The sequence below is a fragment of the Olivibacter sp. XZL3 genome (genome assembly GCF_004368405.1).
GTDB lineage: Bacteria > Bacteroidota > Bacteroidia > Sphingobacteriales > Sphingobacteriaceae > Olivibacter.
The window spans coordinates 1-55,079 of the sequence record NZ_SBJH01000080.1 but is presented as its reverse complement, the minus strand read 5'-3'; the positions used below and the strand labels follow the sequence as shown (position 1 = coordinate 55,079).

Genomic DNA, 55,079 nt, shown 5'->3' with positions numbered 1-55,079 from the left:
TGCAGTAACATGTGGGAGAGTAGGTCGGTGCCGATTTTTATTTGATAAGGCCGCTGTGCAGATGCACGGCGGCCTTTTTTTTTATATTAAAGTCAAAAGTCATAAGTCAAAAGTGAAAAGTCAAAATTAAAAAGTCAAAAGTCAAAACCCCGAAGGGTTCATTGATGCCTTAAAAAACCAGATAAGATATCAATAATTAAAAAGCCTGCCGGGCGTCCCAATTGTTGTCGCCTATAACCTAAAGCGTAAAGCATACAGCCTACCGCCTATAGCCTATAGCCCATTGCCTACTAACTACTTCCTACTACGCTTGGAAGCCGGGCTATTCGCCTTCAAAGAAGTCAATGAGCGAAGCCATATAGACGTCTTGCCAACCTTCTATAATGTCGTCGTAATCGGTTTCTGGTATATTTGTGTGTGAAAGCTCCAAGGAGGTTCCCTTTTTGTGGGGGTGGAGTTTCATAGTTACTATTGAAGGCTCCGCCTGGTCGCCAAAGTACCATTGTTGGACTATCTTTTTTCCTTCCTCGAAGAGTAGGTTTTTTCCGACGATGTTTCCATCCCATAAGGAGAATTCCGAGTTCGGCTTGTTAGGCATACTCACCTCGTCACCCGTCCACAATCTAATAGCTTGTTCGACTGTTAAGGCGAGGTAAACTTCCTCGGGACTCGATGGAATAATAAAATATTTCTTAAAATCTTTCATGGTAGAAACATAGCTTCAACGATTAACCGGCTGGATATCCTATTCTTATGGTCCCGTTAATCGCGTTGGATTGTGCTTTCAATAAAATAAAGCAGTTCGCGATTTGCTTCATTGTAGGCTTCGTATAGGGCCTTTTTAGCGGTAAGCGATCCGCCGATATTAGGCCTTGAAACAATATTTGCAATATTACGTGTAAGTGTTTTGAGGTTTTCCGTTCTACTATCTTCTATGACGACATGAAACCCCGCAACTGAATTCCATTTATTTTTAGGTAAGGCCCCCCAGCTGAAATCTCCTTGGTCAGATCCAATCGCTGCGGAGGCGTCTGTGCCGGAGGCAGAATGGTAAGCCGAAATGGCCACACGAACAGTCACTCTGTTTTTCTTCGCTGCAGAACGGAATTCGCTTGTATCCAATACGTTAATAATAGCCCTTGGAAATGACGTGGTGATGCCTTGTGCTATATGCTCGATTAGGTCCTGTGACGAACACTCGATACGGCTCGTATCTGCAATATTTCTTAAATCAGAAAAGACGATGTCTAAATGGACTCCCTGCAGCTTGTCGCTGGCTGCGCCTATCTCAACCGCAGGAGGGCACCAAACCAACACCTTTTGTCCGAATACCTTGATTGAGAAAAGAAAGAATAGAGATACTAATAAAAATTTCCTAGCCATTTTATTGTGGTTGATTGTTATAAAAGTCGATTAAGTAAGCAAAAAGTTTCATTTAATTTTTTCCGTCTTAAAACCTGCTCTTTATAGAGCGTCGCTGCTCTAACCCGGCAGCGAGACCTTATCCGACACTGCGCGTCCGATATCATCGACGTAATGAAATGACTCGGGCGAAGGACTTCTTTACCTAGTTGTCCGGCAGCCAAAGGCGCTATTCGCTCAATATGCGACATTATGTGTCAGATGGAAAATTCCAGCAAAAGTACATTTTTTAAGGTGAAATATTGCTATTCAAAGAGGCTGTCAGTCCGTTTTGTTGAGAAAATGTGTATTAGCTGTATACGCCGCGGTTCAATTGACGTCAGGAAAAGGGCGGTTCAATAATGAACTGAAATACTTAACAATGAATTAACATTAAACACATATAGTAGTAATATGAACTTAACACTTTTGCAACACTTAACAATAGCTTAACTAAATGTACATATTAGGTTCTTTTTATCTTAACTTTCATCGGAGCGTAATCCTTCTTTTCGTTGGGTTAATGACGATTTTCAATAGCGCGATGGCACAATCCGACCTAAGCACAAGCGTCGGTACAGAGCAGAATAAATGGTATGACCGGATTAATTTACGGGGTTATGCGCAGCTTCGTTACAATCGTTTGTTAGAAACCAACCCACTTTTGAAAAACGAACAAGGGGATAAGAGCTGGGGGGACGGCGGAGGTTTATTTATCAGACGTGTACGGTTGGTCTTTTCGGGACAAATCAGCGAACGCGTTTTCTTTTATATTCAACCGGATTTTGCGAGCTCTATTAGTACTGACAATTTGCATTTTGGACAGATAAGGGACGCCTATTTCGACCTGGGGTTGGATGATGATAACGAGTTTCGTTTCCGAATTGGACAGAGTAAGATTCCTTTCGGTTTTGAGAATATGCAATCCAGTTCGAATAGGTTGCCTTTGGATCGGGCGGATGGTACCAATAGTTCCTTTGTGAACGAGCGCGATTTAGGGGTTTTCTTTTATTGGGCTCCGAAGCGGATACGGGAACGGTTTTCTCTGCTCGTAAACGAGGGCTTAAAAGGCTCTGGGGATTTCGGTGTGTTTGGATTAGGTTTTTTTAATGGACAAGGAGCGAATAAGCCAGAACTAAATAAAAATAAACATATAGTAACGCGTATTTCGTACCCTTTAGCTGTCGGCAATCAATTTATAGAACCGGGTATTCAGGCGTATACTGGACGCTACCAGCTTTTTGATGCCCAGTTAAGTGAAGGGGTAAAGACGGCTTCGGATAAGACATATATCGATGAAAGAATAGCGGCTAGTGTTGTATTGTATCCGAAGCCTTTCGGGATTCAGGCAGAATACAATGTAGGCCGCGGCCCTGCTTTTGACAAAGAGACGGATTCCATCCGATCTGAAAAGCTGCAAGGCGGATACGTTACCTTCTCTTACAGGAAGCTCATCAACGATCAAACTTTTATTCCGTTTGCAAGACTTCACTACTACGATGGGGGCAAGAAGCACGAACTTGATGCAAGAAAGTATGAGGTTAAGGAGCTTGAAATAGGTGTCGAATGGCAGCCCGTAAAACAATTTGAACTCGTGTGTCAGTATACCTTGTCATCCAGAAGGTTCGAAGATTTCAAACTACAGGATAACCTTCAAAGGGGTAACTTATTGAGAATACAGGCGCAGATTAATTTTTAGCGGTACAATGATAAATTCGAAGGGAACAGCCTGCCGTTCCCTTCGAACTATAGGTTGTCTTATTCCTCTAAGAACGGGTAGCGATAATCTGTTGGTGGATTGAATGTCTCCTTGATAGTCCGAGGAGAAACCCAACGTAACAAGTTGATCATAGAACCTGCTTTATCATTTGTGCCGGAACCTCTGGCGCCACCGAAAGGCTGCTGGCCCACAACGGCACCGGTACACTTGTCGTTTATATAGAAGTTACCTGCCGCATTTTTTAAAGCATCTGCTGCCTGGGCGATGGCATAACGATCTTGCGCAATGACCGAGCCGGTAAGCGCGTATATGGAGGTTTCATCTATCAGTTTCAGCGTTTCTTCCCACTTTTCGTCATCGTATACAAAGACTGTCAAAACCGGTCCAAACAGCTCCTCCCTCATGGTTACATAATCTGCTTTTTTCGCGAGGATTACCGTCGGCTTTATAAAGTAGCCTACGCTTTTGTCATAGTCGCCCCCTATGATGACTTCAGCGTCTTCATCGGCTTTCGCTTGATCGATGTATCTTGCCAGCTTGTCGAAAGATTTTTCATCAATAACAGCGTTGACAAAGTTAGAAAAGTCCTCGGTAGGCCCAACTTTAAAGGAGTCAATGTCTTTAGTCATCAGTTCTCTTAGCGCAGGCCAAAGAGATTTAGGGACGTAAACGCGGGAAGCGGCTGAACATTTTTGTCCTTGATATTCGAATGCTCCGCGAACGATGGCCGTATTTGCCGCCTTTACATCGGCGGAGGGATGCAGTAGTATAAAGTCTTTACCCCCGGTTTCTCCCACGATGCGTGGATAGCTTTTATATTTGTGGATGTTATTGCCGATTGTTTTCCAAATTTCCTGAAAAACGGCGGTTGATCCAGTAAAATGAATTCCTGCAAAATCCGGGTGATTGAAAACCACTTCGCCTACGTCTGGCCCGTGCGCATAAATCAGGTTAATTACTCCGGCGGGAACACCTGCTTCGTGGAAGATTTCCATCAGCAAATGCGCCGCATAGATTTGCGTGTCAGCGGGCTTCCATACAACAACATTTCCCATCATGGCGACACAGCTAGGTAGGTTTCCTGCGATTGCCGTAAAGTTGAAGGGTGTTAAAGCGAAAACAAATCCTTCTAATGGCCGCTGCTCTACCCGGTTCCATACGCCATCGGGTGAAATAGGAGGCTGTTGCGCATAGATTTCGCTCATATACTTAACGTTAAACCGAAGGAAATCTACAATTTCGCAAGCCGAGTCGATCTCTGCTTGGTACGCATTTTTAGATTGCCCCAGCATGGTTGCCGCATTCAGTTTATAGCGGTATTTTCCGGCTATTAAATCAGCGGTCTTTAAAAAGATCGCGGCACGGTGTTCCCATGGCAAATCCTCCCAGTCTTTTTTTGCTGCCAACGCAGCCTCAATGGCGTCTGTTACATGGTTCTTGTCGCCTTTATGATAATATCCCAATAGGTGTTTATGGTCATGCGGAGGTCTTAATTCTCCTTTATTTCCGGTCCGTATTTCTTGGCCGCCTATAAACATCGGTATGTCCGCTTCTTGGGATCTCGCCGAACGTAATGCTTCTTGTAATAAGGCGCGTTCCTTACTGCCCGGAGCATAGGAATATACCGGTTCGTTTAGGGGAGTCGGGACACTGAAAAATCCTTTTAACATAATATGATTCTATTTTGTATAATATCTTGCAAAGGTACCAAAAGCCTGATAGCTGTGCAATTGAAATCGGTATTTAGCGCTTTGTTTATTACCTTTGTTACCTGGTATTGAAAAAAGTTGATGAAACGATTGCGTCTTTTATTACTCCCTTTCTCATGGCTTTACGGTGCGGTCTTATTTCTGAGACATTTTTTTTACGATAGAGGCTTGTATACTCGTTATAGTTTTGAGAAGCCGGTGCTTGTTGTTGGCAATCTGGTGGTTGGTGGTGCGGGCAAAAGTCCGATGACGGAGTATCTTTTACGCTTGTTGTCAACACGCACACGGGTAGCGACGCTGAGTAGGGGATATGGGAGAAAGAGCAAAGGCTATTTAGAAGTGCAGGCGGATAGCACCGCTGCGGAGGTGGGAGATGAGCCTTTGCAGGTAAAAAGGAAATTTCCTTGGGTTACGGTTGCCGATTGTGAAGATAGAGTTGAAGGACTAAAACGTCTCATGCCGCAGCATGAAATTTTTATATTAGATGATGCCTTTCAGCACCGTAGGTTACAGCCGGGTGTCAGTATTTTATTATTTGATTTTGATAGCCTAAAAAGAAACAAATTCCTGCTGCCAGCGGGTGATTACCGAGACTTGTTTCTGCGGCGAAATTTTGCCGATATTATCGTCATTACTAAAGCCCCAAAATTGATTACAGCGGAGGAAAAGCAAGGTGCGAAACAGTTGCTACGACTGAAAAAGGAAGTTCCGGTATTTTTTACTTACATCGAGTATGGGCATTTAAGCAGTTTGACAACTGATGAGCGTGTGCCTTTTCCCGTTGGAGCTAAGTTTATGCTCGTAACCGGTATTGCAAACCCTAAACCGCTTTCCGATTATCTAAATACCAAGGGCGAAATACTAAAAGAGATGAACTTTCCCGATCATCATCAATTTTCAACGAACGATCTGCGAAACATAAGGAAATATGCGCAATCATTGCCCGACTGTCTTATCATTACCACTGAAAAAGATGCGATGCGTTTGCAAAGCCCGGAGGTGGTTTCGCAGTTGAGCGGATTACCTGTATATTATATTCCCATTGAAATAAAATTTCATATGGAAGGGGATGAGCTGCCTTTTGACACCTTAATTAAAGAAAAAGTGCTCAAGGATGTCTCTTAAAATAGTAAATTGTATAGCAAAAAAGAAACTTTTATATGTATAGATCACTAGGAGAAACGGTTAGTTATATTCAACAAAGAATAGGAGACTTCCAACCGGAAGTCGGAATCATTCTAGGCACAGGACTAGGGGGCCTCGTTAAAGATATCGAAGTTGAGCATCAGCTCATGTATACACATATACCTAACTTTCCCGTTTCAACGCTTGAATTTCATTCTGGAAAACTAATATTCGGCACCTTAAATGGGCGAAAGGTGGTAGCCATGCAAGGTCGGCTTCATTACTATGAAGGATACAGCATGCAAGAGATCACGTTTCCGGTGCGGGTTCTCAAACTGCTCGGTATACAAAAATTGTTTGTATCAAATGCTTCAGGGTCATTAAACCCGGCTATTAAGAAAGGCGATCTGGTATTTATAGAAGATCACATTAGTCTTTTACCGGAAAGTCCGCTCCGCGGACCTAATTACGATGACTTAGGCCCGCGCTTTCCGGATATGAGTCGGCCCTATAACCGAGAGCTGATAGAAAAAGCGTTAAAAATTGCGGAGAGCCATACCATCCGGGCGCACAAAGGCGTTTATGTTTCTACCGCTGGCCCTAACTTGGAGACCCGTGCGGAATATAAGTATATGCGTTTAATTGGTGGCGATATTGTAGGGATGAGTACGGTTCCGGAAGTGATCGTTGCCAATCATATGGGCTTGCCGGTGTTTGCCGTGTCGGTAGTTACCGATGAAGGTTTTCATGAAGATCTGGAAGTGGTATCTCTAGAAGATATTATAGCGGTGGCGAACGCTGCTGAACCAAAGATGACTTTTATTTTAAAAGAATTACTAGCTTTGCCTCAATGATCAAGCATTTGCGCGCCTGTTTTCTCGTTTGTTTTTTGTGTAGTTTGGCCAGCCTCAGCTTAGCCCAAGAGCAGGAGGAATGGGGAACCGATCTTGACTCACTCCGTCGAGCGGAAGAGGCACAGCAGGATTCTATCATCTATAATGCGTCGTATATAAGATATACTACGCTGGATCGTTTAAAGCAGGGGACGTACACCGTTCCACTGGATACAACATTAAAAGGGTTTCAATACTATAATCCGCAAACAAAGCCTAAGAACCCAACAATGAACCTCGGTAATTACGGGTTGGCAACGCGCGATCTATTATTTACACCGTCGACGGAAATTGGTTTCAGAACAGGCTTTTCGGCCATGGACCGCTATTTGTTGACGCTTGATTCCATCCGGTTTTATCGAGCGCGATCCCCCTATTCGGAACTGTATTTCGTGACGGGCGATCAGGTGTTCAGCGCGAAAATCGGGCAGAATATAAAACCCAATTGGAGCATAGGAGCTAATTTCAACGCTTCGTTAGCCCGCGGATTTTATCAAAACCAACGTTATAATGATATTCAGCCAGCTATTTACAGTTGGTATGAATCACCCAGTTTACGCTACAATTTGCAGTCGGCCTTGATTTTTAACACGCTGGTAGCCACCGAAAATGGATCGATTCTGAATGATAGTATATTTAGCGTGCAACCCGAAAACTCCAGCCCGGAATCCTTTCAGGTCCGCTTAAGTCAGCAACGGGAACAGCGACCTAGAAATACGTGGACAGACCATAGTTTTTTTTTACGACAAAGTATGTTTATTGGTCGACTGGATACGCTCAACAAAGGAACGCAAGAGCAGCAAGTATTGCCGACTATGGCAATTGCCCATAGCTTGAGAATCAATCGGAAAAAATATAAGTTTTTTAAAAATGAAGCCGATCCTTATGGCGCCCTCCCTTTTGGGGAGTCGACCTTGACCAATGATTCAACCTTATTGACCACCATTAGTAATGATTTTGGCTATAGTTTTTCTCTGAGGGGGAAATCTGTTTCATTTATAAAGAATGAAGTGAAACTCGATCTGGGCTTACAACATGACTTGATGTTTTATAAACAGGGAAGAGACTCTATAAACAATCAGGATACAAATGTCTCCAGCGATATGTCTTTTCAAAACATTACCCTGAAGGCTGGGCTGGCTTATCGTTTTAGCGACCGCGTGAACATCACAACCGATTTTAGGCAAATTGTCGCGGGGCGAAATTTTGGCGATTTCCACTATGGCGCGCAGGCTAACCTGCTTTACAATAATACGGTAGGGCGGTTGGTACTTGCCGGTTATTTTCAAAACCAGTCGCCAGAGCATTTAGCCGAATCTGTGAATTACACTTACCATAAATGGGATAATAGCGATCGATTAGATAAGATCAAGACCACACATTTGTCCGCTACCTATGAGAATCCAAGATTTCGGATTACTGCAAAAGCGGAGTATAACCTAATAAACAATTACACGTATTATAAGGAGGTGGATAATCCCGATCATCGTGCGGAATTATTACGGGTGATAGAGGTGGCTCAACACGGATCGGCCATCAATTTGCTGAAACTGACCTTAGGTAAAGATTTCACTTTTTTCGAGAAATGGCATTTCGACAATTATGTCGTATATCAAAAGTCTGATTACAACGACATTTTGATGACACCCGAGTTTTATACCTGGCATAGCTTTTATTATAACACAACCCTTGTAAAGGTAATTAATCTTAATATGGGATTTGATGTCCGGTTCAATACGCCATACGTAGCCCCTTCCTATGCTATTAACTTGGGGCAGTTTTATCGCCCATATTATGGGGGTGTGGATAATGAAGGCAATGCGATTGTCCCGATTGAATTTTCGTCTTATCCGATTGTGGACGTTTGGGTCACAGCAACACTGAAAAGAACCAATTTCTTTTTACGGTATGACCACGCAAACCAAGGACTCTTTTCACGCGGATATTATACGGTACGGCGTTATCCAATGGCTCCCGCAGGTATGCGGTTCGGTATTAGCTGGAAGTTTTTTGATTAATTATGGAGTATGTTCTTGTCTAGTAAGAACAATAAATAAATAAAATAAGCGGCGGGGAAAGAATCAAATCATTACCTTTGCCAATTAACGAAATTGAATATGAGTAAAGCAATTATAAAAACTGAGAAAGGTGATATGACCGTGCAGTTTTATGAAAAAGATGCACCAGGTCACGTGGCAAATTTTATCAAACTTGCAAAATCTGGCTTTTATGATGGTACGGTTTTTCACCGTGTTATTCCTGATTTTGTAATTCAAGGGGGCGATCCGACAGGAACAGGGGCTGGTGGCCCAGGATATACAATTGACTGCGAATTAGACGGCGAGAACCAATACCACGATCGAGGTGTATTATCTATGGCACACCGCGGAAGAAATACCGGTGGCTCACAGTTCTTTATTTGCCACAGTAGAAATAATACAGCTCATTTAGATCGCAACCATACCTGCTTTGGTAAGGTCGTTGAAAACGTTGATGTAATCGATGACATCCGGCAAGGCGATAAAATTTTAAGCATTGAAGTGATAGAGGAATAAGCGAGATTGTTAAAGTTTAAAAGGGATAGAGATGAATTTAAGAGGAATAGTTTCCGTTACAGGGCGACCAGGTTTGTTTAAGCTGATTGGCCAGAACAAGACAGGCTTCATTTTGGAAAGCCTAGATGAAAAACGCGTAAAGATTGTTGTGAACATTTCCACCGCAAAAATGGCCTCATTGGAGGATATAACCATTTTTGGATCAGAAGAGGATATTAAACTTATTGATATTTTTGAAAAAATGAAGGAAATGCCTTCCCTACCCGATGCCAAGAAAGACAGTGGAGAGAAGCTGCGTGCATTTTTCAATGAAGTTGCTCCTGACCACGACCAAGAACGGGTATACTCTTCTGATATTAAGAAAATCATTAACTGGTTTAATATATTGAAGGAATTGCCCTTGTTTAATGAGGAAGCACCTGCTCCTGTAACGGGTGGAGGCGAAGGAGCCGAAAATCCTGTGCAAGAAACGGCAAAATAGCGGATTTCTTAATGAGTTAAAATAAAACCGGCAAAGAGATTTATCCCTTTGCCGGTTTTATTATGGCCGTTTTTTTCAATAAAAAAGGGTGATTATTTCGTAGGCTTGATCCGGTTTACAAAACGAAGATGACCAGAGCGGCGATTGCGATGCCGATCACAATCATAATCCACATATTTCGGCTTTCTTTACTGGTGTTTGTTCCTTTATAGCGGTATTTTCTAGTGCTTGGTAATTTCATGAGGCCCCTCCTTGAATAATGGTATACAAAAACCTAACCGAGTTAGGCGGATTTATTAACATAAGTATTTTGCTTTCCTATTTGTTTGATGACAATTTGCCGAAAATTCCATAAAGATTATTCGTGATGATAGGGTTCACCTTTCAGAATGCTAAAAGCCCTGTATAATTGTTCGACAAAAAACAGGCGGATCATCTGATGAGAGAAGGTCATGTTGGACAGAGAAAGTTTGTTTTTTTGAGCCCGGGCATATAGACTATTGTCAAAACCGTAAGGGCCGCCAATAATAAACACGAGATGTTGGGTTCCACTTAACATATGCCGTTCTAGAACCTTCGCAAAATCAATTGATCTGGGCGCCATTCCTTTCTCATCCAGCAGCACAATGGTGTCGGTAGGATTCAACTGTTTAAGAATCAACTCAGCCTCCTTTGCCTTTTGCTGATCGGTCGACAAGTGCTTGGTGTTCTTAATATCGGGAATAATGTTTAGCGTAAAATTGATGTAGTGTTTAAGTCTTTGCTGGTATTTCTCAATTCCGATATTTAAATAAGACTCGTCCGTTTTTCCAATGCAGAGCAAGGTGATTTTCATTCGTAGAAATTATTTTAAGGTGACACAAAAGTGTCTAAAACGGTGGTCCGACCACGTCACCTTGGCTGTAGTGCCTGTCTACGATAGGCAGGGAAGAGATTGTGACGTTGAAAAGACTACTCGTTAGACACCTCTTCAATCGAATTTTAATGTACAAAAAAGGGTATTGATACACAAATATTATGGTAATAAAAGATAAATGTAGTTATTTTTTAACTTTGTGGAAAGTTAATTAAGGTAATAAGGTCCGTGGTTTCGTTCCTCGGAACTTTTACAATTGTTTTATAAGGTACTGATCCAAAAGGTGCCTAAAGATCATTCGAATGAAAAAAATCGTATTACTAACATTTCTTTTTGTGTCGTTACTAGGAAGCCTCCGCGCGCAGGAAACAGGTCTTGATTCTGCTTGGAAGATTCATGGTGAGAATACTTTTCTTATCAATCAAAGTACTTTCTCAAACTGGGCTGCCGGTGGTATCAATTCGCTATCGGCAAATTTGGTGCTCAATTATGATTTTAACTACAAGAAAGATAAATGGAGTTGGGATAATAAGGTATTAGCGGCTTATGGTTTGACGAAACAAAAAAATTTAGGATGGCGAAAAAATGATGACCGTGTATTATTAAACAGTTTATTAGGTTACGAAGCCGCTCCGAAGTGGCTGTATACCTTTTTTATGAATTTTAATTCGCAATTTGCAAAGGGGTACAATTACAATGCTGATGGTAGCCGAGGTGATTTGATTTCTGCTGGGTTAGCCCCTGCTTATTTGAGTTTTGGACCTGGAATCGCATTCAAAGAATCAGATAATTTTCGTTTCAATTTGTCGCCAGCATCACCACGTTTTGTCTTTGTTATGAACGATTCTCTGTCTGCGCAAGGCGCTTTTGGCGTAGATCCGGGGAAGAAAACACGGTTCGAATTCGGTGCCTCGTTTGACGCATACTATCGCGCGAACATTATGGAGAATATTGGGATAGAGAACATTTTACGCTTATATTCCAATTATTTAGAAGACCCAAAGAATGTAGACCTAGATTATACGCTAAATATTTTTATGAAGGTTAATCGCTTCGTTTCGGTGAATGCCGGTGTTCAAATGATTTATGATGATAACACCGACGTTCCAAAGGAAAGAGATGGCGTTAATTATAAGGGAAAAGGCTTACAGGTTAAGCAGATTTTTGGCGCTGGTTTCACCTACAAGTTTTAGTAATAGACCTTTTTCCTAACGAATTTTCGATCCCGAACGGTACCGATCTGTTCGGGATTTTTTATGTCCCTTTTCTGTAAATTCAATTTTAAGCCTTATCTTAGGTGGCTATGAGTATGCCTATTACTACTTTTTATCAAGAAAGACGTCAGTTAACGCAAGATAGATTAACACACCTAAACCGCGGTATTAACAGGCTATCCTTCGCTCGGTTGGCTTTGATTCTTGTGGGCGGAGCCATTGTCTTCAACGCGGTTCAAGCGGAGAGCGTGTGGTTAACCTTGGTGTGCTCTCTCCTCATTCTCTTAATCTTTATATGGCTTGTGGCCAAACAGAGCAAACTAACGCAAAGTAAGGAAGAGGCGGAAGACGATTTGTTGATCGTGGAAAACGAACTTAACTGTTTGACTGGCGAAAGAAACTTTTATAGCGACGGCGCTGAGTTTATTGATGATAAACATCGATATACCGGCGATTTAGATGTTTTCGGTTCGAACTCTATTTATCATAAGATCAATCGTGCATCAACGGCTGGCGGGAAGAATGTGCTGGCAGGCTGGTTGTCGGCTCCGGCAAGCGAAAAAGAGATTATCGATCGCCAGTTTGCAGTGAAGGAACTTGAAAGTGATCCGTCCTGGTGTTTGGATTTCTTGGCTCGACTTGTGTTTTCGTTGAAGGCCCGAGAGAACTTCAAAGAAGTGCTTGTAAGTTATTTGAATAAGCCGTATGACGACTTTAGAACGGGGTTACTGCGGTTTTATACGAAGGCAGCGCCTTATGTTCTGTTATTGCTTGTCTTTTTATCATTTTTTTATGGGCGGCCATATACACATATAGCTTTGGTTTCGTTCGTGTTCAATATCTTGTTAACAATGGCTTACGGAGGGAAGGTTTCACAGGTTGCTGCCGGCATTGGCCGAATGGGCAGTCTATTGGGGCGTTTTGGTAAAGTATTTGAGGGCATGGAACGTAGAAAGTGGCAGGCCGACCTAGTGAAAAACAGTTTGCTGGCGAAGAGTGCAAACGATAATGACCCCCCTTTGTCTCAAAGTATTGGTGAATTAGGCGCTTTGATAAATAAGCTCGACTATCGCTTAAATGTTTTTGTGGGAACCTTTCTGAATGGTATCTTCCTGTGGGACTTCAAACAGGTTTTTGCAATCTTGGATTGGCGAAAAAATCATCGGTACGAGATGGAACAGTTGTTTGATGATCTGGCTGGCATGGAAGCACTCGTCAGCTTTGCTTTTATCAGAATAAATGATCCATCCTGGACTTATCCGCAGATTTCGGTAACTGATTTTCCTGTTTTACGCGCAGCAGGCCTCAAGCACCCACTTATTCCGTCTGCGAGTTCTGTGCCGAATAGCTACCATTTAGAAGCGCACCGCCTCGCTTTGATAACCGGATCTAATATGGCTGGGAAGAGCACCTTCCTTCGGACAGTCGGTGCTAATGTGGTGTTGGCGCTCAGCGGAGCTCCCGTTTGTGCACAACGCTTTGAAACTTCGGTAATGCACGTCGTTACATATATGCGTATTCGGGACTCGCTCAACGAAAGCACATCGACTTTTAAAGCGGAACTAGATCGCTTGGATATGATCCTGAAAGTGGTTGGTAAACAGGAAAACACCTTCTTTTTAGTTGACGAGATGTTACGTGGGACCAATTCAGTTGATAAGTATCTCGGTTCAAAAGCTGTTATAGAAAAGCTGATACAAGACAATGGGGTAGGCATGGTCGCTACGCATGATTTACAACTTGCCAAGCTGGAAGAGCAATATCCCGGCTATTTAAAAAACTATCATTTCGACATACAAGTAGTAGATGGGGATATGGTTTTTGATTATAAATTAAAGGAAGGCGCTTGTAAAATCTTTAACGCGTCGATGTTGCTCAAAAAGATTGGCATCGATATTTCAGTGTAGAATTGTGTCAAAATTGTGAATAACTCACATAGTGTGTAAAACTAGATTAACGCTCGGAGCTTTCAAAGACTATCTTTGTTAGAGGATCAAACGATGTGTTCTTTGAAATGCTTATTTAGCGATTATATTGTTACTGAAGTTATACAAAGCATTGGCTTGTATTATGCACTGTGTTTCCTTGCCGTAAGTATTTTGAAAAGTCGTTCAGCATTATCGCTGCTAAATAAGTAATCATCACGTTCTACTATTATTTTAATTGACGGTTTCTTTGTCAAGGGATTACCGTGGGACAATTATCTTTTATAAACGCCTGTACGTAAAAAATAAGACTATGAGCCAAGAAAATGAAGTATTATTAAGAGAAAATAAAGATCGATTCGTAATCCTTCCAATTAACTATCCCGCCATTTGGGATATGTACAAAAAGCATGAAGCTAGTTTCTGGACGGCGGAAGAGATTGATTTATCGGGTGATTTAAAGGATTGGGCTAATTTAAACGATGGCGAACGGCACTTTATATCACATGTTTTGGCTTTTTTTGCGGCAAGTGACGGAATAGTAAATGAGAATTTAGCCATTAACTTTATGAGTGAGGTGCAATTGCCGGAAGCAAGAAGTTTTTATGGGTTTCAGATTGCGATGGAAAATATCCATTCCGAAACCTATGCGCTACTCATTGATACCTATGTAAAGGATCCGGTCGAAAAAGATCGGTTATTTCATGCAATAGAAACTGTTCCCTGTGTAAAGAAGAAAGCGGAATGGGCTTTGCGTTGGATCGAGAATGGCTCGTTTGCTGAGCGTTTAGTTGCTTTTGCGGCCGTGGAAGGTATCTTTTTTTCTGGAAGCTTTTGTTCCATTTTTTGGTTGAAAAAAAGAGGTTTAATGCCTGGTTTAACGTTTAGCAACGAATTAATTTCACGGGATGAGGGCTTGCATTGCGAATTCGCCTGTTTGTTGTATAGCATGCTAAGCGGTAAACTTTCAAAAGAGCGTGTGCAGGAAATCATTGTGGATGCCGTAGAGATCGAGAAAGAATTCATAACCGATGCGTTACCTGTTAAATTGATAGGAATGAACGCCGATTTAATGAAGCAATATATTGAATTTGTGGCCGACAGATGGTTGGTTGAACTAGGTAATAACAAGTACTACAATGCAACAAACCCATTCGATTTTATGGAGTTGATTTCCTTGCAGGGCAAGACGAATTTCTTCGAGAAACGCGTGGGTGACTATCAGAAAAGCGGAGTAACAGGAGAAAAAGGAAAGGCCAGCTTTTCTTTAGATGAGGATTTTTAGCGGAAGAGATACCAAATTGAAACACCTAAGTAGCGAGACATTTAAGTAGTGCTTGATAAGTTGTAGTCATAGATTCCTCGTCTTGATACTTGACCCCATAGTCATGATGCTAAAAAAGAAAGCTAATGACTAAATACTGAAAGCAAACAGGCTAATAAAGGAGGAAAATATGTATGTAATTAAGCGAGACGGACGTTCGGAGTCCGTAAAATTTGACAAAATAACAGCGCGCATAGAAAAATTGTGCTATGGGCTAAATCCCGATCTAGTAGATCCGATAGATGTTGCACGAAAAGTAATAGAGGGTTTATATGATGGCGTTACAACGTCTGAACTCGACAATTTAGCAGCGGAAACGGCGGCTTCATTAACCACAAAGCATCCGGATTATGCCCTGTTAGCTTCTAGAATTGCCGTCTCAAACTTACATAAGAATACCGTCAAATCGTTTTCCGAAACGATGAGCTTATTGTATCATTATATCGATCCAAAGACAGGGAAGCCAGCCCCTTTAATTGCGGATGATGTTTACGAAGTGATACAGGCAAATGCCATTGAATTGGATAGCCATATTATTTACGATCGTGATTTCAGTTTCGATTACTTTGGGTTTAAGACACTTGAAAAGTCTTATCTTTTGAAGCTGAACGGAAAGATAGCTGAGCGGCCACAGCACCTATTTATGCGGGTGGCAGTGGGTATCCATAAAGAAGATATTGAAAGCGTTATTAAGACCTACGATTTACTCAGCGAGCGGTGGTTTACCCATGCTACGCCCACTTTGTTTAATGCCGGTACCCCGAAACCGCAAATGTCTTCCTGTTTTTTGTTGACCATGAAAGACGATAGTATTGACGGCATATACGATACCCTTAAGCAGACTGCGAAAATTTCGCAAAGTGCAGGGGGAATCGGCTTGAGCATCCATAATGTGCGGGCCACTGGGGCCTACATCAGCGGCACCAATGGTACCAGCAATGGCATCATCCCGATGTTACGGGTATTCAACGATACGGCAAGATATGTTGATCAGGGGGGAGGCAAACGCAAGGGTGCTTTTGCCATTTATTTGGAGCCGTGGCATGCCGATGTATATGATTTTATCGACTTACGGAAGAATCATGGCAAAGAGGAGCTAAGAGCGCGCGATTTGTTTTTGGCGCTTTGGGTATGCGATTTATTCATGAAGCGTGTGGAGGAGAATGGTGAATGGAGCCTGTTCTCGCCTGATGAAGCTCCCGGATTAGCGGAATGCCATGGGGAGGCCTTCGAAAAATTGTACGTACAGTATGAGAATGAGGGAAGGGCGAGGAAGACTGTAAAAGCACAAGATCTTTGGTTTGCTATCCTAGATGCACAGATCGAAACCGGAACTCCTTATCTGCTCTACAAAGACGCTGCGAACGGTAAATCAAATCAACAGAACCTCGGTACAATAAAAAGTTCTAATCTTTGTACGGAGATCATTGAATATACATCCGCGGATGAAGTGGCTGTTTGTAACCTGGCTTCTCTGGCACTACCCCGGTATATAGACAACGGTGAGTTCGATCATCAAAAGCTATTTGACATTACGTATCAGGTGACAATTAATCTGAATCGTATTATCGACAACAATTATTATCCTGTTGAAGAGGCACGGAATTCTAATCTTCGTCATCGCCCGATAGGGCTTGGCGTACAAGGTTTGGCTGATACCTTTATATTGTTGCGCATGCCTTTTGAAAGTGAGGCCGCTAAACAGCTTAATAAGGATATCTTTGAAACCATTTATTTTGCTGCGATGACTGCTTCAAAGGATCTGGCTATAAAAGAGGGCGCTTACGAGAGCTTTCAGGGCTCGCCGCTTTCGCAAGGTAAGTTTCAATTTGATTTGTGGAACGTGAAACCTGATAGCGGTAGGTGGAACTGGGAAGATTTGCGTAAGGAAGTCAAAAAGTATGGGGTGCGAAACTCATTATTGGTTGCGCCAATGCCAACGGCTTCCACTTCACAAATATTAGGGAATAACGAATGTTTTGAGCCGTATACGTCAAATATATACACACGGCGGGTGTTGAGTGGCGAGTTTGTTATCGTAAACAAGCATCTTTTGCGCGACTTGGTTGAACTGGGATTGTGGAATAACGAAATGAAAAACCGTATCATCGCTGCCAACGGATCTATACAGGACATAAACGAAATTCCGGCGGATATTAAAGAACTGTATAAGACCGTTTGGGAAATAAAGATGCGGAATATTATAGACATGGCTGCTGATAGGGGTGCATTTATTTGTCAGTCGCAGTCGCTGAACTTGTTTGTCAATGCGCCGACAACGGCAAAACTTACTTCAATGCATTTCTATGCGTGGAAGAAAGGCCTTAAAACCGGCATGTATTATTTACGTACACAGGCGGCCACGCAAGCCGTTAAATTTACGGTCGAAAATCAGGGGGGTCGGAACATGGAACCTGTTATACCAGCCAAGATCGAGCCGGTGCCTGATGATATTCCTACCGGTGCAGTATGTTCCATGGAGGAAGGCTGTATAACCTGTGGCTCTTAGCAGTAGAAGGCCGAGTCAACGTAATTTAAAGACTAAAAAGCTTCCACGATTGGTTCGTGGGAGTTTTTTAGTTAAATATCATTCGTAGTAAATCATTTTTCCTTTTTGGTTGGATTCCTGCCTGCCGGTAGGTAGCTTACCACGTTTAAACGCCGAAAGGCTCATGAACACCAATTCAATATTTGAAGTTGAATAAATGTACATTTCCTTATATGAATAAATGAAATTTTAAACATGGACGGTTCCGTTATAAAATAGGCTTGGCGGTTGAGGAGAATTTGCCTAAGTTTGAGTACTGTGAAATCAACTTTTATAAAGCATGAGATTGTAGCATGTGAGCGCTGCGGCACGTCTATTGAATGTCGCGCAAATGCGTATTCAAAATGCCAATGTAGTGCCGTACAGCTTTCTGTCAATGAAGTGCAGTATATAAGCGAATTATATGATAATTGTCTTTGTGCAGCCTGCTTATTAGAATTGCAGGGGGTGTATAGAGGCGGATAATTGATGAAATGACTTTAGAAGAAAAAATAAAACAGGCGGAGACGAGCATTTTTAAAGCCGTTTTTCCTAACACGACTAACCATTATGACACCCTTTATGGCGGGACGGCTATGGCCTTAATGGACGAAGTGGCGTTTATTACAGGAACCAGATTTTGCAGAAAACGTTTAGTAACGGTTTCATCCGATCGAATCGACTTTACGAAGCCGATTCCGGCGGGTTCGATTGTAGAGTTAATTGGAAAAATAGATCACGTCGGCCGAACAAGTCTAAAGATAAGTGTGGAGATTTTTGTAGAGCAAATGTATGACGAGCATAGAGAGCTTGCAATAAGAGGCACCTTTACTTTTGTGGCTATTGATCAAAACAAAAATCCGATTCCTGTTCTAGACGAATAGCGGTCTTAGGCCTGAAGCTCAACAAGGCAAATAAGCTGGGACCGCTAAGCTACTGGAGTCAGCTTTTGAAGCTCCTCGTCAGTAAATAGTCGCGACCGGATGATAAACCCCATATCGAGTGTGCTTTCAAGCGAAAAAGATGCACCCCGACCGTTGATAACATCTAAAGTCAACTGCGTATGTTTCCAGTATTCAAATTGATCTTTCGCAATATAGAATTTGCAACCGGCTATTTCGCCTAAGCAAACGTCACTTTGACCAATGAGGAATTCGTTTTTCTGAAAGCAATGTGGATAGGAGCCTTCACAACAACCTCCACTTTGGTGAAAGATTAGTTCTCCGTACTCTTTTTTTAATTGTTCGACAACAGTCTTAGCCTTATCTGTAATGAGAACACGTGCTACCATGGCTTTCAGGGTTTGGAAGGGCGGGAAAGTCCCGCCCAAAATATGAATCAGAAAATTAAAAGAAGCCTAATTTTTGTTTGCTATAAGATATAAGCATATTCTTTGTTTGTCGATAATGGTCGAGCATCATTTTGTGGTTTTCGCGACCAAATCCGGACTTTTTATAGCCTCCAAATGGTGCGTGGGCGGGGTAGGCATGGTATTGGTTAACCCAAACCCTTCCTGCTTGTATCGCCCTCGGGACTTGGTAAAGCTCGTGAGCATCCCGCGTCCAGACGCCGGCACCCAGGCCGTATAGTGTATCGTTCGCAATTTCAATAGCTTCTTCTACGGTTTTGAATGTGGTGACGCATACAACAGGCCCGAATATCTCTTCTTGGAAAATCCGCATTTTATTATGTCCCTTAAAAATGGTTGGCTCTATATAATAACCTTCTTCCAAGCCGTCTGCAAGCTTGTTTACATTGCCACCTACAATCACTTCTGCACCCTCGCTTTTACCTATTTCTAGGTAGGATTTGATTTTTTCAAATTGTTCATTAGAAGCTTGTGCGCCCATCATGCTATCCGTATCTAATGGATGACCGATTTTTATGGCTTTCGTGCGCTCGATGATCTTAGGCATCAGCGTGTCGTAAATATCTTCTTGTATCAAAATCCGCGATGGGCAGGTACAGACCTCACCTTGATTTAAGGCAAATAGAACCGCCCCTTCTATCGCTTTGTCGAGATAGTCGTCATCGGCATCTGTCACCGATTTGAAGAATATATTGGGCGACTTTCCTCCTAACTCCATGGTAGAAGGAATAATGTTTTCTGCTGCGTATTGCATAATCAGCCTACCTGATGTAGTACTTCCGGTAAAGGCTACCTTCGATATTCTTGGCGAGGAAGCTAATGGCTTTCCGACCTCAATTCCATATCCGTTTACAACGTTTAATACGCCCGGCGGGATCAGATCGCCTATTAATTCCATTAAAACCATAATGGACGCCGGTGTCTGTTCGGCCGGCTTAACCACCGTACAGCAGCCTGCAGCTAAAGCCGGTGCGATTTTCCATGTTGCCATCAAGAGGGGAAAATTCCAAGGAATAATTTGTCCAACAACGCCGATTGGTTCATGGAGGTTAATACTAACCGTGTTTTCGTCATGCTCGGATATGGTGCCTTCATCAGCACGTATTGCTGCGGCAAAATATCTGAAGTGATCAACCACTAAGGGGAGGTCGGCATTAAGTGTTTCGCGGATCGCTTTTCCGTTATCGATCGTCTCTACCGCAGCCAGGTACGGTAAGTTGTCTTCTATTTTTTGAGCAACTTTCAATAGGATATTACTGCGTTCGGCAGCAGAAGTCTTGCTCCAGGTTTTGAAGGCTTTATGGGCCGCGTCCAAAGCGAGTTCTACGTCTTCTTTGGAGGACCGTGCCGCCTGCGTAAACACCTTGCCGTCTATCGGCGAAATATTGTCAAAATATTTTCCCTGCACGGGTGGAACGAATTTACCGTCGATGAAATTATCGTATCGCTCTTTGAATGTAGGTTTTTCAACACGCGCCATATCAATTTATATTTAAAAGGATTTTCGATTCAGTTAGCTGATCAAAGTTAAGTACAGCAATCGGGTTTCTATTGCATTATGTTCTCTTACTGTTGAACAATCCTGTCATCACATCTGCGAGTGCCTACAGGGATTTTGCTTTAACATACCAAGATGTTTATATTAAGGGAACATTTTTCCTAATCAACTTTTCTTGATAAAAGTTGAGCAAAATTAAGGCGGTGTAGGCTACCTTGCACCTGATGGCAAAGCATTCATGGCGCGTATTGGAGCCGTTTCACTTCCTCAATCCGCTTCGATACTGCAATAGGAACATACGTGCAAATGCTTTGCTGCTCGTTGCTTCGATATCCTCCAAGGCCCATTTTTCCCCCACACAGGCCCATAGTTAAAGCTAGAGCTAATACGTCCGGTTAAAAGTAAGAACTCTCCGTTCCGCTAAAATATCGCCTAGGAAGTTTGCGGCATGCAAGTTGAAGCACTTCCATCGTAGCAAAGTTCCAAGCGATGAGTCTTTGGTTACTTTCTGCGGAAGAAAGTAACACAAATTGAAAAACTGTTAAGAAAAATGTTCCTTTTTTAAAAGCGCAAAACCTGCGAGCGCTTATTAGCAATTTGCGAAGTCGCAGGAAATCCGTAAGTTTGAATAGCACCCAATTATAATGTTATGCAAAAAAAGCAGTCGTTACATCCCATGCGTTTGAGTTCGGAGAGCGAGCTAAAAGCCAGTGTCGAGAATAGGCGGGCTTATACGATGAATAATTGCGAGTTAAATGTCTTCGAAACTTACCAGACAAGCCATAGTGTGTCGCTGCAGTTTAGCGACCTGGTTATTACCAGTATGTTGAGAGGTAAGAAAGTAATGCATCTTTTTAACCAGCCCGGATTTGATTATCTGCCTGGGGAAACGGTGATCGTTCCACCGAATGTTCGGATGTTAATCGATTTTCCCACGGCTAGTATGGAAGAACCCACACAATGCACGGCCTTGGCTATTGATAGGCAGCAAATTATACAAACAATCGATTATTTAAACGAACAGCATCCACTGGGAGGACATCGGCAATGGAATCTGGATTTCGGGAACTATCATTTTATTAATAATGTAGCATTGTCGGCCTCCATCAACAGACTCATAGCGATCGGAACAAGCGATGAGATTCATAAGGATGTTTTAGCTGATCTTACCTTAAAGGAGTTATTGATCCGGATAATGCAAACACAGCAATTGGCTTTACTTGACAAAGAGCCCAGGTTGAACGGCGGCGGAAAGATTAGCTTTGTTGTTGAGTATATACGATCGCACCTTGCGGATCAGTTACATATTGACGATTTGTGTTCGAAGGTGGGAATGAGTAAGTCGGTGTTTTTCAGGGCTTTCAAAAAAGAGCTAGGATTAAGTCCCGTCGAGTTTGTTATTCGTGAGCGAATCCGCTTAGCCAAAAAGTTCTTGACCACACCCGACAGTTCTATTAAAGAGGCTTGTTTTGAAGCCGGGTTCAATAGCTTGCATTATTTTTGCCGGGTTTTCAAGAAGTACGAAGGCATAACGCCGGGAGCCTATCAAGCTATTAGTTGGTGATGTTAATTCTCCGGGGAAGTTTGGTTGTGTTTAAAAGCTTGGTTGTGTTTAAGGGACTGCATTTAGAATTCAAGAGCGGATCACAGCAATTTGCTGTTTTAGTTCCAAAGTTCCCGAGAATGCTTATTTTTAGCGTCTGAAATTTTAAGAAAAATAACGAATGAAATTACTCGAAGGAAAAACAGCATTGGTAACCGGTGCGTCAAAAGGGATAGGCCGGAAAATTGCTGAGAAGTTTGCCGAACATGGTGCTAATGTAGCTTTTACATATTTGTCGTCAGTCGAAAAGGGCGAGGCCTTAGAGCAAGCATTGCAATCCTACGGAACTAAAGTGAAAGGATACCGTTCTGACGCTTCTAAATTTAGCGAGGCAGAAGACCTTATAACGGCTATTGCCAAAGAGTTTGGCACCATAGACATCGTTGTGAATAATGCAGGGATAACCAAAGACGGTTTATTGATGCGGATGACAGAGGAGAACTGGGACGAGGTGATGGATGTGAACCTAAAATCTGTATTCAATGTAACGAAGGCTGCTTCGAAGGTCATGATGAAAGCGAGGAGCGGGTCGATTATTAATATGAGTTCGGTGGTTGGTGTACAGGGAAATGCCGGGCAGGCAAACTATGCTGCTTCGAAAGCCGGGATTATCGGATTCTCAAAATCGATTGCCAAGGAATTGGGATCGCGCAATATACGAACTAATGTAATTGCACCCGGTTTTATCCGTACAGAAATGACCGAGATTTTGGATCCAAAAGTAGTAGCAGGCTGGGAAGCCAATATACCGTTAAAACGGGCAGGGGAAACGGAAGACGTTGCGAACGCATGCTTATTTTTAGCATCAGATCTATCTTCTTACGTTAATGGCCAGGTGCTTTCGGTTTGCGGAGGTATGTTATAAATGGTAAGAACTGGAAATAGTGAGCTTTTTTCTTAAGGCTTACTATTTTCAATAATAAAGATATCTTCATTATCTTTCTTCATCAGGTACTTTTCGCGCGCGAATTTCTGAAGTCTTGTTAGGTTCGACGTGAGTTCTTCTAAATCCTTTTTCACAATAGCAATTTCGTTGATGTAGAATTCCTTTTCGGTCTTCAGACCTTTCAATTGCGAACGGTATTTATACTGAGAGGCAATGTCATTTCGATCAAAAAAGAGCATCCAAACGACAAAAGCAATCGTCGCAATCAGATATTTATTTTTGGCGATATTGATTAAGTATCTCATCTGGCTGTTCCCTTCTTCTGCAAACCTAAGCATAAATTTTACAATAAAAAAGTCCTGTTGATCAAACATACAACAGGACTTTCCTTGGTGTAACCAAGATTATTTGGCAAATTTAAAGCTTTTACCTAAGAATTTAGCGTTACTGCCTAATTCTTCCTCGATGCGTAATAATTGGTTATATTTCGCCATCCGATCCGAGCGGGAAGCAGAACCCGTTTTGATTTGTCCGCAATTTAATGCAACGGCTAAATCAGCGATGGTATTATCTTCCGTTTCGCCTGAGCGGTGCGACATAACCGATGTGTAGCTGTTTATTTGTGCTAAGCTAACAGCGTCGATTGTTTCTGTTAAGGAGCCGATTTGATTCACTTTTACCAAGATCGAGTTAGCAGTCTGGTTATCGATACCCTGTTGAAGACGTTTTACGTTGGTTACAAAAAGATCGTCACCCACTAACTGGACTTTGGAGCCTATTTTTTCTGTTAACAACTTCCATCCATCCCAATCGTCTTCAGCCATACCATCTTCAATAGAGATGATCGGATACTTTTCTGATAATTGCGCTAAATAGTCCGCCTGTTCTGCACTGCTGCGTATAGCACCTTTATCACCTTCAAATTTGGTATAGTCATATTGACCATCTTTATAAAATTCGGATGCGGCACAGTCGAGTGCTAAACAAATTTGGTCGCCAGGTGTATAGCCTGCTTTTTCTATTGCTTTTAGAATCGTCTCAACTGCATCCTCGGTTCCTTCAAAAGTGGGGGCAAAGCCACCTTCGTCACCAACAGCAGTTGACAAACCTCTACCATGCAGAATAGATTTTAAGTTATGAAATACTTCCGCTCCCCAACGAAGTGCTTCAGAGAAGGAAGATGCGCCAACCGGCATAATCATAAACTCTTGGAATGCGATAGGTGCATCAGAGTGGGAACCTCCATTAATGATGTTCATCATGGGTATTGGAAGCGTATTTGCGTTTACGCCGCCGATATACCTATATAAAGGTTGACGACTTTCTTGGGCAGCTGCCTTTGCAACAGCTAAAGAAACACCTAAGATAGCGTTGGCGCCTAAATTTCCTTTATTTTCTGAGCCATCAAGCTCGATCATTATTTTATCAATAGCGTTTTGTTCGAATACATCAATACCCTTTAATGCGTCTGCAATTGTTGTATTTACGTTTTCTACGGCTTTCAAAACGCCTTTTCCTAAATATTTCGACTTATCACCATCCCGTAATTCTACGGCTTCATGCATGCCGGTAGAGGCGCCGGAAGGCACAGCCGCACGTCCAACGAAACCGTTTTCAGTTGTTACGTCTACTTCTACTGTCGGGTTTCCTCGCGAATCCAATATTTGTCGCGCGTGTACATCAATAATTAAACTCATTTTGAATAGTTTTTAATATGGGTTTGAGTAAGCTTCGTGTCTTTTTTACACGAAGCAAATTCTCTTTCAAATATATTCCTTTACAGCTTAATAAGCAAATTAAACCGTTTAATTATGTGTTAACATAGCAGCGAAATCGTCGAAAAGATATCTTGAATCGTGCGGACCGGGAGAGGACTCTGGGTGATATTGTACCGAAAATGCTCTTTTCCCTTTTACGCGTATGCCTTCGATCGACTTGTCGTTCAGATTAATATGGGTGATTTCGACACGATCCGAGTTTTTCAGATCATCGGCTACGACGCCGAAGCCGTGGTTTTGGCTAGTGATTTCACAGCGATCTGCGATGATGTTTTTTACCGGATGATTGATGCCTCGATGACCATTAAACATTTTTTCCGTTCTGATGCCGTTGGCCAGTGCGAGCAGTTGGTGTCCCAAGCAGATCCCAAAAAGGGGCTTGTCGGCATTCAAGATTTCTTTAACGGTCTCTAGCGCGTAGGGCATAGCAGCCGGGTCGCCGGGGCCATTGGAAATAAAATAGCCATCTGGTGCCCAGCTTTCCATTTCGGCAAAAGAAGCTTTTGCTGGAAATACTTTTACGTATACGTCTCTATCACAGAAATTACGTAAGATGTTTTTCTTTACGCCCAAATCCAGTACGGCCACTCTATGTTGAGCATCCTCATTGCCGCAATAATACGGTTCTTTTGTAGAAACCTGGGTGGAAAGTTCCAGTCCTTCCATGGATGGCACTTCTTTCAATTTAGCTTTAAGGACGTCAATATCTAATATTTCAGAAGAGATAATCGCGTTCATCGCGCCCTTGTTTCTGATATGTCTTACCAAGGCACGGGTGTCAACGTCAGAAATCCCAACGAGGTTTCCATCTTGAAAATAGCCCTGTATAGACTCGTCAGCTAGTTTCCGACTAAAGGGCACGCTGTAGTTTTTACAAACAAGCCCCGCAATCTGTATTTGATCCGATTCAATTTCCTCTCCGGAAGTTCCGTAATTACCAATATGTGCATTGGTGGTAACCATAATCTGACCAAAATAAGATGGGTCTGTAAAAATTTCCTGGTAACCTGTCATCCCTGTATTGAAACAGATTTCTCCGGTAGTGGTTCCAATTTTTCCGGCAGCTTTACCATGGTAAACTGTGCCATCTTCTAAAAGTAAAATTGCAGGCAGTTTAGTGTAGTTACTCATTTTTAATATACTGATTTGTGTTTTTTGTTCCTGTCCGTTTCTCCATATAAAAAGAACGGCCTTTAAAGGCCGATAATCTTTTAACACGAATAAAAAATAATGGGTGTGCCGGAATAAATCCGGTTAATGTCGATAGGTATATGAAGCTCTTTACTTCAATTTTCACAAAGGACAAAGTTACACAAAATTTATCGTAACATAACAAAAAAATAAAAAGCTATTTAAGGGATGAATCGTGCACGACCACCTTTTCCCAATATTGGCTGTATTGCTCAATAGCTTTTAAATGAATGGGGTGTGTGCCGTAAACCTCTAAATCTTCCAATGTGTCAAAGTGAACCAATAGATTGTAGGTAAAACTATTGTCCACCACATCGCGCGGAGTGCTTTTTGCCGGTCTGCCGTAGTAAAGCGACTTAATGTTTGGTACTTTTCTAAGCTCCTCAAAGAAGCCGGTAAAGTCGTTTATCTCTTTTTCAGATAATCCTTTTTTTAACCAAAATAAAACATAGTGGGTGATGATTTCCTGTTTGTTCATGCTATTACGGATAGGGTTATTAATGCCGGCTTGCGCCAGGATAGGTGATACAGCTACTGCTGCCAGCAAAGCTGATGAGTTTTTGATGAAGAATCGCCTTTTCATTATTTATAGAATATAAATTGTTAGTTTATACGTCATGCGTTGTACCGCAGCGCTGGCTTCTCGCTCTTATCCCTGTCTATGCTGGTGCGGAGCCTGCTGTTTTTTTAAACCGCAGGCTCTTGTTGGCTCAAGCAGTGCCAGCTTCCGAGCCCCCAAATCACGTCGGTACTGTCAATTCCTATCACTTCATGGTTCGGAAAGCAATCCGTTAAGATGTCGAGTGCTCTTTGATCATTCTTATCGCGATAAGTAGGAACGACGACGGCAGCATTGCTGATATAAAAATTGGCATAAGAGGCTGGTAGCCTTTGGTCTTCGTGAATAACGGCCGAAGGCATGGGTAACTCGACAATATCCAGCTGTTTTCCGTTGAGTAAGCGCATTTCCTTCAGCAGGTTCAAGTTGTCTTGTAAAGGCTCATAGTTTTCGTCTGCTTTATTCTCTTCTATCACGGTGACCACCGTGCTATCATTTACAAAGCGGGTTATATCGTCAATATGTCCATCTGTATCATCTCCTGCGATACCGTCACCCAACCATAGTACTTGCTCCACACCGTAATACCGATAAAGATATGTTTCTATTTCGTGTTGATTTAAATGCGGGTTTCGATTCGGATTTAATAAGCAAGACGTAGTGGTTAATAAGGTGCCTGTGCCGTTAAAATCTACCGAGCCCCCTTCCATGACAATCCCGGGGTGCACAACGGGGAGGTTTAAGGCTTTGCCGACCAATGTTGGTATAACATCATCCAATTCAAATGGCGGATATTTCCCGCCCCAGGCATTATATCCCCAGTCGACGATGATTTTGGGAATATCAGCATGTGGATTAATCAGGAAAGCTGGGCCATGGTCCCGGCACCAAGCATCGTTCGTGGGGTGGTCAAAAAACAGGACCTTACTTAGGTCTACCCCCTCTTTGGCGAGATGTTCAGTCGCCTCCTGCTTCAGTTGTTCACTTCCGACATTGATACAGACCAATTCTCCTGCCGATACCGCCTTGATAAATTGGCAATAGGGTTTATATACCGTTTCTATTTTTCCAGGCCAGCTTGCTTCTTTGTGCGGCCAGCTTAACCAAGTTGCGCGGTGTTGGTGCCATTCGGCGGGAAAGAAATAACCGTTATCTTTAGGGAAATTCATTTTATTCCGTGTCAATAAATCTTTTTGTTATGGGCTTATAGCTGTCGATCCTTCTATCGCGTAAAAACGGCCAATGTGATCGATAGTAATCGGATTGACCGAGATCGACTTCCGTTACAACGGTTTCTTCATCTTCATGAGAAGCTTTGTAAACTAAAGCTCCAAAAGGATTTGCAATAAAAGAGCCTCCCCAGAAACGGACACCGGCTTCTATTCCTACGCGGTTAACGGAGACTACGGGGATACCATTAGCCACAGCATGCGAGCGCTGAATGGTTTGCCATGCATTATATTGTTCTTCGTTAGTGCCGGCATCTTGGCTAAGCGCCCAGCCTATAGCTGTTGGATAAAAAAGTAAGTCGGCTCCCATTAATGCTGTGATTCTGGCAGCCTCTGGATACCACTGATCCCAGCAGATTAACACACCGATGGTTGCAAACTTTGTTTTGAAAACTTTATAGCCCAGATCGCCTGGTGTAAAATAGAACTTTTCATAGAAACCAGGATCGTCCGGAATATGCATTTTACGGTATTTGCCTAAATAGGTTCCGTCAGCATCAATAACCGCTGTTGTATTATGGTAAAGTCCTTGAGCTCTTTTCTCGAACAGGGAAGCAATAACAACCACATTATGTTCAGCTGCCACTTTGCTCAGGGCATCGGTTGATGGTCCGGGAATAGCTTCCGCTAATGCAAAGTTGTCGTAGTTTTCTTCATCGCAAAAGTAAAGCGATGTAAATAACTCCTGTAAACACACAATCTGTGCTCCTTTTTTTGCTGCGACCTTTACCTGTTCAATGGCCTTTGCTAGGTTTGTAGCCTTATCTGCTACACAGCTCATCTGAACGGTTCCTATTTTAACCTTAGTAGACATGTATTGAATGTTTTGAATTCTTATGAATACGCGTGCTGTTCAATAGCCGCCGATAAGGCGAAGATCGATACACGATCACGTATTTTGAACTTGGTTGTTTAATATCTTGTTTACAGTTTTTTACGTAGTCTCGCTACTGGAATATTCATCGCCTCACGGTATTTCGCTACGGTTCGGCGAGCAATAGTATAGCCTTTTTCTTTCAAAATTTCTGTCAGCTTTTCATCTGCTAAAGGCTTTCTTTTGTCTTCGTTTGCAATACATTCTTCGAGGATTTTCTTCACCTCCTTATTAGAAACTTCTTCTCCGCTATCAGTTTGTATCGCTTCCGAAAAGAAGGATTTCAATAGGAAGGTGCCAAATTCGGTTTGAACATATTTAGAATTAGCTACCCTTGATACGGTTGAGATGTCCATATCGATCTTATCGGCAATATCTTTTAATATCATTGGCCTGAGATTTCTTTCATCTCCGGTCAGGAAGTAGCTATATTGGTAATTCATGATGGCATTCATCGTTTTCAACAGCGTTTGTTGACGTTGTTTTATAGCATCTATAAACCACTTGGCCGAATCGAGCTTTTGCTTCACAAACTGAACTGCCTCCTTCATTTTTTTATCCTTCTGAGCTGCTTTGTCGTAATGCTCAAACATCTCTTGATAGGATCGGCTTACCCGTAACTCGGGTGCGTTTTGCGCATTTAAAGTCAGTATAAGCACGCCGTCATTGTTGGTGATATGGAAGTCAGGTATAATATGAAGCTGTTTCTCAGAAGTCGATCCTGCATCACCCGGTTTTGGGTTCAGTTTCAGAATCTCATCCACGATCTTTTTAAGTTCGTCGGAGTTGATATTTAAGGCTTTCTCGAGTTTGTCGTAATGTTTTCTGGTAAATTCTTCCAAATAATTTTCGACCACTAAGACGGCTTCTCTCACCACGGCATTATCTTGATCTTTTTTCCGAAGTTGGATAAGTAAACATTCCTGTAAATCGCGTGCGCCTACTCCGGGAGGGTCGAAGCCCTGGATAATTTTTAAGATGTCTTCTACTTCCTCTTCCGTGGCTATTACGTTCTGTGAAAAGGCAAGATCGTCTATAAGTGATAGGATAGGTCTTCTGAGGTATCCGTCATCGTCTAAACTGCCAATGATCTGCTGGCCTATTAAAAAATCCTTGTCATTAAGAGCAAGTAAATCAAGCTGTTGTTGAAGGTTTTCGAAAAAAGAGTTTTGGATAGCAATAGGCATCTCTTTTCGATCCTCCTCGTCATCGCTGCTATTGTTTAAGTTGCTGCCATAATCGTTGACGTCTTCGTCTTGTAGGTAATCGTCCACATTAAACTCGTCGCCTTCGCTGCCCTGTTCCTCATCATTAAAGCTGTCCTCCGGATCTTTATCGGGATATTCTTCTGCCGGCTCGTTCATATTCGCCAGACTCAGATCTTCCAAGGCCGGGTTTTCTTCGAGCTCTTCCTTGATCCGCGCATCCAATGCTACTGTAGGCACCTGCAGCAGCTTAATGAATTGAATCTGCTGTGGGGATAATTTTTGAAGTAATTTTTGCTGTAAACTTTGTTTTAGCATATCGAATTAATGGGTACACTGATTACATTTTAGAAAAAAGCACCCTCGGGTGCAAAAGTACAGATTTTTTAAACGTTAAGCTTACGTCTTTGGTATTAAAATGCTATTTATTCGCCGGTTTTTTTATTTGAATAAACAAAAATATTTACTTTAGCGTTGCACAAACTATTTAACAAAAAATAAGAATATGAGTTTCGCAAAAGAATTTAAAGAATTTGCCATGCGTGGCAATGTCGTTGATTTAGCTGTCGGTGTCATCATCGGAGGTGCCTTTGGGAGGATCGTTACTTCTTTGGTTGAAGATATCATTACCCCGGCTTTATTGACCCCCGCCCTCGAGGCTGCAAATTTGAAGGATCTCGCAGAGTTGGTTATTCCGGGTACAGCCATTAAATATGGTAATTTTTTATCGCAGGTGATTTCTTTTCTTATTGTAGCGTTTGCGCTTTTTTTGATTATTAAGGGGATCAATTCGATGAAGAAAAAAGAAGAATTGGCTCCAAGCGCCCCTCCTGTACCTACTAAGGAAGAAGTTCTTTTGACCGAGATTAGAGATATACTAAGAACCAAGAATTGATTTTTAGCATTAGCAACTGAACGGTGCATCGAACGTGGTTGTCGGCCGTTTGAAGGACGGCTCTTTTAATACGCCATTGGATAACGTCAACTGGTTTGTGAATGATTTAGACGGTTTGTCGATCAAGTTGCTTCCTGTCTATTCTAAGATTTACTTGACTATAAATATCTTTAAATAGCTAATACGAGCGAGAAAAGCTTGTTCTATACAGGGAAGCGGTTGTTTTGTGTAAAATAAATTTATTTAGGTTTGAAATATTAAGGAATAAGCTTTACCTTTGCGTTCTTGTTTTTAAGACGGAAGATAGATACGGGATGCTATACCAAGGTTAATGGGAGCAGCTTAGCAAAATATAAAATTAAGAGTAATGAAAAGAACATTTCAACCTTCGCAACGTAAAAGAAGAAATAAACATGGTTTTAGGGAGCGTATGGCTACTGCGAATGGCCGTAGAGTATTAGCTTCTAGAAGAGCAAAAGGCAGAAAAAGACTAACTGTTTCAGACGAACGTCGCCACAAAGCATAAGCTTATTTCTCCGGTACCTTGCTTTTTTATGCCGAAGCCAGCACCGGTTTCGATGTATAATAGATAGCATGTGGTATTTATGGTGAGATACACATTCAAAAAAGAAGAACGACTTTGCAATAAAAGACTTTTAACAGATCTTTTTCAAAGTGGTTCTTCTTTTATTTTATACCCATATAGAGTCTCCCTTCTGGAAAGTGGGAATCTTCCAAGCGCTGTTCAGGTTGTGATCTCCGTTCCGAAACGCCGCTTTAAGAAAGCGGTTGACAGGAATCTTTTGAAGCGTAGAATAAGAGAGGCGTATCGATTACAAAAACATGCGCTATACACTTTTGCCCTGGATAAGAATGTACAGCTGCTAGTGGCCTTTCAGTACATAGGTAAAGAAATTGCCGATTATCAAACTATTCATAAGCGAATGGGCATTGCCTTAACAAGAATTCAGCATGAATATAATACGTATCATATGGCAACGGGGGATTAAAGCCGCCTTTGGTTTCTTCTTTTTGATCGTAATTAAGGCTTACCAGTTATTCATTTCTCCCTTATTTCCTGGGGCGTGCCGGTATACACCTACTTGTTCGCAATACGGTATAGAAGCGATAAAAAAGTACGGCCCATTCAAAGGTGGCTGGCTCACGTTAAAACGGATAGGGCGATGTCATCCATGGGGAGGGCATGGGCATGATCCGGTGCCTTGACGAAATGCGGAGGCTTGGGAATTCAAAGGGATATAGATCTTTGTATTAGATATTGTTAAGAGCTATGAATATTTTACATATTGAAACTGCCACATCCGTGTGTTCCGTGGCTTTGAGTATTGATGGTGTATTACGCACTTATATCGATCAGCATGAGCCTAATATCCATGCTTCAAAGTTGACCGTTTTTATAAGTGATATTTTGAGCCAGGCAAACTGTAAAATGGAAGACTTGGATGCCATAGCAATTAGCAAAGGACCAGGCTCATATACCGGTTTGCGTATAGGTGTATCGGCTGCAAAGGGCATTTGTTTTGCGCTTGATATCCCGTTAATTTCTATCGACACATTAGACGCCATGTGTACAGGCTTCCTATCGGACTTCAACCAAGGAGCCGAAACAAACCAGCTTTTTTGTCCCATGATTGATGCGAGACGAATGGAAGTCTATTCTGCTATTTACAATGCCGGTAAAGAACAGATAAAACCGGTTGATGCGCGGATTATTGATGCGCATTCATTTGATCCGCTCACAGAAAACGGTCAAAAGGTATTGCTTTTTGGTGACGGGGCCGATAAATTTTCATCGCTGTTTGAAAAAAATGCACAGGTCGAAGTCGTTAATGGATTTTTAAATTCGTCGAGGTTCCTCATAAATGAGGCCAATGTAAAATTTCAGCAGAAGCAATTTGAAAACGTAGCTTATTTCGAACCTTTTTATCTGAAGGATTTTGTTCCTACCACTCCAAAGCGGCGGATACAAACTCAATCTAATTTGTAGGCCGTTAGTTTACGACCATCTTTGCTTATTAAAGCATAGCGGTGCCCATCATTTTTAATTCGACCGAAGTAGAAGGACGGATATCCTTCTATTGGAAAGCCTTTACTAACTGAGCCGTCATCTTCAAAGGCATACAACAGCTTGGCTCTACTGGCGATTCCGATGGTATAGGTGTTGTTTATGCCCGGAAAAAATAGAGGTGATCCTGCTATTTCCGTATTAAAATTGTGATTAAATAACAAGACGCTATCCTTGCTTGAGTAGACATAAAGTTGTTGCTCATCTGTAAAGATTAGTTCGGGAATGCTGTCGCCCTGTACGTTTTTAGTCGTGAAATGGAGGTTTTTAGTCCAGTTTCCAAGCTTTGTAGTGCTTTGTCTTTTATCAAAATACCAACTGAGGAGTGTACCGCTTGTATCAACGGTTACGATTCGTGAATCTTCAGGCATTTCCGGTACGGCTTCAATGCCGAAATCGTGCTGAAGGACTGCGGCCTCTTCGGATTCCATTAAAGACACCAAATTACCGTTATGGTTAAACAAATAGACCTGTCCGTTACCAGTAAGCGCAATAACATAGTTGAAGTCGTCAAGCAGTGCAGTTTTTAAATCAAAAAGGATCGTACCTTTAACGGTTTTGTTGTTCCACTCGGGTAATTCTTTTCCATTATTGTCGTATCCCAAAATTCGTTGTCCCGCAGGAATAAACACTTTTTCATAGTTTTCATTAACGGGAAAGCGGGTCATACCGAAGCTTGCTTTTTGCTTAAGTGTAATTGGGAAACCAAAAACCGGCGAGCCATCGGGAGAAAATCTATATAGTTTTTCGGCGGTATTGAACAAGAGACTGTTATCCGGCAATTGTTGAATCGATCCGAGGACGGGGCCCGACAAGGATGTTCTCCATAATTCACGGCCTTCAGTCGAGAAGCCGTATAGCCTGTTGCTTTTATCTTGGGTAATAATGACGTTGGTGCTGTCATTATATTTCCAAACTCCCGGTGGATAGGCAATCTCGCTGCTTAGGTCAGCCGTCCACACTACTTCCAAGCCCGTCTCTTCCATAGAGATGTATTTAGCACTTAAATTGCTGTAAAAATCTCCGTTATATCCACTCAGTTGAAATGAAAACGCCTGAAAATCGTTAAAGTTGAAGTTCGAGGTGTCGGCGTACGCTTTTTCAAAAGCAGGTTTTAACAGACGCTTGATATTCAGTTTTGCATTTTTATTATCGATAAAGAAGGTGATATTTGATTTGTTGGCCTGAAGCTGGCTAAATTCTATGAAAGGAATGGTGTTTATTAGCAGTTGTTTTTCAGTATATTGCTTTCTAAATTGCTGCAGCGTACTGATGGTGTTAGCGCAGATTAGATAATTGTTTACAATGGTAAAATAAGGGCGTCTAAAAGGAAGCATGGGGTCTCCGAATGAGTAGTACAATAGGTTTGAATTGTCAAATCTACGCACGTTTTCGGCGACCGATGTGGTAATACCGGCCATCGTTTGTTCAAAGCTCAATGAGTCTTTCAGCTTGACGATTCCGAGTGTTTCTCTCGTATTCAGTTCAATAGATGCAAACTCATTACCCCACTGGTTGAGCAGCGCCGTATCTAAATCCATTCCCTTAGAAGAGCGTATAAGTGCTAGCTGATCATTGATCCTGTTAAGCTGATTGCGTTTGCCGAGCAATCCTGTTAAGTCTCGGTGAAAGCTGTTGTAATCCGAAAGCGCAAAAGAGGCATAAGCCGCCGTATTAGTGGGGAACATCCGCTTCAGCTCGTTTTCAACAGCTTCTTGTTTAGCATAGAGGGATAAATAATTTCCTTTTGCGGTGGCTTGATCGAGGGTACTCAATCCACTAAACATGAGTGCATCGCTTTTGAAATTCATGTTTAAGGAAGACATCCCCTTTAATCCCTCCAATAATTGAAGGTTGTTTCCAGGCTTCGTGCGGATCAGGTTATTGACGAATTTGAACAATTCGCTGTGATTCAAATGTAAATTGAGGATGGAATTGTCGTTTTTGTGCCGATTTTTAGCCAGTTCCTGAAGAAAGTGTGTAGATAGATGTGCCGTTTTATCATCTATTGCTTTTTGAATCAAATCAGCCTGAAAGCTAAAAAAAGCTACGTTTGATTTGAAAGCGATGTGAAACGGCTTGTTAAGATCATTGATTTTCACATGATATAAACCAGGAAAGGTACTGTCCTTAGCGATCGTTCCGGCATCTTCCAGGTTCTTTTGCAACATCGCGGCAGCGTCTTCCGCTTTTAATTTAGTGTTAAAAGGAATGGTCAGTAGCCAGCTGACCTGATCTTTTTCGGGATGAAAAGAAAAATAGAGTGTCTGTTTATCGGTAAACTCGGCAAAGCTGGGGCTCTTTAAAAACTGCTTTTGTAAATAGGCGAGCTCGTGCTGTATTTCCTTTCCGAGAATGGCTTCAAAGGGTTTAAAGTCGCTGAATATGTCGTAAAAGGACTTGTCGTTTTGAAAAGAGATCAGAAAGGCAGCATCCGAAGGGATGTACGTCAGTGAATTGCTTTGTGTACGGCTGTTGTTCTGTAGGCTTGTAAAATACAATACAGCTGCAGCGACGACGGCGACGAATAATATGCTGGTTATTATTATTAGCTTTCTCATGCGATACAAGCAAAGTTAAAAAATTAAGCCCGCACGGAGCGAATATGTAATAGGTTTATTAAATTAGCGGATAAAACTGAACGGACTGAATGAATAAACGTATTATTCTTACGGCTGCATTTCTTGGGATGATAGCAGTTGTTTTGGGGGCATTTGGCGCACACGGACTTGCGGGTCGAATAAATGAACAAAGTCTGGATAATTGGCATACAGCTGTTAATTGCCAATTTTATCACACGCTGGCGCTGCTTTTTCTGGCTACCTTTTCACGTGCCAAAAATATACTGATCAATCTCTCGTATATTGCCTTTACCGTCGGCATATTGTTTTTTTCAGGTTCTTTATACTTATTGTCTACCCGTGAGCTGACGGGCATAGGTGCGACCCATATTCTGGGGCCGATTACGCCACTTGGCGGACTGGCCTTCGTATTAGGTTGGGCTAGTTTGTTTCTGGCTACTTTGAAAGGTAGATGATTAGCTCTGTAACTATTTATAAGCATATTACTTATGTTAGAACTTCAGGCTGAGGGGCATCAACAAGAGCGAATTACCAAATTTGTTGACGTGGTGCTGCCATTAGCCATTCCGAAAAAATATACTTACCGCGTTCCGCATGAATTAGCAGATGCCGTAGCCGTTGGCAAACGAGTTGTGGTGCAGTTCGGAAAAGCCAAAATATATGCGGCAATCATTTACGCCATCTCAACAAAGGCTCCCGAGCGATACGAAGCAAAGTATTTATTAGAAGTGTTAGATGACGCGCCGGTAGTTACCCACAATCAGTTAAAACTGTGGGATTGGGTTAGCGACTATTATATGTGTCATATCGGAGATGTAATGCAGGCCGCTATGCCAGCCGTCTTTAAGTTAGCCTCTGAAACGAGAATAACAGCCTCGGTCAATATTTCCTCAATAGATAGAGCTTCTTTAAGCGACAAGGAATACCTCGTATTGGATGCCCTTGATGTGGCAGGCGAATTAAAGGTAAGTGACATCACGAAATTGCTGGGACAAAAGACGGTGTTCCCTATATTGAAAAGCTTATTCCGCAAAGACGCCATCGTTATATCAGAGGAATTGCACGAGCGTTACAAGCCCAAAAAGAAAGCATTTATTCTGTTAAACAGCCTTTTTGAAAGCAACGAAGAGCGACGGTTACTGCTCGACAGCTTGGAACGGGCGCCAAAACAGCAAGATGCAGTGTTGGCCTATTTGCAGTTAAGCAAAAAGCAGACGAGCATCGCGAAAAGTGAGTTGCTGGAAGTGAGTGGTTGTGGGCAATCGGCCTTAAAATCGCTAATAGATAAAGATGTTTTTCGACTTGAAGAACGTGTGGTAAGTAGGCTGTATGGAGAAGAGATTGCAACCGAGGCGACCTTTCGTTTAAGTGAGACACAGCAGGAGGTGGTTGAAAACATACAAAAGCAATTTTCGGAAAAAGACGTGGTTTTGCTCCATGGTGTTACCGCTTCCGGCAAAACCCAGATATACATACGCTTAATCAGTGAAGCGCTGGCCAAGGGAAATACCGTTCTGTATCTGTTGCCCGAAATCGCTTTAACTTCACAGATCGTAGAGCGGCTAAGACTCCATTTCGGGCAAGAAGTAGGCGTTTATCACTCGAGGTTCAATGATAACGAACGTGCAGAAGTGTGGCAAAAGGTTTTGCAAGGCGAGATCAAGGTGATATTGGGCGCTAGATCGGCCGTTTTTTTGCCTTTCCAAAATCTGCGCTTGGTAATAGTAGACGAAGAACATGAAGTTTCTTTTAAGCAATTCGATCCTGCCCCTCGTTATCACGCAAGAGACACGGCCATATACCTTGGCTATTTACACGGGGCGAAGATATTGCTGGGATCAGCAACGCCTTCCATTGAGACCTATTATAATGCAAAATCGAACAAATACGGACTGGTAACGCTGACGCAACGTTACGGCGAATCTAAGCTTCCTGTTATTCAGATTGTGAGCCTAAAAGAGGAGGGGAGTGGCAAGCGTACCCAATCGTATTTTAGTGAAGTGTTATTAAACGATATTAAGCAAGCTATCCACAATAAAGAGCAGGTCATTCTCTTTCAGAACCGGAGAGGCTATACACCTATGCTACTTTGCCGTACCTGTGGACATACACCTAAGTGTACGAATTGCGATGTAAGTTTAACCTTCCATAAAAGCACAGGTAAATTACATTGCCATTATTGTGGTTTTAAAGAAGACATCATTCAAGTGTGCCCCGCTTGCGGGTCAACCCATATCGAGAATAAGGGCTTTGGAACCGAACGGATCGAAGAGGAGTTGTCTATACTCATTCCAGAGGCGAAGATAGGTCGCTTAGACCTGGATTCAACGCGAGGTAAGGACAGCTTTGAACGTATTATCAGCGATTTCGATGAGCAGAGGTTTAATGTGCTGGTTGGTACGCAGATGGTAGCTAAAGGCTTGGATTTCGGCAAAGTCACCGTTATCGGCATTATTAACGCTGATACGTTGATAAATTATCCCGACTTTCGGGCATTTGAGCGTAGTTTCTCTTTACTATCACAAGTAAGTGGCCGAGCGGGAAGGCGGGATATAGCAGGTAAAGTCATTATTCAAGCGTATGCTACGCAGCACCGCGTATTGGAGCAAGTTGTCAATCATGATTATGAAGGCATGTTTATGGTAGAGGTTCAGGAACGGAAGCACTATTTTTACCCACCATTTTGCCGACTAATAAAAATCGATGTAAAGCACAAAGACCAAAATGAAGCGTATGGTGCAGCTCAACGACTTGGACTTTTGTTGAAGGAAGCGTTCGGGAACCGTGTCTTAGGACCAGAAACCCCACTGATTTCGCGTATTCGAAACTATTTTATAAACACCGTGCTCATTAAGATAGAACGTGATGGGGCAAGTATACAAAAGGTTAAAAAAGCTCTCCAACAGATTCTCCTTAATTTTGATAGCAATAAAGCGAACAAAGGCGTATATGTGCAGTTGGATATTGATCCTTATTAAATGGTGTAAATAATGGCTAAAGAGAACTAATTCGATTAAGCTATGTAAATAAGGCCCCGCTGTAAGCCCCCTTTTTATCGGTTGAGCTTACATCGCAAAAAAATAATGTGCAAATTCTTAGTTAATTAGCGTCTGGTTAATGCGAAAAGCTTCTTTAAGTGCCAAAACAACCGTATTTTTGAGCTAGTAATGGCTTATAAATTTGTAGATAATTATCGCGAAAAGGGTGCTAGAAAGCAACTGGTCGAAATATTAAGAAAAAGAGGTATTGCCGACGAGGCTGTATTAAGGGCCGTGGGTAAAGTGCCTCGTCATTTCTTTTTCGACGAAACTTTTTGGACACAGGCATACAAAGATATTGCCTTTCCAATTGGCGATGGTCAGACAATTTCACAGCCCTATACCGTTGCTTATCAAACCGAATTGCTGCACATCCGGCCGGGTGATAAGGTGCTGGAAATTGGAACAGGCTCGGGCTATCAAACCTGCATTTTGTTGGAATTGGGAGCGGATGTCTTTACCATTGAGCGGCAGCCTAACCTGTATAATAGAACGGTTAAGGTGCTTCCGTATATGGGCTATCAACCGCACTTCTTTTTAGGCGATGGTTCGAGGGGCCTGCCGCAGTATGCGCCTTACCATAAAATCATTGTTACTGCAGGTGCTCCCTTCGTGCCCGAAATTATGCTGAAACAACTCACGGTTGGCGGCATCTTAGTCATTCCTGTAGGGAACGAAAACACACAAAAAATGGTAACGGTTATTCGTACCGGTGAACACGATTTTGAAAAAATTGAGCTCGATACTTTTCGATTTGTTCCTTTGGTAGGCGACCAAGCTTGGTAGCCGTTCGTTATTGCTTGTTCGTTATTTGTTGCCGGTTGTTTGGCCAGCTCGCAAATAGAGCCAGCAACTTACAGCTTAAATGCGCGCGATAATTCCCGTTTCGTGTCTCGCTCCTTAATGCTTTCCCGTTTATCATAATCTTTCTTGCCCTGAGCAAGGGCGATTTCCACTTTTGCGTAACCGCGCTCGTTGACAAATATCTTCAAGGGAATGATGGTAAACCCTTTCTCTTCGCCTTTAACTTTCAATTTGCTCAGTTCTTTTTTTGTTAGTAGAAGCTTTCTGTCTCGCTTCGACTCGTGGTTATAAAAAGAGCCATGGGAATATTCAGCGATATGCATATTCCGTATATAAAGGCCGTCATTTAAGAATGCACAGAAAGCATCGCCGATGTTCGCTTTGGACTGCCTAATGGACTTAATTTCAGTTCCCAGCAATTGAATACCCGCGATGTACTTTTCAAGAATATGGTATTCGTAGTGAGCCTTCTTATTTCGTATATTAATGTCGTTAGACATATCCCTCCTTTTAATTCAAAAACTATTTAATAAAAATATTTTCAGCTACCTTTTGCGAAATGGTGGCGCTTTTGCCATCGACTTCTATTTCCATTGATCCGTCAAAGTCGAATCGGTTCTTGACTAAGACAGGATTCCCGATAGCTATTCCGAGTTGAGAGACATATTGCAAAAATTCCGGACTGTTATCCTTCACCGCATTTACCTTCTTCTTGGTGCCTAAAGTTGCCTCCGCCAATGTCTTTCTTTTTTCCGTAAGTAATATCCCCTTCGCTGAAGGGATCGCATCGCCATGGGGGTCAAATTGGGGGTAACCAAGGTAGCGGTCCAACCGTTCAACCAGCTTTTCAGACTTAATATGTTCCAGTTGTTCCGCAACTTCGTGTACTTCGTCCCAGCTGAAGCCTAATTTGTCAAACAGAAAGGTCTCCCAAAGTCGATGTTTTCTTATTACCGCTATTGCATGGATGCGCCCCTGCTCCGTTAGGGAAATCTTGCCGTATTTCTGGTGATCTACTAAGCCCTTTTCCTTTAATTTCTTTAACATGTCCGTCGCCGTAGCAGGTCTCACATGGAGCTGTGAGGCAATTTGATTGGTGCCCGCTTCTTGTTGACTAGTGCTTTCTTCTGCAATTTGCAGTAATACTTTCAGATAATTCTCTTCAGTAATGGATAACATAGGGGCAAAGGTAAAGAAAAAGTGGTCAACTATACCCACCGATTATTACCTTTGCTATATGTCGATACATAAAGAAGTTAAAAAAGTTACGGTAAACAGCATCTTAGAGATGAAGGCTACCGGTGAAAAAATTTCGGTATTAACTGCTTATGATTATACCATGGCCAGCATCTTGGATGCTGCAGGTGTGGATGTGATTTTAGTAGGAGACTCAGCAGCGAACGTAATGGCCGGCTACGGTACTACACTTCCTATAACTTTAGATCAAATGATATACCACGCTGCGGCCGTTTCCCGCGCGGTTAAAAGGGCGTTATTAGTAGTGGATTTGCCTTTCGGTACCTACCAGGGAAATCCTTACGATGCACTCAATGCGGCCATAAGGGTAATGAAGGAGACGGGCGCACAGGCGCTTAAACTTGAAGGCGGGGTCGAAATCAAAGACGCGGTCAAATTGATTGTCAACGCCGGTATACCGGTTATGGGACATCTCGGGCTCATGCCACAATCGATTAATACATACGGTGGCTATGGCTTGCGGGCAACGGGTGTGCAGGAAGCACATAAACTCAATACGGATGCACAACTCCTGCACGAATTGGGCTGCTTTGCTGTTGTCTTGGAAAAGATTCCGGCAAAGCTGGCTAAAGAAGTAACGGATCACTTACGTATACCAACGATTGGCATAGGCGCCGGAGCTGATACAGATGGACAGGTTTTGGTTATTCATGATCTATTGGGATTTAATAAAAGTTTTAAACCAAAGTTTGTACGGCAATACCTACAGCTCGATGAATTGATCACGACAGCGGTTCAACAATACGTTGCCGATGTCAAGTCGAGCGACTTTCCAAACGAGCAAGAGCAATATTAATCAAGTACGCCTGCATAAGCAGGCGCCCAACAACTAAACAAAAAAAGTAAACAATGAACAAATTTTATCTGCTTTCCCTACTTTCATGCTTATTCTTGAACAACCTATTTGCCCAGACAGATCCGCCCGCAGATACCGTCATCTCAACCAAACATACAACCGTTATCAAAGGGAACAGGATTTCCTATAATGCAACTATCGGCATGCAGCCGGTATGGGATGAAGAGGGTAAGGCCGTTGCTACGGTTAATTACACGTACTACGAACGCTCAGACGTGAGCGATAAAAAAAGCCGGCCCTTAGTTATTTCGTTTAACGGTGGCCCGGGATCCGCCTCTTTATGGATGGAGATCGGATATACCGGACCACGGATATTGACGCTTGATGATGAAGGGTATCCTGTTCAGCCTTACGGCGAGATGCGCGACAATCCCTATTCCATTTTGGATGTGGCAGATATTGTATATGTCAACCCTGTAAATACAGGATACTCCAGGATTCTAGATAAGAAAGCTGATAAATCAATGTTCTTCGGTGTTAACGCCGATATTAAGTATTTAGCGGCTTGGCTGAATACCTTTGTGACCCGAATCAACCGGTGGCAGTCGCCTAAGTACTTGATCGGCGAGAGCTATGGAACCACTCGCGTATCGGGTTTAGCGCTAGCGCTTCAAGATGCACAATGGATGTATTTGAATGGCGTGGTGTTGGTTTCCCCAACCGATTTGGGTTTGAAGCGAGAGGGGCCCGTAGAAGTTGCTTTGCGACTCCCTTATTTCGCAGCGACAGCCTGGTATCATAAAGCGCTTGGGAGTGATCTACAGCAAAAGGATTTGGATCAATTGCTGCCAGAAGTAGAGGCCTTCACATTGAACGAATTGTTGCCGGCTGTAACGAAAGGCGGTTCATTGCCTGTTGCCGAAAAGCAACGCATAGCAGCAAAGATGGCCCAGTACGCCGGGATTTCAGAAAAGCTGATCTTGCAGCATAATTTCGATATATCTACACAGTTCTTTTGGAAAGAATTGTTACGGGAGAACGGATTTACTATCGGGCGACTGGATTCCCGTTATCTTGGAAAGGACAAAAAAGATGCGGGAGAAAGACCGGATTATAATGCAGAGCTCAGCTCTTGGATGCACTCCTTTACGCCCGCGATCAATAATTACATCGCCAATGAACTTAACTTTAAAACGGACGTAAAATATAATGTGTTCGGTTCGGTGCATCCCTGGGATCGTCGTAATGATCATACCGGTAGCGACCTCCAGCAAGCTATGGCCGAGAACCCCTACCTTCATGTGATGGTACAATCAGGCTATTATGACGGTGCCTGCGACTACTTCAATGCGCAATACAACTTATGGCAGATGGATCCGGCCGGGAAATTTCAGGATAGAATGTCCTTTAAAGGCTATCGGACAGGGCATATGATTTATATGCGACAAGTGGATCTGGAACAGGCCAACGATGATCTGCGTGATTTTATTCGTAGCTCAACGGTTAAAAAAGGCGTGTCGGCCAAATACTGATTGTACAACAAAAGAAATAACAATACAAAAGCCTGGAGACTTCCGGGCTTTTTCTGTTTCCAGTGGCGACTTTATGCTGCCTCCCATTGCTGTCATCGATGTCTGATAGAGACAGAGAACGCTTTTCTTTATTAAGTATTTCCGGTTAAACAAAAGCGTGCTCCGCTTGTTCAATAGTTGGTTAATAGCAACCGACATCCCAAGGCAGGCATCGCCGCAGCGACCATAAATCGGCATGAGATTAGGTTAATGCCTTGTGTGAACTTCCTGTTGACAATTACAATGATAGTGAAAACGTATGAAACGAAAAATTTACCCCGGTAGCCCTTATCCCCAGGGCGCCACATATGATGGCAAGGGGACGAATTTCGCTTTGTTTGCCAGAAACGCAGAAGGCGTTGAGCTTTGCCTTTTTGATTCAGACAAGTCCGACGCAAAAGAAGAGCGCATTCCGATAAAAGAACGTACCCATGACATCTGGCATATTTACCTGCCCGATATACAACCCGGACAAAAATACGGATACCGTGTGTACGGTCCTTATAAACCCGAAGAAGGGCATCGTTTCAACCCAAATAAGCTGTTAATGGATCCTTACGCCAAGGCGATAGCGGGTGTGATTAAATGGCATCAATCCATATTTGGGTATAATATTGATGATGAAGATAAAGATCTGAGTTATAATGAGCAAGATAGCGCGCCTTACGTGCCTAAATCAGTCGTTATAGATAACTCCTTCGATTGGGGTTCCGACAAGAGACCAAACATCATGTATCATCAATCTATCATTTACGAAGCGCACGTCAAGGGTTTTACTTTTACGCATCCCGATATTCCAGAGGATATCCGGGGAAGCTATCAGGCTATCGGTCATCCGGCAACTATTCAATATCTGAAAGATTTAGGAGTTACAGCAATTGAACTTTTGCCTATCCACCATTTTGTGAACGATTGGCATTTGCAAGACCTAGGATTAAGCAACTACTGGGGCTATAACACGATTGGTTTTTTTGCTCCCGATGTGAAATATAGTTCGAGCGGTTTGAACGGCGAGCAGGTAACCGAATTTAAGCAAATGGTGAAGAATTTGCATGAGGCAGGCATAGAGGTGATTTTAGACGTCGTTTACAACCATACAGCCGAAGGGAATGAACTGGGGCCTACCTTAAGCTTCCGGGGTATTGATAATTCTTCTTATTACCGGCTTACCGAAGACGGTCGTTACTACGTGGATTATACCGGAACCGGCAATACCTTGAACGCTAATCTTCCTAATGTGCTTCAGCTTATTATGGATAGTCTTCGTTATTGGATTGTGGACATGCACGTTGATGGATTCAGGTTCGATTTGGCATCGACATTAGCACGCGAATTTCACGACGTTAATAAGCTCAGTGCTTTCTTCGATATCATCCATCAGGATCCGACTATTTCACAGGTTAAGTTAATTGCAGAACCTTGGGATATCGGTGAAGGCGGTTATCAGGTCGGCAATTTTCCTGCCGGTTGGGTAGAGTGGAATGGTAAATACCGAGACTGTATACGTGATTTTTGGCGAGGAGAAGATAGCAAACTAGGTGAATTTGCTTCGCGATTTACAGGTAGTTCCGACTTGTATAGTGACGATTATAGAACCCCTACAGCGAGTGTTAATTTCATAACAGCGCATGACGGTTTTACCTTGAACGACCTTGTCTCTTACAACGAAAAGCACAATGAAGCAAATGGCGAAGATAATAAGGATGGCGAAAGCCACAATCGCTCTTGGAATTGTGGAGAAGAGGGGCCTACGGATAATGCCGACATTCAACTTTTACGAAGTAAGCAGAAGCGCAATTTTTTAACCACCTTATTCCTCTCACAGGGAATCCCAATGTTATTAGGTGGAGACGAAATTGGCCGTACGCAACAGGGAAACAACAATGGCTATTGCCAAGACAATGAGCTTTCATGGTACAATTGGAAAGATGCAGATCAGGATCTTTTAGCCTTTACTAAAAAGCTGATCCGTCTGCGTAAGGATCATCCCACATTCTGCCGCCGAAAATGGTTTATGGGACAAAAGATAAAAGGTGCAGGCGTTGAGGACATCGTTTGGTTTTTACCAGAAGGGCTTATTATGCCTGATGAAGCTTGGGCCAATGATGCGGCCAAATCGCTGGCGGTTTATTTGGACGGAAGGGGTATTCGGTCGGTAGACCCCGAAGGCAACAAGGTTTATGACGACCACTTTTATGTAATCTTTAATGCACATCACGAACCGATCGATTACAAGCTTCCTAATAAAAAATATGGAAGTAGATGGACAAAGGTATTAGACACGGAGGAGGCACAGGTGGAGGACCAGAATGGTTATAAACCGGGAGATATTGTCAAGGTGGCCGGTCGTTCCGTCGTGCTGTTCTATGCCCCGTTAGAAGAATAGTTTTTTGATTGTATTATGAGTCAGTTACATTCTTTTTTTTCAGGCAAGGCCTTTGGAATACACGTCGAATCAGGCAAGGCGACGATAGGAGTATGGGCGCCGAATAGTAAGCACGTGCGCCTTGTTACGAATGCAGGGACCCAAATCGAATTGGAGAAAAGATCGTTAGGCTTTTGGTCTGCCGAAACCAATAAGATTAATGAAGGCGATTTATATAAAGTGTTATTGGACGACAAACAGCCAATGCCCGACCCAGCCTCCCGTTTTCAACCTCAGGGTGTACACGGTTATTCCCAGGTAGTGAATTTAAACAAGCATTCCTGGACCGATCTCGAATGGCGGAATTTACCTTTGGAAAGCTATATCATTTATGAGCTGCACATCGGAACGTTTACGCCGGCCGGCACTTTTGACGCCGTGGTGGAAAAACTCGATTATCTTGTAGACCTGGGAATAAACGCAATAGAAATCATGCCGGTAGCACAGTTTCCCGGTGAAAGGAATTGGGGTTATGATGGGGTATTTCCATTTGCCGTTCAAGCCAGTTATGGCGGTCCAGCAGCTTTGCAAAGCTTGGTTGAGGCATGCCATAACAAAGGGATAGCTGTTGTTTTAGATGTAGTTTATAATCATCTGGGGCCAGAAGGAAACTACTTGGAGTCTTATGGCCCCTTCTTCACCGATAAATACCATACCCCTTGGGGTAAGGCCGTCAATGTCGACGACGCTTACTGCGATGGGGTAAGGACCTTTATTCTGGAGAACATGTTGATGTGGTTTCGCGATTTTCATATCGACGCCCTCCGGTTAGATGCAGTACATGCAATAAAAGATTATAGCGCAGAACACATTTTAGCCGCGATGCGAATGAAGCTAGACGAGCTATCTGATTCGAGCGGAAGACCCTATTACCTCATTGGCGAATGTGACTTAAACGATGCCCGTTATATAAGCCCGGTGGAGAAAGGCGGTTATGGCCTGCATGCACAATGGATCGACGAATTTCATCACGCCTTACGCGTAAGCGCAGGCGAGCCGCGAAACGGCTATTATTCCGATTTCGAACCGCTCGTTCACTTAGCGAAATCGTTTACCGACGCATACGTTTACGATGGAGTTTATTCTCCACATCGGAAGAAAATTTTTGGAAACAGCGCCTCCATAGCAGAAGGTAAGCAGTTTGTCGTCTTCTCGCAAAACCATGATCAGGTGGGCAATCGTATGTTGGGCGAACGGAGCAGCGTTCTTTACAGTGAAGGCTTGCAAAGGGTGATGGCTGCAGCGGTATTGGCCGCACCTTATTTACCCTTTCTGTTTATGGGCGAGGAATATGCAGAAAAGCAACCTTTCCAATATTTTGTAAGTCATACCGATGAGGAGCTCGCCGAGGCGGTTCGAAAGGGGCGCAAGCAAGAGTTCAAAGATTTTCATGGCGGGGACGATACGCCCGATCCAATGGCTGTCAGTACCTTTGAGCGCTCAAAACTCAATTGGTCGTTAATTGAGCAGCCTGCTCACCGAGAAACCTTCCAATTGTACAAACAACTTATTACACTAAGAAAAACGCATTCGGCTTGGAGGCATTTAGACCGTTCCCGAGTGGAGATCCATGTTTGGAAAGAGGAACAGGTGTTGCTTTTACATAGATGGGACGAAGAGGAATCTCTCTTTTTCTATTTCAATTTTAGCGATCAGCGGCAGGAAAGGACCGCCAGCTTTTCCACCGACCGTGCCCTGAAGATTTTTGATACGTCCGATACCCGTTTTTTAGCGGAAAACTTTACGCTTCCTGCCGATCCCGTATTAAAATTAGCTCCACAGAGTGCGTCTATTTATCAATTATTAACCCAGTGATATGGCTAATGTATTCAATCCGGTAGCAAGCTATCGTATTCAGTTTCATAAAGAATTTACGTTTGCAGATGCGCAGCGGTTGGTTCCGTATTGGCAGGCTTTGGGAATAAAAAGCTTATATGCATCGCCGATTTTTGAAGCAGTTCCAGGGAGTATGCATGGCTATGATGTAACGAATCCGCTTCGTGTAAATCCGGAGCTCGGAACCTTGGATGAATTCCGAAAGTTAATAGCAACATGCAAAGAACACCAGCTTTCCTGGATACAGGATATCGTTCCAAACCACATGGCTTTTCATCCGAACAACCAGTGGCTTATGGACGTCTTGGAAAAAGGTAAAGCTTCTGCATATGCGGCGGTATTTGATACGGCTTGGGGCAACGCTTTTTTTCAGGGCGCCATCATGGTGCCTTTTTTAGGTACAGACTTAAAAGAGGCGGTCGACCAAAAAGAAATCAAACTTTCATTGAAAGACAAAAAGCTTTGCTTGCAGTATTACGATCAGTTCTATCCGGTAAATGTTTTCGGATATAAGGAAATATTGCGCCGCTTGACCGAAAAAGCGGAAGACGGTGGAGCGGCTGCGGTAAAAGGTGCCCTCGAAAAAGTGGAACAATCGTCCATAGAACAGGTGAAGGCGTTTGAACCACAATGGACAAGCTTTTTAGAAGCATGGTATCAATATATAGGGCTGAAAGAAACAGAAAACATATTGAAGCGCTTAGTTGGTCAACTAAACAAGAACAAAGCGGCGCTTCTTCAGCTTTGTGACCAACAATATTACCGCTTATGTAGTTGGAAGGAGACAGACAAAAGAATCAACTATCGGCGTTTTTTTACTGTAAATAGCTTAATCTGTCTGCAAACCCAAAAAGATGAAGTATTTAGCCTGACCCATCAATTTATTAAGCAAATGATCGATGAAGGCTGCTTTCAGGGATTGCGGATAGATCACATTGATGGATTGTTTGATCCTAAAAAATACCTCGATGATTTAAGGTCGCTTGTTGGCAGAGACGTATATATAGTCGTTGAAAAAATCCTCGAAAAAGAAGAGCGTTTACCCATCAAGTGGCCCGTCCAGGGTACATCTGGATATGACTATCTGGCACACGCCAATAAGCTGTTCTCCCGTCTCGAAAGTGAACGAACATTTGATAAACTTTATCGACAGTTGATTGGCGCGGGCGAAGATGTGGAACGACAAATCTTAGAAAAGAAGCGCCTCATCCTCGAACAACATATGCAAGGCGAAGCCGAGAATCTTTATAACTTTTTTAAGCGTTCAAATTTTTTATCTAAAACAGATACGAGCTCTGTAGACGCCGCTTCCTTAAAAGAAGCCATCGTGTCGGTGTTGATTTTTTGTCCGGTCTACCGGTTTTATGGTAACGAATTTCCGCTGCAGTCGGGAGAGGAGCAGAAATTAAAACAGCTTTTTGATGGCATTCGGCGCAGTAGGCCCACAATCAACAATGCCCTTTCTATATTGGAAGATTTGTTGTTGGGGGCATCACAAGCGCCAAGTAAACGGTTTAAAGAACAGTTGCTGTATTTTTATCAGCGACTGATGCAGTTTTCTGGGCCGCTTATGGCAAAAGGGGTGGAAGACACGCTTATGTATACCTATAATCGGTTTATTGGTCACAACGAAGTGGGAGATTCACCCGCCACTTTTGGCTTGTCGAAGAAGGACTTCCATGCGGCTATGGAAGAAAGGCAGCGATATTGGCCACTGGCCATGAGCGGAACAGCCACGCACGACACAAAAAGGGGGGAAGACGTGAGGGCAAGGCTGCAGGCGTTAAGCTGCCTTCCTAAAAGGTGGAAGGCTATCGTTAATGATCTTGAACGCATCGCAGAATCAGCCGATCCGCAGCAGATCCCAAGCGTTAATGATCGCTATTTCATCTATCAAACCATACTAGGCACTTATCCGGTAGGACAAGAGGGGGCATCAACCTATCGGGAACGGCTGGCAGCCTATCTTGAAAAAGCGCTACGAGAAGCCAAGGTCAACAGCAATTGGGTAGAGCCTAACGAGGCATACGAAAAGAAATGCATTGATTTCGCCTTTTCGATGCTCGACAGAGAAGGTGATTTCTGGTCTTTATGGATGCCGCTTTTGGAAGAATTGAACAAACAAGGCATGTTCAATTCCCTGGCGCAAGTATTGTTAAAAACATTGGTGCCGGGCATTCCCGATTTCTATCAGGGAACCGAGTTTTGGGACTTGAGTTTCGTTGATCCTGATAACAGACGCGCTGTAGATTATAAATTCCTTGAAGAATCAATCCAGTCCGTAAAAGAGAACACGGTCGATATAGGAGATTATTGGCGCGAGCGGCAAGACGGGAGAGTGAAGCTTGCGCTTATTGCCAAACTGCTTCACTATCGATCTCAATATTCAGAGCTGTTTGAAAAGGGAATATACAAGCCGTTAAAGGTACGTGGGCGGTATCGAAAACACGTGTTGGCCTTTTACCGCAGATACCGTGAGGATTGGAGTATTGCACTTATTCCCTTGTGTTTGGCCGAATTGTGTGCCGATCAAGGATGTGAAATTGAAAACATCAATTGGAAAGACACCCGTATCGATTGGCCCGATGATATTCCGGAAGAGTTTCAAGATGTGCTGAACGATAACCGGGGGAAAGTCAATACAGCCCTTTATATGGCTGAATTATTTGCCTCAGGTTTGCCTTTGACCGTCTTGCATATAAAGGAAAAAGAAAAAAAGCGCGCAGCTGGGATCCTGATGCCGCTAAGTTCCTTGCCATCTGCATTCGGAATAGGAGATTTGGGTCCGCAGGCGCAACTGTTTGCCTCACAGCTCGCCGCTGCCGGTCAGCGCTATTGGCAATTGCTTCCGCTCAATCCAACTGGAGCCAAAGAGCATTATTCGCCGTATAGTGCGTACTCCGTCTTTGCGGGTAACCCGCTTTTGATCAGTCCGGAAATACTGGCAAGGAAGAGCCTGATCACTGTTCATGAGCTGAACGAGTCGAAGATAGCAGCACAATCGCAAATTCTGTACGACGAGGTTAGCACTGCCAAGCAGCAGCTTCTTCGCCTTGCATTTAGGCGATTCATTACCGACAAAAGCAACGATAGCTACGCGGATTTTGAACAGTTTATGCAAGCTGAAAAAGACTGGCTGGACGATTTTGCTCTCTATCTCGTTATAAAGAAAGAGCAGCAAGGCAAAGCTTGGTATCAATGGCCAACGAAATTGAAATTGAGGGATAAGCAAGCCGTGGCGGCTGTTGCAAAGAAGTATAAAGAGGATTTATTAGAAATAAAATGGCAGCAGTACGAGTTTTTTAGCGAGTGGAGGGCATTAAAAACATATTGCGAAACGCTGTCGATTCGCCTTTTAGGCGATATTCCCATTTATGTTAATTACGATTCTGCGGATGTTTGGATTAACAGGCGACTGTTTAATCTCGACGACGACGGAAATATGCGCGGTGTAGCTGGGGTTCCGCCGGATTATTTCAACGCCGACGGGCAGTTATGGGGCATGCCTACGTTCGACTGGAGCGAACACAAAAAAGACAATTATGCATGGTGGGTAGCGAGACTCAAGAAAAACCTTGAATGGTATCATCTGGTACGCTTAGATCATTTTAGAGCTTTTTACGATTATTGGGAAGTGTCCGCGCAGGAAGAAAATGCCATCAATGGCTCTTGGAAGCCAGGTCCGAAGGATGAGCTCTTCCAAAGTCTGAAAACCGAAATTGGGCATTTACCGCTGATAGCCGAGGATTTAGGCGATATTAGCGGCGGTGTTTACGAGTTGCGCGACCGTTTAGGACTGCCGGGCATGCGGGTATTGCAGTTCGCCTTTGGCGACGATATGGCACAGTCGCTCCATATACCCCATCAATATGTGTTAAATAGCGTAGTCTATACCGGTACGCACGATAATAATACGATTGTCGGCTGGTATGACGAAGAGCTTGACAAAAGCGGAAAGGAACATTTGAAACGCTATCTGGGGCGAAAAACGAGAGGGGCAAACATTCATAAAGATATGATCAAAATGGCCTATGGCTCGGTGGCGCAATTAGCTATTATTCCTATGCAAGATGTAATCGGCTTAGGTAAAGAAGCTAGGATGAATACGCCGGCAACTACCGATGTAAACTGGAAGTGGCGATTGCTTCCTAATGAGTTTAATGAAAAACATATTACATGGCTCAAGGAACAAAGTAAGTTCTATGGCAGGTAGCACGAGGCAGCAATGAGGTTGGCTGGAGAAAAATTAATTTACTGATACTAAGGCGTGTATTTCGTTTTGGATGAAATATTTTAAATTTTCTTTTGAATTATAAATCTTAGATGTATTTTTGCAGTCCCGAAACGGAAAGAGTAACAATGGCCCGTTCGTCTAGGGGTTAGGACGCAAGATTTTCATTCTTGAAACAGGGGTTCGATTCCCCTACGGGCTACACATCTTCATGTCAAAACATACAAAAGCCTGCAAATCAAATGATTGCAGGCTTTTTGTTTTTTACAAATCCCCTGAATTATTCAATTTTTCGCATAAAAAAAGTGAGTGATTCGGTGAGTCAGTTCCCCCTCCTTCACTTACTCACTGGAAGTGATTTAAGTTATTGATATTCAACTGGTTCAATAACTGAACATCTTGATTTATTATAGCTGCAAGGCTTACTTTGTTTCACTTAAATGAGTTACTCATGGGTACAAATTATTCCTTGCTTTTCTATCTGAGAAAGCCAAAAAACTATGTGAAAGGGCCGGTTCCGGTGTACATGCGTATCACTGTAGATGGTATCCCAAAAGAAATTTCTACCGGAAGATCCTGCGATCCCTCCCGTTGGAAGGCAAAAGCCAACCGTGCCAGCGGCACGAAAGAAGAATCCAGAACGCTGAACAGCCATCTTGATGCGCTGGTGCGGAAGATGGAAAACAGCCATACGCTGCTTATCAAAGACGGGGTAGCGGTAACTGCCGAGCAGCTCAAAATGCACTTTCTGGGAAAGGGCATAAAACAGCATTTCCTGATGGAGATCTTCCTTGACCATAACACGAAGATGGAGGCGCTGTTGGGTAAAGGATTTAAGTCCAATACGCTCAAAGGGTATAACACATCGGTTCTGCACCTTAACTCCTACCTGTTGAAGTATTACCGGGATACCGACATAGATATTCAGAAAATTGACCATGCTTTTATTACGGATTACGAGTTTTTCCTACGCTCGGAAAAGGGGTGCAGTCCCGTTTCTGTGGCCAAGTACATGAAGCACCTGAGGAAGATCGTCAATCTGTGCCTTGCCCACCGCTGGATTACCGAAAATCCCTTTGTCCTATATAAAAATACGGCAAAGGCTAAAGAGAAAGAGTTTCTCACACAGGATGAGCTGGATAGGGTCATGCAGAAGAAGTTCAGCATTCCAAGGCTGGCCCACGTCCGTGACATCTTTGTGTTCTGCTGTTATACGGGCCTCTCCTATGCAGATGTAAAGAAACTGCGTATTTCTGATATTGCCAGAGGGACCCACGGCAGACTGTGGATACTGACCAGCCGTGAAAAGACGGAAACTACCTCGAACATTCCCCTGCTGCCACAGGCACTGGAAATCCTGAGACGTTATGCCGATTATCCGCCATGCGTGGCAAAAGGGCTTGCTCTTCCGGTATTGAGCAACCAGAAGATGAACAGCTATCTGAAAGAGATTGCTGACCTGTGCGGGATTACCAAAAAGCTGACTTTCCATATTGCTCGACACACCTTTGCCACTACGGTCACCCTAAGTAACGATGTGCCCATTGAAACCGTATCCAAGATGCTCGGCCACACCAATATCAAGACCACCCAGCACTATGCAAAACTGCTTGATACCAAGGTAAGTAATGATATGGACCGGTTGCAAAGAAAAATAGCAGCTCCGGGGCAGATCGGAAATTTTACAGCAGAAAATAACCGGAGCCTTCTCAGCTTACCGGTACGCCTGCCCTCGCTGAAAACAGGAAATACGGAACCGGTTCTTTGGGAGGAAGTATATGGATAGGCTGCACAGAGAAACAATAAGCAGGGACATGTGGTCCCTGCTACAGCAACTGATGGCGGATGAAGCGCTGAAAGATTTTGTACTAGTGGGCGGTACGGCCCTTTCCCTAAAAATGGGCCATCGTAAATCCATTGATATTGACCTTTTCACTGATAGGGACTTTGATGCACCGTCCATATTGGAGCATCTTGAAGAGCATTATGGAGCTGAAAGGGGCAGGTATCTTAGGAATTCGGTATTCAGTTTCATAAACAGGGTCAAGGTGGATATTGTCTCTCACCAATATCCGTTTCAGAAACCCATCGAAACTATTGAAGGCATCCGTATGGCTTCCAATGAGGATATAGGTGCGATGAAACTCCATGCCATTGTCCAGAGCGGTAGTAGGCTAAAGGACTTTATAGATATGTTTTTCCTCTTGGAACAATTGCCACTTATAGCTTTTATGAACGCTTACGAAAATAAATATCCCAATACCAACGCCTACATTGCACAACTTGGATTGACCTATCATCAGAATATCGATTTTGATGAAAAAGTAGATCTTCTGGTAAATAGAAGGATTGCATGGGATGATGTCGCGAATAGATTGAGGCAGGCTGTAATCAGCCCCTACCAGAAATTCACAGAGGATAAAAGAAACAAAATTGAACAAGGTTCCAAAATGGACAGGGGAAAAGGATATGGCCGTTAAAGTGGTTGCGGGGAACAGGGAATATGGTTAACTTTACACTTATGGGGGCAGTGAGAAAAAAACGGCAGGTACCGAACATTGATCCGATGTTCTTTTGGGAGTTCGATCTGAAGACGATGGACTGGGATAAAGCCTATAAGACAGTTATCGGACGGATCATAGAGCGTGGTGACCAGGAAGAGGTGGACGAACTGGTGCGATTTTACGGTTATGAAAAAGTGATCAGCGCATTGCGCAATGATATTTATTTCCTGCCAGACTATGCCATTGACCGAGCCATCGAATTCTTTCCGGAGCTGAAAAAGGAACAGATGTACTGTTATCTGAACAGAAAGGACAAACCCTATCATTGGATATAGACGCGAATGATCTTTGTCGCATTGAACCGATAACGGCGAGAATCTTAGGTTTGTAGGCTAAGGTAGCAAGAGAAGTAGTTTTATTCCGTAAAAGCAAAAGAGCGGGACAGCGTTTGGTAAGCGGGCGAAGGCGCTCCGCAGGCCGAAAATGTGTTTAGGGCATAGTCGGATAACCGAAATCAACCAATTACGAAAAACTACATTGGACTTATTAACATGATATTCTTACGGCAGTGTGTTGTTCGAAATTAGCTTACAGCAGGAATAAAACACACAGTTTTCGACTATAGTAGTTAACCTAAAAATATTTATGAATATTCCGAAGCTCGTATGGAAGTGGCCAAATAGATTTGAATAAAGAATTTAAGTATGCTCATTAACTATATAGAAAAGATCAGCCAGGCAATTATGGATATCTAGCGGGATAAAAAAAAAGAACTTGCCATTATTTTTTTATTTTACTTTTCCCAAGCCACTTCTCTGTTTCAACGACCTCAAAGTATGGATTATCATTAAACAATTGTTTCAAAATAGGAACATGGTCATTCCCGATAACAAGAAACAAAGCGTCCTCTTTATAGTCTAGTTGAGCTAATATTTTTGAATAAATCAAGATATTTCTTCGGTACCAATCAATTGTCAAATCTGCTCCCATAAAATAAGTAGAGTCATGGTGAAACACATCAGTATTCCCAATCTGGGGATACACATTGATATGTATCCGTCCTATGGACTACGTGTTTGATTTGAGCATAATTTGTTTATAGTTCTGCGGATACAGATCTTTTATGTTTTTA

General features: G+C 42.9%; 48 protein-coding genes and 1 tRNA gene. 31 read left to right on the top strand and 18 right to left on the bottom strand.

Annotated features, from left to right (window positions below; all coding sequences use genetic code 11):
* Positions 1–322: 322 nt before the first annotated feature.
* Both EPX21_RS17675 and EPX21_RS17670 read right to left on the bottom strand, forming a co-directional pair.
* Positions 323–706 (bottom strand): SRPBCC domain-containing protein, encoded by a 384-nt coding sequence (locus EPX21_RS17675; protein WP_134091011.1) that lies wholly within the window; start codon positions 704–706, stop codon positions 323–325.
* 56 nt (positions 707–762) lie between these two features.
* Positions 763–1,383, bottom strand: coding sequence for a hypothetical protein (locus EPX21_RS17670; protein ID WP_134091010.1), 621 nt, complete (start codon positions 1,381–1,383; stop codon positions 763–765).
* A 541-nt stretch (positions 1,384–1,924) separates the two neighbouring features.
* Between EPX21_RS17670 and EPX21_RS17665 the strand changes: the two genes are divergently transcribed.
* Positions 1,925–3,100, top strand: a complete 1,176-nt coding sequence (locus EPX21_RS17665) for a porin (RefSeq protein WP_134091009.1) — start codon at positions 1,925–1,927, stop codon at positions 3,098–3,100.
* A 59-nt stretch (positions 3,101–3,159) separates the two neighbouring features.
* Here the strand turns inward: EPX21_RS17665 and pruA are convergent, their stop codons facing one another.
* The gene (gene pruA / locus EPX21_RS17660) at positions 3,160–4,791 is read right to left on the bottom strand and encodes an L-glutamate gamma-semialdehyde dehydrogenase (RefSeq protein ID WP_134091008.1); all 1,632 of its coding nucleotides are present in this window, start codon (positions 4,789–4,791) and stop codon (positions 3,160–3,162) included.
* 120 nt (positions 4,792–4,911) lie between these two features.
* On the opposite strand from pruA, the gene lpxK reads away from it, so the two are divergent.
* The 5 genes from lpxK (at position 4,912) to EPX21_RS17635 (ending at position 9,884) form a co-directional block, all read left to right on the top strand.
* Positions 4,912–5,955 carry a tetraacyldisaccharide 4'-kinase gene (lpxK, locus tag EPX21_RS17655; protein WP_134091007.1) on the top strand — a complete coding sequence of 348 codons (1,044 nt, stop codon included), beginning with the start codon at positions 4,912–4,914 and terminating at the stop codon, positions 5,953–5,955.
* 35 nt (positions 5,956–5,990) lie between these two features.
* Positions 5,991–6,809, top strand: a complete 819-nt coding sequence (locus tag EPX21_RS17650) for a purine-nucleoside phosphorylase (protein ID WP_134091006.1) — start codon at positions 5,991–5,993, stop codon at positions 6,807–6,809.
* Positions 6,806–8,866 (top strand): putative porin, encoded by a 2,061-nt coding sequence (locus tag EPX21_RS17645; protein WP_134091005.1) that lies wholly within the window; start codon positions 6,806–6,808, stop codon positions 8,864–8,866. Before EPX21_RS17650 ends, EPX21_RS17645 begins: the two co-directional genes overlap by 4 nt.
* A 99-nt stretch (positions 8,867–8,965) precedes the next feature.
* Complete coding sequence (locus EPX21_RS17640; protein ID WP_134091004.1) at positions 8,966–9,403, top strand: peptidylprolyl isomerase; 438 nt, start codon at positions 8,966–8,968, stop codon at positions 9,401–9,403.
* 31 nt (positions 9,404–9,434) lie between these two features.
* Positions 9,435–9,884: a DUF5606 domain-containing protein gene (locus EPX21_RS17635; RefSeq protein ID WP_134091003.1), complete on the top strand. Its 450-nt coding sequence runs from the start codon at positions 9,435–9,437 to the stop codon at positions 9,882–9,884.
* 115 nt (positions 9,885–9,999) lie between these two features.
* On the opposite strand, the gene EPX21_RS23300 is transcribed toward EPX21_RS17635, so the two are convergent.
* Both EPX21_RS23300 and rlmH read right to left on the bottom strand, forming a co-directional pair.
* Positions 10,000–10,125, bottom strand: coding sequence for a hypothetical protein (locus EPX21_RS23300; protein ID WP_255502220.1), 126 nt, complete (start codon positions 10,123–10,125; stop codon positions 10,000–10,002).
* A 117-nt stretch (positions 10,126–10,242) separates the two neighbouring features.
* Positions 10,243–10,719: a 23S rRNA (pseudouridine(1915)-N(3))-methyltransferase RlmH gene (gene rlmH, locus EPX21_RS17630; protein ID WP_134091002.1), complete on the bottom strand. Its 477-nt coding sequence runs from the start codon at positions 10,717–10,719 to the stop codon at positions 10,243–10,245.
* 323 nt (positions 10,720–11,042) lie between these two features.
* Here rlmH and EPX21_RS17625 point away from each other — a divergent pair, with 323 nt between their 5' ends.
* The 6 genes from EPX21_RS17625 to EPX21_RS17600 all read left to right on the top strand — a co-directional run bounded on the left by EPX21_RS17625 (position 11,043) and on the right by EPX21_RS17600 (position 18,614).
* On the top strand, positions 11,043–11,933 hold the full coding sequence (locus tag EPX21_RS17625; RefSeq protein ID WP_134091001.1) for a DUF3078 domain-containing protein: 891 nt from the start codon (positions 11,043–11,045) through the stop codon (positions 11,931–11,933).
* Positions 11,934–12,043: 110 nt separating this feature from the next.
* Positions 12,044–13,861, top strand: coding sequence for a DNA mismatch repair protein MutS (locus EPX21_RS17620; protein ID WP_134091000.1), 1,818 nt, complete (start codon positions 12,044–12,046; stop codon positions 13,859–13,861).
* A 331-nt stretch (positions 13,862–14,192) separates the two neighbouring features.
* Positions 14,193–15,164 carry a ribonucleoside-diphosphate reductase small subunit gene (locus tag EPX21_RS17615; protein ID WP_134090999.1) on the top strand — a complete coding sequence of 324 codons (972 nt, stop codon included), beginning with the start codon at positions 14,193–14,195 and terminating at the stop codon, positions 15,162–15,164.
* 169 nt (positions 15,165–15,333) lie between these two features.
* A complete protein-coding gene (locus EPX21_RS17610) occupies positions 15,334–17,712 on the top strand; it encodes a ribonucleoside-diphosphate reductase subunit alpha (RefSeq protein ID WP_134090998.1) in 2,379 nt (792 codons plus the stop codon).
* A 297-nt stretch (positions 17,713–18,009) separates the two neighbouring features.
* Positions 18,010–18,216: a cysteine-rich CWC family protein gene (locus EPX21_RS17605; RefSeq protein ID WP_240768718.1), complete on the top strand. Its 207-nt coding sequence runs from the start codon at positions 18,010–18,012 to the stop codon at positions 18,214–18,216.
* A gap of 8 nt (positions 18,217–18,224) precedes the next feature.
* Positions 18,225–18,614: an acyl-CoA thioesterase gene (locus tag EPX21_RS17600; protein WP_134090996.1), complete on the top strand. Its 390-nt coding sequence runs from the start codon at positions 18,225–18,227 to the stop codon at positions 18,612–18,614.
* A 44-nt stretch (positions 18,615–18,658) separates the two neighbouring features.
* On the opposite strand, the gene EPX21_RS17595 is transcribed toward EPX21_RS17600, so the two are convergent.
* Complete coding sequence (locus tag EPX21_RS17595; RefSeq protein WP_134090995.1) at positions 18,659–19,021, bottom strand: DUF779 domain-containing protein; 363 nt, start codon at positions 19,019–19,021, stop codon at positions 18,659–18,661.
* A gap of 55 nt (positions 19,022–19,076) precedes the next feature.
* Complete coding sequence (locus EPX21_RS17590; RefSeq protein WP_134090994.1) at positions 19,077–20,579, bottom strand: aldehyde dehydrogenase family protein; 1,503 nt, start codon at positions 20,577–20,579, stop codon at positions 19,077–19,079.
* Positions 20,580–21,246: 667 nt separating this feature from the next.
* Here EPX21_RS17590 and EPX21_RS17585 point away from each other — a divergent pair.
* Together EPX21_RS17585 and fabG are read left to right on the top strand one after the other, a co-directional pair.
* Entirely contained in the window at positions 21,247–22,161 is a 915-nt protein-coding gene (locus EPX21_RS17585) for an AraC family transcriptional regulator (RefSeq protein WP_240768717.1), read from the top strand.
* A 160-nt stretch (positions 22,162–22,321) separates the two neighbouring features.
* Complete coding sequence (fabG, locus tag EPX21_RS17580) at positions 22,322–23,065, top strand: 3-oxoacyl-[acyl-carrier-protein] reductase (RefSeq protein WP_134090993.1); 744 nt, start codon at positions 22,322–22,324, stop codon at positions 23,063–23,065.
* 32 nt (positions 23,066–23,097) lie between these two features.
* On the opposite strand, the gene EPX21_RS17575 is transcribed toward fabG, so the two are convergent.
* From EPX21_RS17575 to rpoN, 7 genes are all read right to left on the bottom strand, one after another.
* Positions 23,098–23,424: a septum formation initiator family protein gene (locus EPX21_RS17575; protein ID WP_134090992.1), complete on the bottom strand. Its 327-nt coding sequence runs from the start codon at positions 23,422–23,424 to the stop codon at positions 23,098–23,100.
* Between the two features lie 66 nt (positions 23,425–23,490).
* Entirely contained in the window at positions 23,491–24,783 is a 1,293-nt protein-coding gene (eno, locus tag EPX21_RS17570) for a phosphopyruvate hydratase (RefSeq protein ID WP_134090991.1), read from the bottom strand.
* A gap of 108 nt (positions 24,784–24,891) precedes the next feature.
* Positions 24,892–25,995, bottom strand: a complete 1,104-nt coding sequence (gene carA, locus EPX21_RS17565; RefSeq protein ID WP_134090990.1) for a glutamine-hydrolyzing carbamoyl-phosphate synthase small subunit — start codon at positions 25,993–25,995, stop codon at positions 24,892–24,894.
* Positions 25,996–26,212: 217 nt separating this feature from the next.
* Positions 26,213–26,638 carry a Dabb family protein gene (locus tag EPX21_RS17560; RefSeq protein ID WP_134090989.1) on the bottom strand — a complete coding sequence of 142 codons (426 nt, stop codon included), beginning with the start codon at positions 26,636–26,638 and terminating at the stop codon, positions 26,213–26,215.
* Positions 26,639–26,742: 104 nt separating this feature from the next.
* Positions 26,743–27,783: an agmatine/peptidylarginine deiminase gene (locus EPX21_RS17555; RefSeq protein ID WP_134090988.1), complete on the bottom strand. Its 1,041-nt coding sequence runs from the start codon at positions 27,781–27,783 to the stop codon at positions 26,743–26,745.
* Position 27,784: 1 nt separating this feature from the next.
* A complete protein-coding gene (locus EPX21_RS17550; RefSeq protein WP_134090987.1) occupies positions 27,785–28,657 on the bottom strand; it encodes a carbon-nitrogen hydrolase in 873 nt (290 codons plus the stop codon).
* A 110-nt stretch (positions 28,658–28,767) separates the two neighbouring features.
* Positions 28,768–30,240, bottom strand: coding sequence for an RNA polymerase factor sigma-54 (gene rpoN / locus EPX21_RS17545; RefSeq protein WP_134090986.1), 1,473 nt, complete (start codon positions 30,238–30,240; stop codon positions 28,768–28,770).
* Between the two features lie 187 nt (positions 30,241–30,427).
* On the opposite strand from rpoN, the gene mscL reads away from it, so the two are divergent.
* The 5 genes from mscL (at position 30,428) to tsaB (ending at position 32,825) form a co-directional block, all read left to right on the top strand.
* Positions 30,428–30,817: a large-conductance mechanosensitive channel protein MscL gene (mscL, locus tag EPX21_RS17540; RefSeq protein ID WP_134090985.1), complete on the top strand. Its 390-nt coding sequence runs from the start codon at positions 30,428–30,430 to the stop codon at positions 30,815–30,817.
* A gap of 367 nt (positions 30,818–31,184) precedes the next feature.
* On the top strand, positions 31,185–31,343 hold the full coding sequence (gene rpmH / locus EPX21_RS17535; RefSeq protein WP_013632808.1) for a 50S ribosomal protein L34: 159 nt from the start codon (positions 31,185–31,187) through the stop codon (positions 31,341–31,343).
* A gap of 79 nt (positions 31,344–31,422) precedes the next feature.
* Positions 31,423–31,827: a ribonuclease P protein component gene (locus tag EPX21_RS17530; RefSeq protein ID WP_134090984.1), complete on the top strand. Its 405-nt coding sequence runs from the start codon at positions 31,423–31,425 to the stop codon at positions 31,825–31,827.
* Positions 31,790–32,044: a membrane protein insertion efficiency factor YidD gene (gene yidD / locus EPX21_RS17525; RefSeq protein WP_134090983.1), complete on the top strand. Its 255-nt coding sequence runs from the start codon at positions 31,790–31,792 to the stop codon at positions 32,042–32,044. Before EPX21_RS17530 ends, yidD begins: the two co-directional genes overlap by 38 nt.
* A gap of 64 nt (positions 32,045–32,108) precedes the next feature.
* Positions 32,109–32,825 (top strand): tRNA (adenosine(37)-N6)-threonylcarbamoyltransferase complex dimerization subunit type 1 TsaB, encoded by a 717-nt coding sequence (gene tsaB / locus EPX21_RS17520; RefSeq protein ID WP_134090982.1) that lies wholly within the window; start codon positions 32,109–32,111, stop codon positions 32,823–32,825.
* On the opposite strand, the gene EPX21_RS17515 is transcribed toward tsaB, so the two are convergent.
* Positions 32,810–35,464 (bottom strand): hypothetical protein, encoded by a 2,655-nt coding sequence (locus EPX21_RS17515; protein ID WP_134090981.1) that lies wholly within the window; start codon positions 35,462–35,464, stop codon positions 32,810–32,812. The two genes, tsaB and EPX21_RS17515, sit on opposite strands and share 16 nt — an antisense overlap.
* Before the next feature lie 89 nt (positions 35,465–35,553).
* On the opposite strand from EPX21_RS17515, the gene EPX21_RS17510 reads away from it, so the two are divergent.
* The 3 genes from EPX21_RS17510 to EPX21_RS17500 all read left to right on the top strand — a co-directional run bounded on the left by EPX21_RS17510 (position 35,554) and on the right by EPX21_RS17500 (position 39,309).
* Positions 35,554–35,940, top strand: coding sequence for a DUF423 domain-containing protein (locus EPX21_RS17510; protein WP_134090980.1), 387 nt, complete (start codon positions 35,554–35,556; stop codon positions 35,938–35,940).
* A 33-nt stretch (positions 35,941–35,973) separates the two neighbouring features.
* Entirely contained in the window at positions 35,974–38,463 is a 2,490-nt protein-coding gene (gene priA / locus EPX21_RS17505) for a primosomal protein N' (protein ID WP_134090979.1), read from the top strand.
* A gap of 189 nt (positions 38,464–38,652) precedes the next feature.
* Positions 38,653–39,309: a protein-L-isoaspartate(D-aspartate) O-methyltransferase gene (locus tag EPX21_RS17500; RefSeq protein ID WP_134090978.1), complete on the top strand. Its 657-nt coding sequence runs from the start codon at positions 38,653–38,655 to the stop codon at positions 39,307–39,309.
* A gap of 68 nt (positions 39,310–39,377) precedes the next feature.
* Here EPX21_RS17500 and smpB read toward each other — a convergent pair whose 3' ends face one another.
* A complete protein-coding gene (smpB, locus tag EPX21_RS17495; protein WP_134090977.1) occupies positions 39,378–39,827 on the bottom strand; it encodes an SsrA-binding protein SmpB in 450 nt (149 codons plus the stop codon).
* 22 nt (positions 39,828–39,849) lie between these two features.
* Entirely contained in the window at positions 39,850–40,506 is a 657-nt protein-coding gene (locus EPX21_RS17490; RefSeq protein WP_134090976.1) for a metal-dependent transcriptional regulator, read from the bottom strand.
* 58 nt (positions 40,507–40,564) lie between these two features.
* Here EPX21_RS17490 and panB point away from each other — a divergent pair, with 58 nt between their 5' ends.
* From panB to EPX21_RS17445, 9 genes are all read left to right on the top strand, one after another.
* Complete coding sequence (gene panB, locus EPX21_RS17485; RefSeq protein WP_134090975.1) at positions 40,565–41,380, top strand: 3-methyl-2-oxobutanoate hydroxymethyltransferase; 816 nt, start codon at positions 40,565–40,567, stop codon at positions 41,378–41,380.
* 53 nt (positions 41,381–41,433) lie between these two features.
* Positions 41,434–42,912 carry a S10 family peptidase gene (locus tag EPX21_RS17480; protein WP_134090974.1) on the top strand — a complete coding sequence of 493 codons (1,479 nt, stop codon included), beginning with the start codon at positions 41,434–41,436 and terminating at the stop codon, positions 42,910–42,912.
* A gap of 298 nt (positions 42,913–43,210) precedes the next feature.
* Positions 43,211–45,337 (top strand): glycogen debranching protein GlgX, encoded by a 2,127-nt coding sequence (gene glgX, locus EPX21_RS17475; RefSeq protein WP_134090973.1) that lies wholly within the window; start codon positions 43,211–43,213, stop codon positions 45,335–45,337.
* Positions 45,338–45,352: 15 nt separating this feature from the next.
* A complete protein-coding gene (gene treZ / locus EPX21_RS17470) occupies positions 45,353–47,191 on the top strand; it encodes a malto-oligosyltrehalose trehalohydrolase (RefSeq protein ID WP_134090972.1) in 1,839 nt (612 codons plus the stop codon).
* A gap of 1 nt (position 47,192) precedes the next feature.
* A complete protein-coding gene (gene treY / locus EPX21_RS17465; RefSeq protein ID WP_134090971.1) occupies positions 47,193–51,425 on the top strand; it encodes a malto-oligosyltrehalose synthase in 4,233 nt (1,410 codons plus the stop codon).
* A 148-nt stretch (positions 51,426–51,573) separates the two neighbouring features.
* A tRNA-Glu gene (locus tag EPX21_RS17460) sits at positions 51,574–51,645 on the top strand.
* A 249-nt stretch (positions 51,646–51,894) separates the two neighbouring features.
* A complete protein-coding gene (locus EPX21_RS17455) occupies positions 51,895–53,229 on the top strand; it encodes a site-specific integrase (RefSeq protein WP_134090970.1) in 1,335 nt (444 codons plus the stop codon).
* 28 nt (positions 53,230–53,257) lie between these two features.
* Positions 53,258–53,923, top strand: a complete 666-nt coding sequence (locus EPX21_RS17450) for a nucleotidyl transferase AbiEii/AbiGii toxin family protein (RefSeq protein ID WP_206106098.1) — start codon at positions 53,258–53,260, stop codon at positions 53,921–53,923.
* Between the two features lie 41 nt (positions 53,924–53,964).
* Complete coding sequence (locus tag EPX21_RS17445) at positions 53,965–54,282, top strand: hypothetical protein (protein WP_134090968.1); 318 nt, start codon at positions 53,965–53,967, stop codon at positions 54,280–54,282.
* Positions 54,283–54,727: 445 nt separating this feature from the next.
* Here the strand turns inward: EPX21_RS17445 and EPX21_RS23530 are convergent, their stop codons facing one another.
* Complete coding sequence (locus EPX21_RS23530; RefSeq protein ID WP_370451007.1) at positions 54,728–54,964, bottom strand: DUF5694 domain-containing protein; 237 nt, start codon at positions 54,962–54,964, stop codon at positions 54,728–54,730.
* Positions 54,965–55,079: the final 115 nt, after the last annotated feature.

What these genes read in the sequence shown, in the direction of transcription:
- EPX21_RS17615 (WP_134090999.1), top strand. Translation starts at nt 14,193, where the DNA reads ATGAGCCAAGAAAATGAAGTATTATTAAGAGAAAATAAAGATCGATTC.
- EPX21_RS17620 (WP_134091000.1), top strand. Translation starts at nt 12,044, where the DNA reads ATGAGTATGCCTATTACTACTTTTTATCAAGAAAGACGTCAGTTAACG.
- EPX21_RS17515 (WP_134090981.1), bottom strand. Translation starts at nt 35,464, where the DNA reads ATGAGAAAGCTAATAATAATAACCAGCATATTATTCGTCGCCGTCGTC.
- EPX21_RS17575 (WP_134090992.1), bottom strand. Translation starts at nt 23,424, where the DNA reads ATGCTTAGGTTTGCAGAAGAAGGGAACAGCCAGATGAGATACTTAATC.
- EPX21_RS17675 (WP_134091011.1), bottom strand. Translation starts at nt 706, where the DNA reads ATGAAAGATTTTAAGAAATATTTTATTATTCCATCGAGTCCCGAGGAA.
- mscL (WP_134090985.1), top strand. Translation starts at nt 30,428, where the DNA reads ATGAGTTTCGCAAAAGAATTTAAAGAATTTGCCATGCGTGGCAATGTC.
- EPX21_RS17450 (WP_206106098.1), top strand. Translation starts at nt 53,258, where the DNA reads ATGTGGTCCCTGCTACAGCAACTGATGGCGGATGAAGCGCTGAAAGAT.
- eno (WP_134090991.1), bottom strand. Translation starts at nt 24,783, where the DNA reads ATGAGTTTAATTATTGATGTACACGCGCGACAAATATTGGATTCGCGA.
- EPX21_RS17595 (WP_134090995.1), bottom strand. Translation starts at nt 19,021, where the DNA reads ATGGTAGCACGTGTTCTCATTACAGATAAGGCTAAGACTGTTGTCGAA.
- EPX21_RS17590 (WP_134090994.1), bottom strand. Translation starts at nt 20,579, where the DNA reads ATGGCGCGTGTTGAAAAACCTACATTCAAAGAGCGATACGATAATTTC.
- EPX21_RS17560 (WP_134090989.1), bottom strand. Translation starts at nt 26,638, where the DNA reads ATGAAAAGGCGATTCTTCATCAAAAACTCATCAGCTTTGCTGGCAGCA.
- yidD (WP_134090983.1), top strand. Translation starts at nt 31,790, where the DNA reads ATGAATATAATACGTATCATATGGCAACGGGGGATTAAAGCCGCCTTT.
- EPX21_RS17455 (WP_134090970.1), top strand. Translation starts at nt 51,895, where the DNA reads ATGGGTACAAATTATTCCTTGCTTTTCTATCTGAGAAAGCCAAAAAAC.
- EPX21_RS17585 (WP_240768717.1), top strand. Translation starts at nt 21,247, where the DNA reads ATGCAAAAAAAGCAGTCGTTACATCCCATGCGTTTGAGTTCGGAGAGC.
- carA (WP_134090990.1), bottom strand. Translation starts at nt 25,995, where the DNA reads ATGAGTAACTACACTAAACTGCCTGCAATTTTACTTTTAGAAGATGGC.
- EPX21_RS17550 (WP_134090987.1), bottom strand. Translation starts at nt 28,657, where the DNA reads ATGTCTACTAAGGTTAAAATAGGAACCGTTCAGATGAGCTGTGTAGCA.
- rpoN (WP_134090986.1), bottom strand. Translation starts at nt 30,240, where the DNA reads ATGCTAAAACAAAGTTTACAGCAAAAATTACTTCAAAAATTATCCCCA.
- EPX21_RS17500 (WP_134090978.1), top strand. Translation starts at nt 38,653, where the DNA reads ATGGCTTATAAATTTGTAGATAATTATCGCGAAAAGGGTGCTAGAAAG.
- EPX21_RS17640 (WP_134091004.1), top strand. Translation starts at nt 8,966, where the DNA reads ATGAGTAAAGCAATTATAAAAACTGAGAAAGGTGATATGACCGTGCAG.
- EPX21_RS17480 (WP_134090974.1), top strand. Translation starts at nt 41,434, where the DNA reads ATGAACAAATTTTATCTGCTTTCCCTACTTTCATGCTTATTCTTGAAC.
- treY (WP_134090971.1), top strand. Translation starts at nt 47,193, where the DNA reads ATGGCTAATGTATTCAATCCGGTAGCAAGCTATCGTATTCAGTTTCAT.
- EPX21_RS17510 (WP_134090980.1), top strand. Translation starts at nt 35,554, where the DNA reads ATGAATAAACGTATTATTCTTACGGCTGCATTTCTTGGGATGATAGCA.
- EPX21_RS17490 (WP_134090976.1), bottom strand. Translation starts at nt 40,506, where the DNA reads ATGTTATCCATTACTGAAGAGAATTATCTGAAAGTATTACTGCAAATT.
- EPX21_RS17650 (WP_134091006.1), top strand. Translation starts at nt 5,991, where the DNA reads ATGTATAGATCACTAGGAGAAACGGTTAGTTATATTCAACAAAGAATA.
- pruA (WP_134091008.1), bottom strand. Translation starts at nt 4,791, where the DNA reads ATGTTAAAAGGATTTTTCAGTGTCCCGACTCCCCTAAACGAACCGGTA.
- treZ (WP_134090972.1), top strand. Translation starts at nt 45,353, where the DNA reads ATGAGTCAGTTACATTCTTTTTTTTCAGGCAAGGCCTTTGGAATACAC.
- EPX21_RS23300 (WP_255502220.1), bottom strand. Translation starts at nt 10,125, where the DNA reads ATGAAATTACCAAGCACTAGAAAATACCGCTATAAAGGAACAAACACC.
- EPX21_RS17600 (WP_134090996.1), top strand. Translation starts at nt 18,225, where the DNA reads ATGACTTTAGAAGAAAAAATAAAACAGGCGGAGACGAGCATTTTTAAA.
- priA (WP_134090979.1), top strand. Translation starts at nt 35,974, where the DNA reads ATGTTAGAACTTCAGGCTGAGGGGCATCAACAAGAGCGAATTACCAAA.
- EPX21_RS17555 (WP_134090988.1), bottom strand. Translation starts at nt 27,783, where the DNA reads ATGAATTTCCCTAAAGATAACGGTTATTTCTTTCCCGCCGAATGGCAC.
- EPX21_RS17530 (WP_134090984.1), top strand. Translation starts at nt 31,423, where the DNA reads ATGGTGAGATACACATTCAAAAAAGAAGAACGACTTTGCAATAAAAGA.
- EPX21_RS17670 (WP_134091010.1), bottom strand. Translation starts at nt 1,383, where the DNA reads ATGGCTAGGAAATTTTTATTAGTATCTCTATTCTTTCTTTTCTCAATC.
- rpmH (WP_013632808.1), top strand. Translation starts at nt 31,185, where the DNA reads ATGAAAAGAACATTTCAACCTTCGCAACGTAAAAGAAGAAATAAACAT.
- EPX21_RS17665 (WP_134091009.1), top strand. Translation starts at nt 1,925, where the DNA reads ATGACGATTTTCAATAGCGCGATGGCACAATCCGACCTAAGCACAAGC.
- EPX21_RS17625 (WP_134091001.1), top strand. Translation starts at nt 11,043, where the DNA reads ATGAAAAAAATCGTATTACTAACATTTCTTTTTGTGTCGTTACTAGGA.
- smpB (WP_134090977.1), bottom strand. Translation starts at nt 39,827, where the DNA reads ATGTCTAACGACATTAATATACGAAATAAGAAGGCTCACTACGAATAC.
- EPX21_RS17610 (WP_134090998.1), top strand. Translation starts at nt 15,334, where the DNA reads ATGTATGTAATTAAGCGAGACGGACGTTCGGAGTCCGTAAAATTTGAC.
- EPX21_RS17635 (WP_134091003.1), top strand. Translation starts at nt 9,435, where the DNA reads ATGAATTTAAGAGGAATAGTTTCCGTTACAGGGCGACCAGGTTTGTTT.
- lpxK (WP_134091007.1), top strand. Translation starts at nt 4,912, where the DNA reads ATGAAACGATTGCGTCTTTTATTACTCCCTTTCTCATGGCTTTACGGT.
- tsaB (WP_134090982.1), top strand. Translation starts at nt 32,109, where the DNA reads ATGAATATTTTACATATTGAAACTGCCACATCCGTGTGTTCCGTGGCT.
- EPX21_RS17445 (WP_134090968.1), top strand. Translation starts at nt 53,965, where the DNA reads ATGGGGGCAGTGAGAAAAAAACGGCAGGTACCGAACATTGATCCGATG.
- rlmH (WP_134091002.1), bottom strand. Translation starts at nt 10,719, where the DNA reads ATGAAAATCACCTTGCTCTGCATTGGAAAAACGGACGAGTCTTATTTA.
- glgX (WP_134090973.1), top strand. Translation starts at nt 43,211, where the DNA reads ATGAAACGAAAAATTTACCCCGGTAGCCCTTATCCCCAGGGCGCCACA.
- EPX21_RS17645 (WP_134091005.1), top strand. Translation starts at nt 6,806, where the DNA reads ATGATCAAGCATTTGCGCGCCTGTTTTCTCGTTTGTTTTTTGTGTAGT.
- panB (WP_134090975.1), top strand. Translation starts at nt 40,565, where the DNA reads ATGTCGATACATAAAGAAGTTAAAAAAGTTACGGTAAACAGCATCTTA.
- fabG (WP_134090993.1), top strand. Translation starts at nt 22,322, where the DNA reads ATGAAATTACTCGAAGGAAAAACAGCATTGGTAACCGGTGCGTCAAAA.